This is a genomic window from Anaerocolumna sp. (assembly GCF_032079385.1).
Lineage (GTDB): Bacteria > Bacillota > Clostridia > Lachnospirales > Lachnospiraceae > Anaerocolumna.
The window spans coordinates 57672-98143 of the sequence record NZ_DAMAUC010000008.1; the positions used below are offsets into that span (position 1 = coordinate 57672).

The following is a 40472-nucleotide window of genomic DNA, read 5'->3' on the forward strand; positions in this document are numbered from 1 at the left end:
GGCGGGATCACTTTATTGAAATACCGGGAATCAGGCTGGACCGATTAACCTATACCATGTATGCAGGTGACCAGTCTGTGGTGCTTCCAGAAAATCAGGGAAAAATTATGGAACTTCTATTGTCTCATTCCGGTGAAGTGGTTACAAAAGAGATGCTTTTCCAGACTTTATGGGGAACTACCGAATATATCGATGAAAATGCCCTTCAGGTAAATATGACCAGGCTTAAGAAGACTCTTGGCAATCTGTATCTGAATCAGAGGATTGTTACAATTAGAGGTGAAGGTTACCGTCTAATGTCAAGTGAGGGAATGAATGATGATTAAAAGCGATAGGAGAGACCTTAAAAATAAAGATAGAAGTTAGTGAAGAGTATAAAGAGGGATTCGATATGCTCTTTCAGTTTCCCAGTGTAAACATTACAGAAAATTGTTAAAATTGAACGGAACATGAAAGTTAAATGGAAAAAGCTTTTTGTCCTATAAAATTATTGAGCGTGATAGTCGTTTGAGGCTGTCACGCTCTAACTTCCTTAAGGTTATTTTGATTGGGATTTCTTAATATCTATGCTCTTAAGTATATTCATAATCTGCTTTTGATTTTTGTTTAGCAATTCCTCATCTTCGAAATTTACAACTGCCCCGTAAAAATTCGGTGTAATATCCTGATCCAAGACAAGAAACCAGTTCCCAAGACATTCTTTATCTTTATAAAGAATGCCTTTAATGCCTTTATTCGTAGAGAAATCTTCTTCATCAAAGTTAATTTGAGGATGAGTTATAGTACCATATTGCGAATAAATACTAATACAATTATCTTCATTTCCGTCAAGCAATAGCTTAATACCCTCATCCGGACTGGGTTCAAATTCTGAACTGCCTGGTTGACGGGGCTCTTCAACTACTTTCCACTCACTAGGAAATTTAACTGTAAAATAGGTTTCATCCGTCTTAAATGTATAACTTTTCTCATTGGGAAGCAATAAAATTAGAAGAATGGCTGCAATTATTAGTACAGCCGGAATAATTATTAGTAAAACTTTGTTTTGCTTAATTTTATTTGTCAAAGACATTAAATTTCCTCCAAAAATTTTTAATGTTAGCCTAAGAGGTTCACTTTTTATACATGAACCTCTTAGAAAAATATGAATTAAATCTTACTTTTTGGTAAAAGGCATATAACTGTCATTTGCCATCTTTTCATATGTCCATGTAGTATACTGTGCATTATACGGCGTTTGCTCATAAGCATAAATCTTAGAATTGTCAATATCATTTGAGGCAATAAGGAATGTATGCCCAGATTTTACAACTGCATCTCCTTTCTGCAATTTTTTATATGCTGTTTTCAAATTTGATGTGGATGGATTATCGGCATTATAACTTCCTACTTTAGCATATGTACCATCTTTTATTCCATCTACAAAATGAGAAGTGTTTTTTCTAGAAAGTCCCCACGCAAAACTTAAAAATCCGGAACAATCGCTTCCATACTTCGGCATAATAATATCAAAGCGGGTATAGTTTTCATAGAAATCTTTAGCTTTTAATGCTTTATTAAAGCCATCTTTATCTTTTTGATACTCTGTTTGAGAATAAGGAATGCCTGTATATTTAGTTTTCGCCTTAAATGTTGTTTTATTTCTCCATCCCCTGATATTTTTTGTTGGTGTCCATTCAAGATTCACCATTCCTTTTGCAATATTGATTGCATTTGTTCTATCTGAAGAAGATAAGCTATTGTTAGGATAATCCGGATGTTCTGCATCAAGTCTGTCAATTTCATATTCTATATCTAAACTACCTAATACAGATACATTAATGACATCTTTATAGTTGTTATATTCTACGGTAACGTTAGTTTCACCAGGTGCATTTGCTAGAATTCTTCCTGCATTAGCAAATACGACATCATCATTATCACTTGACCATTCTGCATCATTAGTAAGATTGATGTATTTACCGTTTTTCAGTTGAGCGATTACATCAACGAACTCAGATGATCCATTATGTTCTAAGATTACATGATTATTGGAAACAAAAATGGCATTTATATCATTACGTTCTTGTTGTTCTTGTGCATATGGTTGAGCTTCCGTATTATACTCCCTACCGGCGATACCAAGCAATTCTTCAATATTGTCCTTTTCATCGGAAGTTACCGCTAATGCTCTAGTGGGAACAGTTGTAATCAGTAAGCAAAACATAATAAAACTGAGTGAAACACTTATTAATTTTTTCATAATAATACTCCCTTCCTTTGTGCTTTAAAAGCCTTCATGAAAATTTTGCTATTCATTTTTGAATTAGCATGTAAAAGTAGTCACACCTAAAATCAGTTCAACAGATACAAATAAAAGAAATTTGTATAAACTACTGATTTATAAATAACTAAATCATTGGATTCACCTCCCTTTATTTCGCCTTTATCCATTAATACAAATTAAGGAAGGTTTTTGTGACAAAAATTCGCTTAAGTTTTTGTAAAGAATTTGAAGATATTTAAGAATTCTTTAAGGCTTCATAAAACTTATTAAAAAAATATTAATTTGGTGAATTTTGCTTAAGTATTGAGCTTATTAAGGTACCATTTTCTGCTATTTTTTGTTATAATATTTATAATAATGTAGAAATTAACTTTAGAAGCTGCGAGCAAAGAAGACTGATTAAGGTTTAGAAAGGAGTGATCAGATGCTGCCAATCTATTTAGCAATAATAGAAACACCAGAGGATGAGGATAAGTTTGAGCGTTTGTATGAAACATATCGTAAACTCCTTTTTTTCGTTGCCAATAAGATTCTGAAAGATGATTATCTTGCTGAGGATGCGGTACATAATACATTTCTTAAAGTTCTTGAGAATTTAGAAAAAATAAATGAAGTAGATTGCCATAAAACATGCAGTTTACTTGTTATTATTACTAGGAACAATTGTATCAATATGTATAACCGCCAGAAAAATCATCCAATGCTTCCATTGGACGAATGTATGTATACTGAGGAAAATAAATTATTAACATATGATGAGAATGCCGAAGAAGTGATGAAAGCCGTACTGGAATTACCTGAGTTATACAGAGGTCCTTTGACTTTAAAATATGTTCAGAGATTTTCTAACAAGGAAATTGCTGATATGTTAGATATCAGCGAAGCAAATGTACGAAAAAGACTGGAACGAGCTAAAAAAATGGTTCTTAAAAATATACGAACGGAGGATGTTCTTAATGCTAAGACATTTAACCAAAAAGATGTTAAAGGATGCAGTAATCAAAGCAAATCAGTATGATATTCATTCATTGCCAACTGATGTACAAATTAACCATGAATTTTCTTTGGAATTTCAAGAAAAAATACAGGAGTTAATCTGTCAAAGTAAAGAAATAAATATGAAAAGATTTACTATCTGGCGAAGAAAGATGGCCATTGGAATTGGCATTATTTTAGTTCGTGTGTCCAGCAAAGCTGGATCACACTAGCCGGTGTAAGTCCGGTCACGGTAATCGCCAGTGAGCCGTGTAGCCAAACTCGGTGCGTTGCAGTAATGCAGGGTGCTAAGCGAGTGGGTAAAGTAGCCTCATTAAGAGGAGCGAGCAATCACGCAGACCGTAACATTAAGTGAATTCTGCCGTATCGTTAAAAAAGGTCTCGAAAGAGAGCAAAGGGAAGTCGAGCTGTGGGACTATCCAGGGTTCGGTTATTTCGCCACTGCTGGCGAATATCTATCTAAATACACTAGACAGACTACGGGAAAAGTATGGACTTACCCATGGAAAACTCGTAAGGTACGCAGATGATACTGTTATCATCTGTAAAAACAAGAAAAGAGCAAATCATGCATTGTCGCTGTTACAGTACATCATGGGAAAACTGGAATTAAAGTTACATCCAGTAAAAACGAAAGTAGTATGTATGTGGGATGGAAAAGAGGGATTTGACTTCCTTGGAATGCATCACAGAAGAATGACTACGGAAACAGAGCATGGAAAAACGTTTCAAGAAACGTATCAGTATCCATGCAAGAAAGCTATGAAGAAAATAAAAGCAACGGTGAAAGTGAATGTAAACAGCAGACAACTACTTGTAGCAAAGGAAGAAGATCTAATAAAGAATCTAAATCTGAAAATCACGGGATGGAGAAATTACTATCAGACCAATACAAGCAATAAATGGATGCAAGCACTAGACTGGTACATTATCTGTACCTTTACGAGATGGTATAACAATAAGCATCAAAGACGAAATAAAATGTCGAAGGTGGGATTTGTTAGAAAGAACATTTACAAAAAAAGGACTAAAAAGAATGTCTGTTGCATAACACAAAGCTGTAGAAAGAAGAATGTCGGAAAGCCGTGTGAGGGAAAACCTCATGTACGGTTTGATGAGGGGAAAGAGGGCTTACGCCCTCTGACCTACTTTACATTTACTTTTTAAAGAAACTCCCAAGCTTCTTAATTTTTTATTTTTCAATATCATACGTTTTAAATAAATATGTTATGATTCTTTTAATTAAAGTGATGGTGAGAACTAGGTATTGATTATAAACAATTAAATAAGGTATAATTGTAGTAATAGTACTCTGCTTTTACTGTAACTAACATAAGATGGGAAGGGGTATTTATATGAAACAATTTACATCTTGTAAAGAATCCGTTGAATCCTGTATATTGCATAAGGATTTTGCTATTGCACATTTATATCATGAAGAAAAAACATTGGACATACATATTCATGATTGTCACGAAATTTATTATTCAATTTCCGGTGGGAAACAATTTCTGATAGATAATAAGTTTTATACTATACAGCCCGGAGATGTATTTCTGATTAATAAATATGAGAGTCATCATTTGGTTCAGATTGATCAAATGGAGCATGAAAGAATTGTCATATCTATTCATGATGAATTATTAAAACGATTATCCACTAAGGATACAGATTTAAATTATTGTTTTTCTTATAGAGAGTCTAATTTTAGTCATTGTATTTCTTTGGATAAAGAGCAGCAGCAGCGTTTTAACTACTATATCCACAAAATATCAAGTACTTCCGGCTATGGAGGGGATATTATTGAACAAACAGCTTTTACAGAGCTTATGGTTCTGTTAAATGGTATCTTTATAAACCGGTGTCATTCCAATGTGAAGGATATTTCTTACCAGTATAATCAGCAGGTAGATGAAATATTAGATTATATTAATCAGAATATTTATGATTCTATAACTATTGAGGAATTAGCAAAATACTTTTTCTTAAGTGAATCTTATCTTTGCAGAATATTTAAATCCACAACTGGTACTACAATTAAAAAATATATAACAGCCAGAAGAATCAGTATTGCGAAGAAACTTCTTGCGGAGGGAATGAATGTAACAGAAGTTTGTGATTATTGCGGTTTTAATGATTATAGTAACTTTTTAAAAGCTTTTAGTAAATCTGTGGGTATATCTCCTAAAAAATATGCTCAATATAGTTTAAAATAGGGCTAAGGAGAACTAACATTATTAACTACTTATCTGCACAATTTCATATTTTTATCAAATAATATCATAAGGTACGTAAATCAATATGTATTTACGTACTTGATTTATATTAAGAAATTATATAAATGTGAAAATAGTAATACTATATTCAATATAATTCTGCAAAAATATGAAAATATAAACATAATTTAATTATATTACATTTACCAAAATTATAAATTTGGTAAAATTATTATATTACAAATGATAATCGGGGGGAAGGTCACAAATGAAAAGAAAAGGCAGCAAAAAAAAAATACGTATATCGAATAAAAAGTTCAAGAATTTATTTAAAAAGAATACTGATTCTAGTAATAATAAGCTTCCAATTAAAAAGAATCTATTTGGTATCAAAACTAAGTTAATTCTTTCTTTTTTTATAACGGTTTGTTTTATTGTTATATTGGGCATGGTATCTTACACAAAGTCATCAAAAGACATTAAAGAGAATTATATAAATAATGGAAAAGTAAGCCTGGACATGATGGCAGAATATTATGAATTAGGAATGAACACGGTAGAAACGAAAGCGATTCAAATTGATTCCGACGGAGTATTAAAAAAGTATTATACCGGTGCCTATAAACATAATCCACTGGAAGAATCCAATCGATATAATGAAATTAAAAAATCAATCATGGCATCCTCTGTTGCAGACCAGATTGTACAAGATATAACAGTAATCGCAGGGTATGGCAATGGTATCTATTCAGGTTCTACATTAAATAATTCTGTTTATACCGGATTTTTAGATTCCGATGAAAAAGCATTATTTGATAGTGCTGGTGAAACTACAGTATGGGTTGGTAATCATACATACTTAGATAAAGCCGTATCAACTTCTCAGGAGAAGTATTCTCTAAGCATGATAAGGAAATTAAGCAGTGGAGGCAGTAAACATAACGGTTATATTATTATCGATACCAAAAAGGAATTTGTAGATAATATATTGGCGAAAGCAAATTTTGGGGATGGAAGTATAACTGGAATTATAACGATGGATGGCAGAGAAATACTATACGGTGATTACAATGAGGATTTTGCCTTTTCAAAGGAATCATTTTTTCAGGATACTATAAAAGCAGATAAAAAGGATTTTTATGAATATGTAACTTACGGTGGTAAAGATTATTTGTTCTTATACTCCCCCATTGGAACTTCAAAGGCTTCCATTTGTTCTTTAATTCCTAAGGAAAGAATCATGAAACAGGCAGAGAGTGTAAAGAAGGTAACAATAACAATCGTACTTATTTCAAGTATTATAGCGATTTTGATCGGTACGCTGCTTGCTTCCGGAATTAGTAAAACAATTAATAAAATCAACGGTGTTCTACATATGGTATCGGAAGGTGATCTGACTACGGAGATACTGGTTAAGAGGAAAGATGAGTTTAGTATATTAAGCAAAAGTATTAATAACATGATTGACAGCATGAAATATCTTATAACTCAAATAACGGGGGTTAGTTCCCTGGTAACAAGTACTGCTACCGATGTTAATACAGAGTCAGAGGTTTTAGTAAAAGCAACAGAAGATATATCAAGAGTCATTTATAATATTGAACAAGGCGTGAATCAACAAGCGGAAGATGCACAGAATTGTTTATTGCTTATGGAAAAATTAGCAGAAGAAATTAATATGGTATGCAGCAATACGACAGAAATGGAGAACATTTCAGTAAGTACAAAAGAAGTGGTAGGAAAAGGCATTACCATATTAAATGACTTAAATGTAAAAGCAAAGAACACAAGTGAGATTACATTAACAGTTATTGATAATATAGAAAACCTGGCAAATCAGTCCTCATCCATTGTAAAGATTGTTGAAACCATTCGTGACATTGCAGAACAGACCAATTTGTTATCTTTAAATGCCTCTATTGAAGCGGCAAGAGCAGGCAATGCAGGAAAAGGTTTTGCCGTAGTAGCTGATGAAATAAGAAAATTAGCAGAACAATCTGCAACATCAGTAGGACATATTAGTCTGATTATTGAAGAAATTCAAAAACAAACTACAGTAACAGTTAGTTCCGCAAAACAAGCAGAAGAAATCGTAGATTCTCAAAGTTCTGCACTAAAGGATACCATCAATGTATTTGATGATATTAATAAACATATCGAGAACCTGAATTACAAGCTGAATAAGATTACAAGCGGTATGAATGGAATTGAACGGGCAAAAGACAGTACCTTAGAATCAATTGAAAGTATTTCAGCAACTTCAGAGGAAACAGCAGCAGCTTCAAGTGAGTTAAACATTACAGTGCAGGGACAGCTGAATGCAGTTCAGGGCTTGAATCAATCAGCAAATAGATTAAATGACAGTTCAATAGAATTGGAGGAAGCAGTAAGTAAGTTTAAGGTTGATTGATAGAAATCAATTGATAGAAGTCAATTGATGGAAGCTAATTAATAAAAGCTAATTAATATAAGTCAATTGATATAAGCCAATTAATATAAGTGAATTGATATAAGCGAATTAATATAAGCCAAATTAGTAGAAGGTAAATTAATATAAGAAAGACTAAAATAAAAAAGATTAATTATAAAATAATTAATTCCCCAGAATAATTACATACAAGGATTTGTGCCGCCTTCTAGCGGTGGAATGGAGATTATACATGAAATATTGCTTAGAAGAACCAGATTATAAATTAAGCCCTTATACGGGTATGACGAAGAAACATTGGATAGAAATCTGCCACCTGTTTTTAGAAGGCATCTTTTCTCATGTAAAAGAGTTTGAAGATCCCATTATAATCCCCCATTCCGGTGATAAGGTAAGCTATCCCCAGCCAGATGCCCCTAAGTGGAGGTATGCGGCGGAAAAGTTTGAAGGTCTGGCAAGAAGTTTTCTGATAGCAGCCCCTTTATTAGTAAACGAACCGGAAGCTATTATATCAAACTATAGCATGAAAGAATATTACAAGAATCAGATACTGGCTTGTGTAACGCCGGGAACAAATAGCTACTTATATAATCTAGAAGAAATTAAGCAAAGTGCAAGGGAAGGGGAACACGCTTTCCAACATACTTGCGAATGTGCTTCTTTAGTAATTGGTTTGACTATATCTGAGGACATAATATGGAATCATTATACTGATGGGGAAAAGGATAAGATTGCAGAGTATCTGAGTGAATTTGGACACTCCAGAACAGGACACCATAATTGGCGGTTTTTTAATATGCTAATATTGGCATTCTTAGATAAGTATGGTTACCGAATTGATAAAGGAGTTATGAGAGACCATGCAGCCTGTATTCTTTCTTACTACGCAGGAGATGGCTGGTACCGGGATGGGCACAGATTTGATTATTATTCTCCCTGGGCATTTCATGTATACGGACCTTTATGGAACCAGTGGTATGGTTATAAGAAGGAACCAGCAATAGCAGCTAAAATGGAGGAGTATTCCAATAAATTAATGGATACCTATCCTGGCATGTTTGATGAAAATGCTCATATGATAATGTGGGGAAGAAGCAATATTTACCGAAGTGCGGCTTCTGCTCCTCTTGCAGCCAATTTATTTTTAAGAAACAGCACCGTAGACAAAGGGTTAGCTAGAAGAATACTATCCGGTAATTTACTACAATTTATTACGAAAGAAGAATGTTTTGTAAATAATATACCATGTCTGGGTTACTATGGCCCTTATGAACCGCTGATTCAATCCTACAGCTGTTCTGCCAGTCCATTTTGGATAGCCAATTCCTTTTTATGTTTAGCTTTATCCGACCAGGATGAATTTTGGACAACCGCCGAGAAAAACGGTGTTTGGGAAAATAAGGATGTGACTATAGAAGAAGTTACATTAGACGGCCCGGGCATGAATCTGACTAATTACAAGGAAACCGGTGCAGTTGAACTTAGATGTGGAAAAGTACTTGTAAAAAAGGGAGATCCCTTACTTTCAGAGTATTCCAGATTAAGTTTTAATAGTATATTGCCTTGGGAAGTCTTTGACTTTACCGGGCCGGAAGCAATGCAATATAGCTTATTATATGAAGATAATAAGAACACCCAGATTCCTAATATCCTTTTATATGCAGGGGAAAAGAAGGGAGTTTTGTACCGTAAGGAATATTTTGATTTTGAAGCGACCTTTCAAGATAAAGCAAGTATTGATTTATCAGATTTTCCAGTAAAAAATGGTCTGATTCGAGTTGATAAAGCTCGTATACCGAATAAACCTTATACTTTATATTTGGGACATTATGGTTTGCCGGTAATGGATAGGGAAAATGTAAGTTTTGAAGAGAGAGAGAAAAACGGGGCAAAAGCAATTATTGCTAAAACCCAAGATTTACAAGTTGCCATGGTTACCTATACTGGATTTGATCTGTTGGCTGTGAAAGAAAACGTTTCAAAAAGTCCTGTGACCAATAAAAGTATACTACTATATGCAGAAAGCAGGAGAGATAAGTATTATGAGTATAAAGATTACATCTTGATTACTGCTATACTACATAAAAGAGATAATACCCCCTGGAGTGATGAAGAATTATTTCCTATAGAACAAATTATATTTGAAGACAAAGAACAATGCGGCGGATATGGCAAAATAATCGTAAAACATAGTAGTGGAATGGAGACAACCATAGATTATGAAGGAATAGAAGGAAACCTTAAAATCTAGTAGAAGAGAGAAGATTAATATAAATCTATGTAAAGATAGTAATTTTGAGAGGAAATCATTAAAGCCTGACTACATGCTTAAAGGGCCGCTGCAAATAGAATAGGGATACCAGGTATAGAAGAACAGGTTAACATTATAATTCATATCTGGTATAAACATATATTTTACAACAGTCCCTTCAACATGGGGCTATCGAGCTTAGAATGACAATTATATAACAGTTTTTACTTTTGATTAATTATACTGATTTCATATTCTCTTGGAGACATTCCGGTTACTTTTTTAAATACTTTACTAAAATAATAGGGGTTATCAAAACCTAACATGTCTGAAATTTCATACATCAGATAGTTATGTGTATTGATTAATTCCTTCGCCTTTTCAATCTTTACATAGGAAATATAATCTGAGAAATTGCTGCCGGTATGTTTTTTAAAACTGCTGCTTAGATAACCGGAACTAAAATTTAAGGCTTCTGAAACACTGGACAAGGTAAGCTTTTCGGTATAATGGTTATTAACATATTTTTTTGTTAATTCTATAATCTTATCGATTTTTGAATTCTTTTTGGAATCTATAATGTTACATATATTAGTGCGGAAATATTTCAAATACTCTATAATATCATTAAGACAGCTGAATTGATTCAGATGCTCCATTACTGTAATGGTGCTGGGAAGTGCATCCATATATCCATTCTCATAACTTTCAAAAAAAGAATAAAGATTGATACAGGCATTAATGGCTTGTCTCTTACGTGGTGTATAGGTAGAGAATAGATCGATTAATTGATTAAATATATCGGATACTTTTTGGCTGTCATTTTGTTGTAATGCAATATTTAATTCTTTCTTTAAAAAGCTAATATCAAAATTATCGTTATGTTCTTTCTTCCTGCACTTTTCCGAATAAAATATGATTGGTGATGAAGGATAATAATAATAGTAATCGATCGCTGTTATTGTTTGATCAATTAACTCAGGAAGCTGGTAAGCATCTTTTGCAATTTCACTGATACCGAAAGCAGCAGTAATTTCAAAATAAGTTTTTAATACGGTATTCACCTTTTGACAAAAAGATTTTAAAACATCCGTAAGGTTTTCAATTCCTTCTGTTGAAACTACCAATAAAAATTTCCATTGTTCCCATTCCAGTATGGAGGAATTTTTAAAAAATCGTCCAAGCATTTCGCTAATAATACCGGATGCGTGGGCTGCTATTTTCTTTATATCATCCTGCTTATCCTCTTTTATATACTCTGCATTGGAATAACTTATGTTTAGCATAATCAGGAGAGGTGAAACAAAGCGTTCAGCTATCTGCTTCTCATGCTCTGTAAAAGTATTTAATTTATCTGTTTCATCCGGTAACACTACATCATCAATTGTGGCATATCTTTGGGAAGAGAGTAATAATTTCTTGAAAAATGTCTTGGTTATTTCCTCTTTACCGGCTTCTATAAATGAATTGACCATTCGATTGGTATTACATGCAGTTATTTGGTCAAAATGTTGTTTTGCTTTGTTAAGACTGTTAACTAAAGATTCTTCTGTTAAATTTATTTTTACTAAATATTCCGAAGCCCCAAGAGTTAAAGCTTTCTTTGCAAGTTCAAATTCTTCCAGATTGGTTAAAACTACAAATGAAAAATCTAACTTTTCTTCTTTACATTTTGCGATTAATTCTAAGCCATTCATAACAGGCATTTTTATATCTGTTATAATAATATCCGGCTGTAATTCTATTATTTGCTCCAATGCCTGCTGGCCATTAGTGGCTCTGCCGACAATGGTACAGGCATGATCCTCCCAGTTAATTAAGGAAGTAATCCCCGCTAATATTAATGGTTCATCATCTACTAACATAATCCGATACATAGAAACCTCCTAGTCAAATTCTAATGGAAGAGATACTGTAATTTTTGTGTATTCCCCTACTTTGCTGTCAATTTTAATTCCATAATCTTCTCCATAAACAAGTTTAAACCGCCTATCAACATTAGGTAAACCAATACCGCTCATAGTACTGCTTTTTACTCTCTCTGTTTTTGATAAAAGGGTATTTAAATTTTCCGGTGAAATTCCCACCCCATTATCGTAAATGGATATGTATAATGTACTATTATCTGTGTATGCTGATATTTTGATAACTCCAGTATGACCGCTTGGCTCAATACCATTAAAAATTGCATTTTCAACAATAGGTTGTAAGGTTAGTTTAATAATTTTCGCGTTATAAAGAGTCGGATCCGATACTTGAATGTCAATATCGAATAACTCAACATATCTTATCTTTTCAATTATAACATAGTCATTTAGAAATTCTAATTCTTTTTCTAAAGTTACTTTTTCGTTAAAGCCTTTTGCCATATTTTTTAATAGTGAAGATAGAGAGGTGACCACTTGAACAATTCCGCTGTTTTTTTGTATCATGGCAATCCACCGAATGGAATCTAAAGTATTATAAAGAAAATGCGGGTTGATTTGAGCTTGTAACATTTTTATTTCCAGATCTTTCTTTTCTTTTTCTATTTCAACTCTGGTATCTAAAAGGGTATATATTTGACTGGACATTTTATTTACACATTTACCAATTGTACCAATCTCATCATTGCCCTCAATCTTTGGATCACGGGTAAAGTCTCCATTTGAAATATTTTCGATACTATATAAAAGTCGTGCAATGGGCTTATTAATTTTTTTTGAAATTAGTATTGAAAGCAGCAATCCAATAATCAAACAGGAAATAAATAAAAGGATAATCGTTTGGATGATGACAATGTGCTCCATACTCAGGTCCTTTATTGGTATTATTTCATAAATTAATATTCCGCTTTGAGATTGTCTATAATAAGTAACAATACTATCAATACCATCAATATCCACACGGAGAGAACCCTGATTATTTGATTTGTTCAATAGCGTATCTATAATACTTGTTCCATTTATACTCTCAGAATTAACAGATGCAATTAAATCACCCTCCTTTGTGATACAATACATAGCACTGTCGTCATTATATTGCTCTAAGGTTTTACTATATAATTTTGATGATATACACAATAAAACCCAGCCATTATTTTTTTTGTTGTCATCATATTCTAAAGTTCTAAGTATAGGAAGGAGTTTGGTTTTAGATGGCTCTAAAAATGGTGAATCAACTAAGGATAATTGATAGGAACTGGAATTCTTTTCGTATTCTTTTTGAAACCAATCTGAATTTGTAATCCATGAAACATCATTTATGGAACCGGGAATAAAACCGGATTGTATTAAAACTCCGTTTTTACTGTATAAAGTAATCTTAGCTATGTATTCACTGTAACCGGAAACTGCACAATAATCTTTTAATACCTGGGTTCCATATAGAGCCATTTGTTTACCGCTGGAGGTCTGTAGATCACGACTATTTATGGATAAGAATAAGGACTTTCTTGCAGTACAATTCAGTACAATGTTTAGCATTTCCTCATAGGCAATGTGAAGCCGGTCTGAAATATTCTTAGTGTGGTACATGGAATTATTAATTGCCGTTTTAATTGTATTTTTACGATAAGAGATAAAATTAAAGATACTTACAAACATTGCTATGGAAATAATAATAATTAGATTGTATAGTATCAGTTTACTTTTGATGGTCTTTATCGAAAATAAGTCTCTGAATTTTTTCATGAATTTGAATCCTTTCAATTAAGATAAGAAGGAATAGTGTGAATTATTGAAATGCATAAATCACACCCTGATTAGGGGCAGTGCCATATCAGAAAGCAGATGTGGCATGCAATGGGAGCTAGTGTAAGAACCTCAAAATGGCATCCTATTTGGAAGGTTAAAAACTTTACTATCTCTATTATATCTTTTTTCAGCAAAAACACAAGAAAACAAGGGTAAAATTATTTCGTTTTTGTTGATTATCTATAAATAGTATAAAAATATAAAGAAAATATATTTTTATTTATCATAAATTTTGCAGGAACTATAAATAGTAATATAAATATAAACATAATTAATGTTCTTATAGATAGTTTTTTGTTATCATTAATGCAAGATATAAAACACTTAATACATAAAGCCAGTGCTTTATCGTGAATTTTATAGGAGGATGTATATGAAAAAAACAATTGCTTTACTATTATCTGCAATAATGGTAGCAACCCTCTTTACCGGATGCGGTAAAAAGGATACACCAAAGGAAGATACCACAAAAACAGAAAGTGGAAACGAACAATCAGAAACTACCAAGGAAGATGGCGGAAAGAAAACTCTTACTGTAACTACTTGGGATAATGATACTACACCACAATTCTCAGCTACTATTAAGGCTTTTGAAGATGCTCATCCAGATGTTAAGGTTGAAGTTATTGATACTTCTGCAGATGAATATAACAATAAGCTTACTGTTATGTTAGCAGCAGAATCAAAAGATCCGGATGTAATCTGGGTAAAGGACATGGGCTCATTACTTTCTATGGCATCTAAGAAACAGTTATTAGGATTAGATGAATTTATTGCAAAAGATAGTTTAGATTTATCTGTATACAGTGGCGCTGCAGAACAGCTTCAAGTAGATGGAAAATCTTATTCACTGCCATATCGTTCTGACTGGTATGTATTATACTACAATAAAGATTTATTCGATAAAGCCGGAGTAGAATATCCATCAAACGATATGACTTGGGCACAATACGAAGAACTTGCCAAAAAAGTAACCTTTGGTGAAGGAAGCGACAAGGTATATGGAACTCATAACCATACATGGCAGGCACTTGTTACTAACTGGGCAGTTCAAGACGGAAAGAACACTGTAGTTGCAAAAGATTATTCTTACTTAAAACCATATTATGAACAAGCAGTAAGAATGCAAAAAGATGGAATTGTTCAAGATTATGCAACATTAAAAACAGCGAATATTCACTATTCAAGTGTATTTAAAAACCAACAGGTTGCTATGATGCCAATGGGTACCTGGTTTATTGGAACAATGATGCAATCACAGGCTTCAGGGGAGACAGACTTTAATTGGGGATTTGCAACAATTCCACATCCAGAGGGCGTTGAGGCAGGTTCAACAGTTGGAGCATTAACTCCTATTGCAATTGGTGCTAATACTGATGTTCCAGATTTAGCTTGGGAATTTGTAAAATTCGCTGCATCCGAAGAAAACTCTAAAACACTTGCAGAGAATGGTATTTTATCAGGAATTCAATCCGAGGAATCCTTTGATATTATTGCTTCAGCTGAATACTTCCCATCTGAATGTAAAGATGCATTAAAATATGTAAATTATGTATTTGACAGACCATTAGATGAAAATATCGATGAAGTACGTACTGTACTGGATGAAGAACACGATTTAATCATGATTGGTGAATACACAATTGATGAAGGCATAAAAGAATTACAGGAACGTGTTGCAGAAATTAAAGGTTATTAAAGTTAAGGTAGAACTTATATATTGTTAGGTAAAAGGGGCGTTCAAAAAAATTGTTGTTTATTAAACAATAGAGTATTTGAAGACGCCCCTTTTTATTATGCAAAGATTTAGCGGAGGTTAAATATATGACATCAAAACAGAAACGAAAAATAAAGAATAATTTAGTTGGATATTCTTTTATTTTGCCAAATCTCATTGGCTATACCATCTTTATTTTTTTACCGGTTTGTTTTTCATTAATATTAAGTGTAATGGAATGGGATGGTTCAAGAAACCCTATGGTATTTGTGGGTCTAGAGAATTTTAAACGGTTAATAAATGACAGTACATTTCGTATTTCCTTTGTAAACACAATAAAGTATGCAATATTTACAGTTCCAATAACGGTAGTTGCATCTTTGTTATTAGCAGTTTTATTAAATAAAAAGATAAAAGGCATTGCAGTATTCAGAACATCCTTCTTTTTCCCATATATTGCATCTTTAGTTGCAGTTGGTGCAGTTTGGAACATGCTTTTCCAACCGGAATACGGACCAATTAACAACTTTTTAAGAATGATTGGTATAGCAAATCCACCCAGATGGGTGGTATCTACCAAGTGGGCTATGATGGCAGTTATTATTGTTAGTATCTGGAAGTTCATGGGATATTATATGATTGTTTATCTAGCTGCACTCCAGGGCATATCGCCTGCTCTTTATGAGGCAGCAAGCATAGATGGTGCCAATGGATGGAGAAAATTAAGATATATAACAATTCCTTTGCTGACACCAACAACCTTCTTCGTAATGATGATGTTAACCATACAATGTTTTAAAGTATTCGATTTAATCTATGTTATGACTGGCGGAGGACCGGGAAGATCTACCAATGTATTGGTTAACTTTATATACAATTCGGCCTTTGTAAAATTTGAATTTGGATATGCAAGTGCGGCGGCTATGGTATTATTCGTAATTGTTCTTGTTGTAACACTAATTCAATTTAAAGGCGAAAAGAAATTCGTTAAATATATGTAAGAGAGGAGAAAATTATGAAAAAAAATAAAACAATAGGTAGAATTACATTATATATTTTACTCATTGCCGCATCAATTTTAATGCTTATTCCTTTCTATTGGATGGTTATTTCTTCTTTAAAATTAAATAAAGACGTATTTTCCGTACCTATGAAATGGATTCCGGATGCTTTTCATTTTGAAAACTATCAAATTATTTGGGAAAAGCTTCCTCTGCTGCAATTCTTTAAAAATACTTCCAAATTAACCGTTATTACAACAGTTATTCAACTATTTACCAGCTGCTTTGCGGCTTACGGTTTTGCTAAAATGAAGTTTGCAGGCAGAAATCTTATCTTTTTAATTTATGTAACCACAATTGCTGTTCCATGGCAAGTGTACATGGTACCACAGTTTACGATGATGTCAAAGTTTGGACTAACCAATAGTCATCTTGGGCTAATATTATTACAATCTTTCTCAGCTTTTGGTGTATTTTTAATTCGTCAGTTTTATATCAGTATACCGGAAGAACTTTGTGAGGCTGCCAGGATTGACGGTTTGAGTGAATATGGAATATTTGCAAAGGTTGTATTTCCTTTAGGTAAATCAGCTATGGCGACTTTAGTTATTTTTACATTTGTAAACGTATGGAATGACTTTATGGGACCTCTTATTTATTTAGATAGTACGAATCTAAAGACAATTCAACTTGGTATTCGTATGTTTATATCTCAATATGGAGCTGATTATGCATGGGTTATGGCTGCTTCCGTGTGTTCTCTGATTCCGGTTGTTATTATATTTATATTCTGTCAGCGTTATTTCGTTGAAGGAGTTGCAGCAAGCGGTATTAAAGGCTAATACTTGATATGGATTATTTACATTAATTAATAGAAACCAAGGGAGGTTAATTAAATGGCACAAACTTTTGAAAGTATAAAAAAGTATAAAGGAACAGACAAAGCTATAATCAAAACTGCATTAGATCAGGCAGTGGATATAGTACGGGGAAATCTTGATGATTTTACCCATCATTTTCAATCATCCAACAGTATAAACCAATTTTATGAACCAACTGAAAATGTTGAATGGACAACAGGATTTTGGACCGGTGAGATATGGATTGCATATGAACATACCGGAGAAAAATGCTTTAAAGAATCAGCAGAAATACAAGTTGAGAGTTTCTTAAATCGAATTCTTAATAAAATAGACGTAAATCATCATGACATGGGATTTTTATATAGCTTATCCTGTGTAGCTGCTTATAAACTTTGTGGAAATGAAACAGGGAAAAAGGCAGCCTTGTTAGCTGCAGATAATCTGGTAAGCAGATATCATGAAAAGGGGCAATTTATACAGGCTTGGGGTGATATTGATGCAGAAGACAATTACAGATTAATTATTGACTGCTTATTGAATCTGCCCCTGCTTTATTGGGCAACGGAAGTTACCGGTGATGCATCATATGCACAGATAGCGGAGAATCATATAAAAACAGCAATGAAATGTGTAATCAGACCGGATCATTCCACATACCATACTTATTTTTTCGATCCTAAGACAGGCAAACCTACTTATGGAGTAACTCACCAAGGCAATCGAAATAATTCTGCCTGGGCAAGGGGTCAGGCCTGGGGAATCTATGGAGTGGCACTTAGCTACGCTTATCTGAAGGATCCGAAATACCTTGAAATATTTGAAAAAATAACAGATTACTTTATTGAACATTTACCGGAAGATTTAATCGCATATTGGGATTTTGATTTTGATACGGGAAGCGAAGAACCAAGAGACTCTTCTTCAGTGTCAATCGCTGTATGCGGAATGTTAGAAATGGCAAAATATCTGGAGCCTGCTAAAGCACAAAAGTATACAGATGCAGCAGACAAAATGTTAAGAGCTTTAATTGACCATTGTGCTGTAAAGGATAAAAAAGAATCCAATGGATTATTATTACATGGAACTTATGCAAGAGATTCAAAAGAGAATACATGCACCAACCGCGGTGTGGACGAGTGTAATACTTTTGGAGATTATTTTTATCTGGAAGCACTTATTCGTATGTCGAAGGATTGGAAGTTATATTGGTAAAGGAGTGAAGTTATGTCTCGCAGAACGAACCTTATATATATATTTGCTGATCAATGGAGAGCACAAGGAGTAGGCTATGCCAATGAGGATGCAGTACTAACACCTAATATTGACCGATTTGCAAAGGAAAGCATGGTATTTTCCAATGCAGTTAGTACTTTTCCCCTTTGCTCTCCCCACAGAGCCTCTTTAATGACAGGAAAATACCCTTTTAATGTAGGAATGTGGACTAATTGTAAGAACGGTTTAGATGAAGTTATTATGCTAAAACCACAGGAAATTTGTATCGGCAATGTGTTAAAAGAGAATGGATATGGTACCGGTTATATCGGTAAATGGCATCTTGATGCCGCAGAAACGAATTTTCATGAAAAGCCTAAATCAGGGGCAGTTGATTGGGACGCTTATACGCCTCCCGGAGAACGCCGTCAGGGATTTGACTATTGGCTTTCTTATGGGGCAGATGATAATCATCTGGATCCTCATTATTGGGCAGATAGCGATGAACAAATCAGGCCTAAGAAATGGTCCGTGGAATATGAAACAGATAAAGCATTAGAATATATGAGTAATATGAATCAAAAGGACGAACCCTTTGCATTGTTTTTGTCTTATAATCCACCCCATTTGCCTTATGAACTTGTGCCAAATGAGTATTATGAAAGATATAAAGAGGAACCGGTGCATTTTAGAGAAAATGTACCAAAAGAATATCAAACAGAAGAATTAGAAACCATTACAAGACAGTATTTTGCAGCTATTAGCGGAGTGGATTCTCAATTTAAGAGAATTTACGACTTCCTGGAAGAAAATAATATGGAAGAGAATACTTTAGTGGTATTATCGGCTGATCACGGAGAAATGCTCGGTTCACATGGCTTAATGAGTAAAAATGTATGGTATGAAGAAGCAATAAGAATTCCTTTAATGATTCGCAAAAAGGGGAGTATTGAACATAGAACCAATGAAGTAATGTTTGCCAGTCCGGATCATATGCCTACTTTATTGGAACTATTGGATCTGGAGGTACCGGACATCTGCCAGGGCTCTAGCCATAAGAATAATATACTGGGTACATCTGATGAGGACACCCAACATGCATTTATATGTTCCTATCCCGGAATGCCTAAGCTGGTGAAAGAATTCCAAAAAAGGGGTTTAAATCACAAGTGTTTTGGTTGGAGGGGAGTTCGGACAAAACGGTACACTTATGTTGTGCATAATGGTTATGCACCGGATGAGGAACAAAAAATATTGCTATATGATAATAAACAGGACCCATATCAATTAACTCCTGCTGTAGTGGAAAATAGAAAGCAAAATGAGTTAATTATAGAATTAGATGGTTACTTGAAAGATTATTTAGAAAAAACAGGAGATCCATTTTTATTAGATTAATGTAATTACATGGTGGATAAAATCTACTTGTTAAAAGAAGGTAAACTTAAGGAGAGTGTTTATGAAACAAAAGATGAAAGTAAAAGTGATATGTTTTATGATGGCATTCATTTTAGTAGTACAGACATTTATGGGAGCATCTGGGCAAATGATTGCAAAAGCTTCTGCTCTGGGGACAGAAGAAGGCATATCACAACAGAATTTACAAAATCTAAATGGAATAAATGGTTTCTGGAATCATCTATAGATAGTTTTTTTATTGAAAAAAGTGTCCAGATGTTTAGAACGTCTATATTCTAAGGGTGCTAATCCAAATTGCTTTTTGAATGCAGATGCAAATTTACTTTGGTTCATATAGCCTACCTGTTCCCCAATTGCAGCAATAGGTTTCTGAGTGTTTATCAGAAGTTCTGACGCCTTATTCATGCGGGCATCTCGTAAATAAATGGATATATTCTGCCCATAAACTCCACGGAAATAATTTTTCAAGCTGGTTTCGCTGATTGAAAAAGACGCTGCTAATTCCCAGGCGGGATGATGCTGGCGCAGATCAGCCGTGATGATTTGCTCTGTCTTTTTTGCTATATCTACCTGTGTTGCTGTAAAGAATGTGCAGGCTTGTGAGGGGGGGATATCCATATCATTCAGCATCAGACCAAACAGCTCCAGAGAGAGGATTCTCATTTGGAAGATGGCATAAGCGGGATTGGCATTGTATAAAACCCAGAGCTTTTTGAAAATATTTTCAATTTCAGCAGTACAGTTAGAGATATATGTCTTTCCATTTTGGCAATAAACTTCCGGGAAGTGACTCAAATTAAGATCGAATGCTTGCCGGATATATGTGCTTTGGGACATAACGGTATCTATGTCAATAAAAAATTCTAATCCTTCATAAATCCTGCGGGGATAAATATATTGTTTTTGTGCAAAGCGTTCTGTCAGTGAAATTTCTCCGTCCTTTAAGTAAACAAAGTCCTCGCTATTTAAGATAAGCTCACACCGTCCAGTGACACAGTAGTTTATAATAAGCGGGCCTTTCGCATTAGATTCTTCAATCAAAAGATTTGGAGCCGGCCATGTTGGAGCATTTACAAAAATATACGCAAGAGTAATTCCGGGGAACAGAGGAAGAAAAGTCATGGAACCTTTCCCTTCCCTCTGCTTTAAGATGAGTTCAGTACTGTATTCTCCTCTTTTCATTGAAACCCCTGGAGTCTCAATAGATTTTTTAATCACATCATCAATATTCATAGCTTTGCCTCCAATGCCACATTTGTAAAATAACGGTTTGTTTTATTTACATTATAGGTTTGAAAGTGGGTACAGTCAACCTAAATATCCATTGTCATTTGGAGCTAAAATGCTGAATGGTTGTAGCGGTTACCTGAAAAATGTGTTATTTTAATGTGAGGTTAGAAATGGCTAACTACTACAAAATAAACGGAGGTATTCGTTATGAACAATAAGTTACAAACAAAAGACTTAATCAACATCGGCCTGTTTACCGTACTATACTTTGTAATCGGCTGTTGTGTTGCTATCCCTATCGGGTTTGTCCCCCTTTTTCTGCCTGTCCTTGGTGCACTCTGGTCTTTGATTACCGGCATCCCCTTTATGCTTTTTCTGACGAAGGCAAAACGGTTCGGTATGGTTACAATCATGGGCATCTTGTGCGGTTTGCTGATGGGATTGACCGGCATGGGCTTTTGGGGCGTTCCTATGGGTGCTGTTTTTGGCTTGCTTGGAGATTTTATATTGAAATCCGGTGGCTACAAAAGTGCAAAGAAGGGCATCTGGGGCTATGCCGTGTTCAGCCTTTGGATGGTAGGAACCTATATTCCTATGTATTTCATGGTGGAACAGTCCTATGCAGATTTTGCCAGTAGCTTTGGAGAAGAGTATGCAACGCAGGTGATGGCTGTCATGCCGATGTGGAGTCTCATTTTGGTTTTTGTTGGGATTTTTATCTTTGCAATTCTGGGCGGACTGCTTGGCAAAGCAATTCTAAAAAAACATTTTGTCAAAGCGGGAATTGCGTAATGGAAGCATCATTTTTGGTGGATAATAAGGAGAAAAAGGGAATTTCGTTTGACCCCCGGACAAAACTTGTTCTACTGATTACAATTACTACTTTGATGCTTAGTACCAGCAATGAAGGAATTATGAATATCATCAAGCCGGTATTAAGCTTAATTCCTTTCGTTCTGATCCTTTCAGAACGGCGATTCAAAACGGCGGGGAAATATCTAATCTTATACATAATCTGCTTTGTGCTGGAGAGGGTGGCACTTACTTGGGAAGGTGGACTGCTCTCTTTCCTCTTGCTTGCAATTTGTTCCATTATGACAAGATTTGCTCCAGGAATTATGACGGGAGCATTCTTGATTTCCTCCACATCGGTTAGCGAGTTTATTTCAGCAATGGAGAGGATGCATGTTACGGAAAAGATTGTGATTCCCATGTCTGTTATTTTCCGTTTTTTCCCCACCATCCTGGAAGAATATCAGGCGATTCAGGATGCCATGAGAATGCGTAGAATACGGTTTGGCGGAAAGAACCTTTCTCTGATGCTGGAATACCGGCTGGTGCCGCTTATGGTTTCTATGGTTAAGATTGGAGATGAATTATCCGCCGCTGCATTGACACGGGGCTTGGGTGCGCCCATAAAACGGACAAACATATGCAGGATTGGATTCCATATGCAGGACATGATTTTGATATTACTTTGTATCCTTTGTTTTACAGCATTTCTATTGCAAAGGAAAATTGGATTTTAATGAAGGGAGGTGGAGAGAATGATACAGATTGACCATGTGACCTTTGCCTACGCTGGAAATTCCGAATCGATGGATAGTGTTCAGGATATCAACCTAAATATTAAAAGAGGACAGTTTGTCGCGCTTTGCGGTGAAAGCGGTTGTGGGAAAACGACACTTACACGTCTGATAAATGGATTGATTCCACACTACTATGAGGGAAAAATGACCGGCAAGGTACAGGTGGATAATAAAAATGTTTCTGAGCAGCCCCTTTATGATACGGCAGGGATGATTGGAAGTGTATTCCAAAATCCACGTTCCCAGTTTTTTAATGTCGATACCACCAGTGAGATTACATTTGGGTGTGAAAATCTTGGACTGCCGGAACAGGAAATTCGGGAGCGGAAAGATAAAACCATACGTGATTTTCATCTTCAAAGGTTATTAGGACGGAGCATCTTCCACTTGTCGGGAGGTGAAAAGCAGAAAATCGCTTGTGCTGGAGTTTCTATAATGTACCCAGATATTTTTGTATTGGACGAGCCATCCTCCAATCTGGATGCGGCCTCTATTCTTGAACTGCATGATATTCTTTCATTCTGGAAAGCCCAGGGGAAAACTATTGTGGTGTCGGAGCATAGGCTCTATTACCTGCGCGGATTGGCAGATCGGTTTATCTATCTGAAAAACGGGCGAATTAAAGAGGATTATACCGCCCCGCAATTTGAGCGGTTGACAGAGCAGGAGAGGGCTGCCATGGGGCTTAGAACTTTTTCTCTGGAGCAATTACAGGCAAAGGTACAGCCCCTGGCAGACAGGAAAACCCTCAGCGTGCGGGAATTACATTTTGCCTATAAGAATGGACCAGAGACCCTTCATATCCAGGACTGTGAGATACCAACGGAACGGATTGCAGCCATTATTGGAAATAACGGGGCCGGTAAGTCTACTTTTTCCCGTTGTTTTTGCGGTTTGGAAAAGCGCGGCGGCGAGATTGTATGGAATGGAAAAAACTATCGGCCTAAAGACCGCCTGAATAGCTGCTATATGGTCATGCAGGAAGTGAATCATCAATTATTTACGGAAAGTGTGCTGGACGAAATACAAATCAGCATGGAAGGGGAGGATGAAAAGCGGGCAGAGAGGATTCTGGAGCAGTTGGATCTGCTTCCTTTCAAAAACCGGCATCCTATGTCCCTTTCGGGTGGACAAAAGCAGAGGGTAGCCATTGCATCAGCTATTGCATCCCACCGCTCCATCCTGTTCTTTGACGAGCCCACCAGTGGTTTGGATCTTAGGCATATGCAGGAGGTTGCCACTGTTTTGCGAAGCCTTCAACAAGGGGGAAAAACGATCTATGTGATAACCCATGATCTGGAATTGATTTTGGATTGCTGTACAGATGTGATTCATTTTGAGAATGGAAATATCATCGACCAGTATCAGATGAATCAGGCGGGACTACATAAAATCAGAGAATATTTCATGAAAGAGTCATTTGAGAAATGAAAGAAAAAGAATCGGTGATTGGCATTCTATGAGAAGGCTTGGATAATAACTGAATCCAAATATCCCGTTTGTGGGAGGGGCAGAACTACATGTTTTGCCCCTTTAAATGTTATAATAAATTCACAACTATTTTAGCTAACTACATATTTAATTGGCTTCTACTCCATATACTTCAATTTGAGTTAAAGCCGGGAAAGGAGATGGATCATCTGCCTTAATCAGATTGTTTAACAGTAACCACTCAATCTCTTTTTCTTCAATGTTTAGTATATGAGGCTTAGAACTTTTCTCTAATTGCCACTTTATACTAGTACCGTCTGAAAAAGCTAGATTCACTTCTTCCCACCAATTATCATGTGGAAAATCAGCTCTCGTGTATAATACTATTTTATTTATTTTGACTTTACGTCCGAATTCGAGTCTAAGTTCGGCATCATCCTGTCTATTAATGCCCCAGGACTGATAAGGCCATTTGCCATGGGAACGATTTTCTTTTACACCATCAATTGCATTTCTGGCAGCAAATACGGACTCATCTCGGGTTTCTACGTTGGCAGTAGCATGAGGATAACAGCCAGTATCACCATGTTGATCAAATACATTCAAGGCAAGATTCTTATAATTATCTATCTCTTCACTGGCAGCTAATCGAGCTGATAATAAGTGAATATTTCCAGAGAAGGAGTTTGGAGAATAAGATATTTTCTTTTCTTCGAAAGGAATATAATATATCAGTTCGTTCTTTGTTATATATACAAAGGAGGAAGCCATTGCGTCATCTAGTTGCACCATAAGATGGATATCTTTTTCCGTACTTGTTAATATAATTCTATCTCCAGGTTTATATTCTTCCTCGTAAACAAGCATTACTTCATCTTCAGCGGAATGTTCTGCTAATATTGTTCCTTGTTCATTGATAATTTTTAATGATAGTACCGGCATCATAAACCTCCATTTTATTAATTATTATTTGGATATGTGAGAATGATTAATATGTCTATTAACCTAATCTAAATGCTTTCATTAATATTTAACTGTTTCCCTTTATTCTGCTTAACTTCATTGCGGTAATTTACATTTTATGAAGTAAAACAGCAGAACTTATATATTCTGCTGTTTTACAAAGGGTATATTTATTTAGGTTGTTTACCTATATAAGCAAGAATACCGCCATCTACATATAAGATATGACCATTTACAAAATCAGAAGCATCGGATGCAAGGAAGACAGAAGGTCCTACTAAATCTTCAGTTTTTCCCCATCTGGCAGCAGGTGTTTTGGATATGATAAAATTGTTGAAAGGATGTCCGTCTTCTCTAAGAGGAGCAGTCTGTGGAGTTTCAATATATCCAGGTCCGATACCATTACATTGAATATTGTATTCACCATATTCAGATGCAATATTCTTAGTTAACATCTTAAGCCCGCCCTTAGCAGCTGCATAAGCAGATACAGTTTCACGTCCTAATTCACTCATCATGGAACAAATATTAATTATTTTTCCATGTCCTTTTTTAATCATACCGGGAATTACTGCTTTTGATACGATAAATGGAGCATTTAAGTCAACGTCTATTACCTGTCTGAATTCTTCTGCTTTCATTTCGATCATTGGAATACGTTTAATAATACCAGCGTTATTAACAAGGATATCTATTACGCCCACTTCTTTTTCTATTTTCTGAACCATTTCATTCACTTGATCTTCATTTGTAACATCACATACATAACCGTAAGCTTTAATGCCCAGAGTCTTATATGCTTCCAGACCTTGCTCAACAAGCTCCTCTTTAATATCGTTAAAACAAATGGTTGCTCCAGCTTCTGCGTATCCACGTGCAATAGCAAAGCCAATTCCGTAAGAAGCACCTGTAACTAATGCCACTTTACCTTCTAAAGAAAAACTATTCATTATACTCATTTGATTTTCCTCCTATATATTAAATCTTGACTAATTTTAAAATGTTATGAAATTATTTGATATCGGACATAGCAGCGCCGTCCATATCGTCAAAATCCTGATTTTCTCCTACCATACCCCATATAAAGGTATATGCCTGTGTACCGGATCCTGCATGAATGGACCAGCTTGGAGAGATAACTGCTTCTTCGTTTCTCATAACAATATGTCTTGTTTCATTTGGTTCACCCATGTAATGGAATACTAATGCATTTTCAGGCATATCAAAATATAAGTATACTTCCATTCTTCTGTCATGTGTGTGGCAAGGCATTGTGTTCCAAACACTACCAGGTTTTAAGCTAGTCATACCCATAACCAACTGGCAGCTTTCTACCTGTCCTGGAAGAATATATTTTCTGATTGTTCTATGGTTAGATTCCTCTAAAGATCCTAATTCCACAAATACACAATCTTCCGGTTTAATTAATACAGTAGGGTATGTCTTATGAGCAGGTGCACTGTTAATGTAGAATTTTGCAGGATTGCTGTTATCTGTACTATTAAATACAATATCTTTAGAACCCATTCCAATATAAATACCGTATTTGTTATCTAACTCATAAACAGTTCCATCTATTGTAACGGTGCCTTTTCCACCTATATTAATAATACCCATTTCTCTTCTTTGTAAGAAATATTCTGCTCTTAGTTCATCTCCGGCAGTTAATGTCAATGGTGATAGTGGAACAGCAGCTCCCGTAATGATACGGTCAATATGGCTGTATACTAATTTAATTTCATTTGGTACAAATAGATTTTGAATTAAAAATTCTTCTCTTAATCTCTCTGTTGTATAATGTTTTACATCTTTTGGTGATGATGCTGTCCTGATTTCCATTTTTAATATCCTCCTTTTAGGTTGAACATAAAATTATTTTAGTTTATGGTACTATTATAACATACGGTTTTTTCTGATTCTTGTCATTTGTTGATTGAAAATATGCAAATATTGAACATACTTATTATGAACTAGATTATTTGTAATAATCCAAATGGAATATAACGAATTCATTCATTCCACATTTCGCAATATGCTGTTTCATTGGTTATTAGTGGCACATAAAGCAGAGAACAAAGTACAGGAAAATTAAGTTTACTATTTATTGTAAGTTCTATATAATAGATGTGGAGATGGAACAGAAATATAATGAACTTATACTTGAGGGGGGATTAATTATGAATACTAATATTAAAGCTATAGGAGACTTTATCTTTGTTGAACATATTCCTGAAAAAGCAGATGCTATTATGGTTGTTGGCGGTTCCCACCCTGAATTAGGAGAGAAAGCAGCAGAACTTTGGAAGGATGGATATGCTCCTTATATATTTATTGGTGGTGGAGTCAGCATAAAATCAGGTGTATTTCCAGGTCCAAGATCAAAGGCAGACGTATATAGTAAATCCTATAAAACAGAATACGATTTCTTTACCGATGTGCTTTTAATAAATGGTGTTCCTCAGGGTATTATTTTGGGTGAAAACCGTTCATCCTATACACGTGAAAATGCTCTGTTTGCAAAACAGGTTGCAGAAGAAAATCATATATATTTGAAAAAGGTATTATTGGTATGTAAAGCCTTTCACGCAAGAAGATGCCTGATGTTTTATCAGGCTGCATTTCCTGGAGTAGAGTTTCTATTGACACCAATTAGTGGATATAATATTTCAAAAGACAACTGGTACCTGACCGAATATGGTGTAAAGCGTGTGTTAGGGGAGTTAAAAAGATGTGGGGATCAATTTGCTTTTGAAGATATAAATAATTACATAAATGAATACTAGCCTAAGGCATGGTAATATAGCTTAAGATAAAATTTTATTGTTAAGAACGAAATTGAGAGATTATTGCTTTTATTATAGTTGTGAAAGAATGCCCGCCAAACTCAAGTTTATTGTTTGGCGGGTATTCTTTTAATTGGTATTTAAGAAATTTTTGACTATGTCGATTTACCTCTTCAACATAACTTTCTTGTACATATAGAATCCTAAAAGATCTGACAAAAACCATCCCACAACAATAGCCCAGCAAACACCGGAAAAGCCCTTGACAGGCGCGAATGAATAAGCTAATAATACTCTTAATCCTTGCGATACTATGGTCATTAAAATAGATATCTTAATAGCTCCAAGGCCTCTGAAAAATCCATAAAACATAACGATAAAACCAAGCAGCACATAAAACACGGAAACAATTCTAAGATAGCCTACACCGACAGCTATTACCTCAGTCGCATCTTTACTTACAAAAAGAGCGATTAAGTTCGGGGCGAAAATAAATGCAACAATGCTGATTAATGCCGATAGTATTATAATAATCCTTGAAGTTGCACGGAAACCCTTCCGAATTCTTTTTGTTTCGCCAGCACCTTCATTTTGGGCGGTATAAGTAGAAAAAGAATTACCTAAATCTTGCAAAGGTGCATTGGCAATAGAGTCAATTTTGGAACAAGCTGCAAATGCTGCCATAACCGTTGAACCAAAGGTATTCACCAGTCCCTGAATAAGCATCATTCCAAAGCTGGAAATTGACTGCTGCAGGGCTGTCAGTACGGAAAAAGCCGCAATTTTATTAAAAGCAGAAGTACTGAATACGAAATCTTTTCGCTCAAAATGCAAAAATTGTATTCGCTTTATTGTATATATACCGCAGCCGATAGCAGCAAAAGCTTGTGTAAGAAGTGTGGCAATTGCTGCACCGGCAGTCCCCATATGAAACACCACTACAAAGAGCAAATCTAGAATGAGATTTGATATGCAAGAGGCAATCAAAAAATACAACGGTGTTTTTGAGTCTCCAAATGCACGTAATAAAAAGGAAAAGGCGTTATACATACCGACAAAAACAAAACCGGGAAATACATACTTTAAATAGTCGATAGCATAGGCAGTTGTTTCCTTTGGCATTCGATAAAGTGAAATAATCTGTGGTAAAAAGACTGATGTTACAATCGTAATCAATACGCTGACACAAAATAAAAATATTAGGGCAGTAGATATAGTTTTCTTCAGTTCATCATACTGCCTGCCTCCGTAGAGTTGGGAAAAAATTGCCGAAGCACCCATAGCAAGACCCAGCAGAATAGAAGTTATAAACACAGTAACAGCACCAGAAGAGCCAACGGCCGCAAATGCATCTGTGCCTACAAACTTCCCTATTACAATAGCATCAATGATGCTATAGAGTTGCTGAAGTAAATTTCCGATGAACAACGGAATAAAAAATTTTAGAATAATCCGTGAAGGATTCCCTTTCGTCATATCCAATTCCATTTTAATCCTCCTTATGTGTTTGAGGGCAGATATGCGATTGCCAAATCGCCAGTAATTGGATTGGTATATACTTCGCAATCTATTTCATAAACCTGCCTTATAAGTTTCTTTGTTAATACTTCTTTTGGACTTCCTGAATCAATGACTTTTCCTTCCTTAATTACATAGAGCGTATCGCAGTAAACAGAAGCCATAGGAAGATCATGAAGGGCGGCAAGAACGCCAATATTTAATGACTTCACAACTGATAAAATCTGAATCTGGTACTTAATATCCAAATGATTTGTTGGTTCATCTAAAATTAAGAATTTAGGTTTCTGTGCGATTGCACGGGCCAGTATAACCCTTTGTTTTTCCCCGCCAGATAAGGTTAAGTAGCTCCTGTCTGCATATTCCGTCAGGTCTACCCGGGCTAAAGCGTCCGCAACAATTTTATAGTCCTGGATATTATCTGCATCCATTAGATGTTTGTGAGGTGTTCGCCCCATCATTACCATTTCCTGGACGGTAAAATCAAAGCTCAAATCGTTGAATTGACCCACGACTCCCATATCTTTTGAAATAATACGGGGGGATGATTTTAATACATCTTTATCGCCTAAAAAGACAGTTCCTTTCTGAGGTTTAATTACTTTATATATGCTTTTTAGCAAGGTGGATTTTCCACATCCATTTGGTCCTATAATTCCAACAAATTGCTTATCCTCAACTTTAACACTAATGTCCTTTACAATGTCAGCACCTGAAAAGGATACTGATATGTGTTCCGCATTTAATTTCAAATTATCTCCCTCCAAATCCGTAGCTTTTCTTAATCAACATGTACATGAATACAGGTGCGCCCAGAAGGGAGGTTACAATTCCGATAGGGAGTTCTCCATTGGGGATTATCATTCGGGCAAAAACATCGGTCCATATCATGAACAGGGAACCAAATAGGATTGCTGCTGGAATGAGCCGCTTATGATCGGAGCCTACAACGCTTCGTACAATATGTGGAATAATGAGACCGACGAACCCTATAATTCCACAAGTAGATACCAAAACACCTGTTACCACTGATGAAATAATCATATATAATCGTCTATAAAAATTTAAATTAATCCCCAGGGTAATCGCAGTTTCTTCCCCCATCAGCATTGTGTTCATCACTCTGGACTGAAATAGGAAAAATACGATTGCCGCAAAGACTACCGCTGATAAGAGAGGTAATCTACTCCATTCAGCCGACGCCAAACTCCCCATTGTCCAAAAGGATACAGAACGTATTCCGTCCGAATTTTTAGCAAAATATATGATGAAGTTTGAAAAGGCATTGCAAAGGGCGTTAATTACCGTCCCTGCTAAAACCAGCTTAACTGAAGAAGTTTTTCCACCGATACTGGCAAGACCCAAGACTAAGGCCGCCGCTCCAAGTGCACCAATAAAAGCCCACGTCGCGACACCAAATTCCCCCAGCAGGCCTCCGACACCGAAGCCCAGCATGATTGAAAAGGTTGCTCCCAAGGCCGCACCGGATGAAATACCCAAAATATAAGGGTCTGCCAAAGGGTTTTGTACGGAGGCCTGCATAACCGTTCCGCAAAGTGCCAGACCAGCTCCTGTAACCATTGCTAACAGGACTCTGGGAAAGCGAATCTGCCAGATAATATCTGTAAACATAACCATTGAAATTTCGCTGGTATTTCCGATTCGTCCTCCTGTCAATTGATGAATCAGTATCCGAAAGGACTGCTGAAATGGAATGGACACTTGTCCAATGGATACAGAAAGTACCACCGATACAACGACAGCAGAAAGCAAAATAATAAAAATTAAAGAGGATGCAGGGTGTTTTATAGAAGTCCCCTTAATGTTTTGGGAATTCTGTTTTTGTTTTTTGTTTTGTGTTGAACTCATACTTATTCTCCCTTAAATAATTCGGGATGAACAAATTCAGCAACATCCTCATATAAATCTGCTAAGTCAAGGCTTCCGCGAATGGCATTTGTGTAATCAGCTACCATTACATTTTCTGTTTGAATTGCAGTAACGTTTTTAAGACTAGGATTATCAAGCAATAGATTCTTTGCGGCATCGTTGTCTGACTTCTGGAATTCAGTAACAATAATTTTGTCGGGGTTAGCTGATAGAATAGATTCCGCGGACATTTCCACATAGGTATCTTCAGATACTTTTATGTACTTGCCCCCTGCGCCTTCCACCATTTCGTCAATAAGGCAAAGAGTAGGTCCGTAATAGTAGTAGGTGTCGTTTTGACCACCTGCGAACAGCAAAACCCGAGGTTTTTCAGTTACTTGCATCACCTTGTCCTGAATAGTCTTAATACGCCTTTGCTGCTCTTCTGTAAAAGCACTTGTTTTTTCTTCTATATTCAGTACTTTTCCCAAATTGCTGATGTCTTCGAAGAAACTGTCAATTGTACGCCCTACCGTATAGTTAATACCGGTTAATACGGGAATGCCTCGTTCATTCCAAAATGAAATGTCACCAAGTCGTTCATCAGTAAAGGCTGAGGACATAGCGACGATTAAATCGGGCTTAAGTGCAATGATAGATTCTTTAGAGGGCCACATATCCGTGAGTAATGGAAGCTGCTTAATTTGTTCTTCGTATTTTGAATAGGATTTATCCAGATAGGCAAGACCCACAATTCTGTTTTCTTCACCAAAGTGAATCAATAATTCTGCCAGGCCTTGTCCGATTACAACTATTCGTTTCGGTTCTTTTTCCATGGTCTGCTGTATCTCGTTACCCTTATTATCATAAATAGTCAAATTAAGTGGAAAATGATTATCCTGTTGAAGTGTACTATCCTGATTGGATGAATCAGGATTGAATACCGTACCCTCTGATGTATCCCGTTGTGAGCAAGCTGTCAATGCGGTAAAACAAAGGGCGGCTGCTAATAAAATAAATGCTGTCTTTTTAAACATGTATGATCCTCCTATATTGAGTTAGATATAACTAACCCTGTAATTTAGATGCGCCAGACTTTTAAACGCATAAGATATTGTACAGCATACCGGTATTGTGCCCATACTGCTTGCACTGCCAGATTATGTTGAAAGAGAACCTGTGTCATATCATAAAAAAACCACAGGCATAAACCTGTGGTTAAGATAGTATAGTCTATTTTTATTCGGCATTCCGCAGCAATGAAGCCTCTCTGTACTTTAGTGGTGTAACATTATATTGTTTTTTAAAAGCTGCACAGAAATTACTTGGATTAGAATAGCCAATATCATAAGCGATTTCATTGATTGTTTTTTCTGTATCTAATAGCATAGATGCAGCACGTTGTAAAGCTAGTTTTCTATGATAGCTAAAAATAGTATCCCCATAGACGAGCTTAAAACCTTTGGTCAGTTTCTTTGGATTGATTACCAGCTTTTCGGATAAGGTATGAAGGCTGGGCAACTCAAATGGCCGTTCTAACAGCATTTGAGGAATTTCCTTAATCCTTTGCAGCTCATAGGGGCTAAGTGAGGTGACTCTAAATCTTTCCCTCTTAATTACTTCATCCGATACAATTAAGGAGAATGCCTCCATAATCTTACTTTCATAGAATAAAGTGCGGGACTTTATTGGCAGACGGCAATTATAAATCTGTAGAAAAATATTGGCTGTCTCTGGCGGCGTATTTAAGCCAAGATAATATTCGGAACGAAGCTGATCCCCCAAGTTTTCTATTGTATCATTCCATACCTCTACGCCAGCACTTCCAAAGTAAGAGGATAGGGCATGCTTATTGGCTGTAATCGAAACACCTTGATACTTTTGTCCAGCACAACGTTTTATTATCCCTTTCATGTCCTGTGACAAAGAAACGGACAAGCTGTTGGGGCCAAAGCAGGTATCACCTGCTTTTTCTTCTTCAATGTACATACAGCCATCAATGCAATATTCAATTTCAAAATAATCCTCTGCTAAATCAAATACCGTTATGATATCCTCAGAAAATACAAAGTCATAAATAAGCAGCATGACATTGCCAAGCAAATTATATATTTGTATGGTTCCCTTACCATACTCTGGTTTTATATCATAAACAATACCTTTATTTATATCATGGTTGGGCAAGAAACGAGCATTCCCAATTTGTTCATGCATGGCTTTGTATTGTTCTGGCATGGTGTTATACCCATTTCTTGAATTTATGTGAAATTCTTTTCTCATGAACAAACTCCTTCCTCATTATAATTATACTCACAGAAAAACCTTCTCTGTAAGTTAGTGGCTTCTAACTAGAAAAATTATATCACACATTTTGCAATATTTCTACCTTAACAATTCATGGCTTCACCCCTGCAAAGCAGAAAATTTTATTAATGTTACTACAATTGATATAGCGGAAAATGGATATCATTTTAGTACTTAGATAATTGCTAAAACAATATACCATCAATCCTCCATATGCTTTCTACACTACAACACAGAATATTTCATAGCCGGCTAATCAGAATTTCATCATATTCCTTAATAAAGCAGGGGTTTTTTAATGTGGTATGTCTATATTGTACATAGGTATGAAAAAGAAGAATGAAATTTTATTTCATAGTTTCTAAAATGTGTTGACAAAAAGTTTCTTAAGTTGTACTATATGTACATAAACATAATTTGGTTCAATTACATAGTTAAAAGATATAAGAAGAAAAATAAATATCGGCATAGTGAATCAGATTTTATATCAGCGGAAGGAGTAGCCAAAATGCTAAAGAAAGTAGGAATTTCAGTATTAACAGTTTTAATAGCCTTAGTGGTAATGTTTTTAGTTATTCAGTTTATGCCGGGAGATCCTGTGGATATCATGGCAAGTGACATAATGAAAAAAGAGAACATACAATATGACATTGCATATGAAAGAGCTAAGGCTATACTTAATTTTGATCCGGACAAACCAATTTTTGAGCGCTTTATAGATTATGCCCATGGAATTATTACTGGTAATTTGGGAAACAGCATGGCCTATAAAAAAAGTGTGATAAGCATTATAAGAGAGGCCTTGCCTTGGACACTTCTAGTTGCATCTTTGTCTTTATTTCTTTCGTTCTCAGTAGGAATTCTATTGGGAATATATATCGCATGGAAGAGAAAAAAGGTTCTAAATTCAGCCTTGATAATATACCAATCTATTCTTGGAGCAATACCTAATTACGTTGTGGCCTATTTGCTGGTGTTTTTATTTTCCGTTACCTTGGGGTGGCTTCCGGCCAGAGGGGCATACAGTACAGCAACAACCATGGGCTTTAATCTACCTTTTATCACAGATGTACTAAGACATGCAGTGCTTCCAGTACTGGCATTCTTTCTTACTACGGTATCCGGCTGGATTTTATCCATGAAAGCAAATTCACTAAGTATTCTAGGTGAAGATTATATTACCTACGCCCAGGTAAGGGGATTATCCAATCGTAGAATTTTATTAAGCTATCTTAGTAAGAATGCAATACTTCCAATGATAACGAACTTAGCCATTAGCTTTGGTTTATTATTTGGCGGCTCACCTTTAATTGAAAATCTATTTTTATATCCAGGAGTAGGATATTTCTTAAATAATGCAATTGCAAAGCGGGATTACACATTAATGCAGGGAATGTTCTTTGTGATTATTATCATGGTAGTAGCATCCAGCTTAATCGCAGAATTCCTTTACAAATATTTAAACCCAAGACTTAGGGAAAGTTAAATCTGTAATAATATATCATCCTCACCCTCAACATAATTGATAGGCATAAAAGGTGGTGGGAAGAAATTAAGAAATAATTAGATACCGCAAGACGGTATGATATCAGGAGGTTGAAAGAAAATATACGTAAGAAAGGATGCCACGAATTGATTCTTTCAACCCACCCATTAGTGGCAGTATCTCATCTGTAGGCAGATAGGATACCTTATGGATATAAAATGAAAAAAGGTGAGAAAAATTACAAATTTAAAAGTGCCGGTGGAAGGAAAGAATTTCTCATAACCATCTGGAACAATAAGATGTCAAGAATTGGATTGATTATATTGCTTGTGTTCCTTGGAATAGCAGTGTTTGGGCCTATGGTACTGGAGGAACCGAAGGCGGATTATCTTCAGAGATTAAAACCGCCCTCCAGAGAACATATACTGGGAACGGATTATTCAGGAAAGGATACATTGGTTCAATTAATACTAGGTTCCAAAGATGTACTACTGGTGGCATTCTGGGCAGGGGTAATATCTATCTTTATAGCATGTACTATTGGTATCGTGTCCGGAATGTTTGGAGGTAAGATTGATGTAATTCTCATGATGATAGCAAATATAGTTGTAACTATACCAAGCTTTCCGGTGACCATGATATTATCTATGATAATAAAAATCGATAATGAATTTATGTTTGGTTTGTTACTTAGCCTATGGTCCTGGGCTGGACTTGCTAAAGCAATCAGAACTCAGGTTCTTACTATTAAGCATAAGGAATTTATCGAGGCCAGCAAAATACTTGGTTTAAGAAAAATTGATATTATCATGAACGACATTATACCTAATATCATTTCTTTCATAGCAGTGAATTTTATAGTAATCATGAAAGATGCAATTATGGCCAGCGTTGGGTTGATGTATTTGGGATTGGTACCTTTCCAGGGAAATCATTGGGGAATGATGATTCAGTTATCATTGACTGCAACCGGAGCTTTAATGGGATCGGGAACCATTGCTTATTTCTTAGCCCCTGTACTTGGAATCGTGTTCTTCCAGTTAGGATGTTTCTTATTTGCCTCCGGTCTGGATGAAGCACTGAACCCACGACTTAGGGTATAAATTCGCTGTAATGAGAGACAAAGAAAAATAGAAGAAGCGACATTATCTATAGAAAGGAATAAATTATGGATCCAATCTTAGAAATTAAGAACTTATGTATTGATTTTAAAACAAACCGCGGTATAATACGAGCCTGTGATGATGTGACAGTTAACTTTAACAGAGGAGATATCATAGGTATTATCGGTGAAAGCGGCAGTGGAAAAACTACTCTTGCTTCCGGTATTTTAAAAACCGTACGGGCGCCCGGCAGGATTGCCAGCGGTGAAATACTTTATCATCCCCAAAATGGTGAGACCATAGATTTGCTGAAACTATCCGAGCATGAATATGCAAAGCACCGCTGGACTAATATAACCACGGTATTCCAGGCAGCTCAGAATGTATTAAATCCGACCTTGAAGATAAAAGATCATTTTATTGAAACTGCCATGGCACATGATACGGATAAGAAATTTGCCAAGAAAAAGATACTGGAGAAGGCGGCAATGCTGTTGTCACAGGTAAGGTTGGAGGAAAGAATTTTAAACAGCTATCCTCATCAATTATCAGGAGGAATGAAGCAGAGGACAATCATTGCGTTAAGCCTGTTATTGGAACCGGATATCATTATTTTGGATGAACCAACCACGGCATTGGATGTTATTACTCAATGGTATATTATTGATATTTTACGTAAAATCCATGAAGAGACAGGGATTACCATGATTTTTATGACCCATGATGTTTCTATTATAGGATCGGTAGTGGACCGGATTGGAGTAATGTACTGCGGGCAGATGGTGGAATATGGAAGGGTAGAAGACGTATTTCTTAAGCCTTCTCATTCCTATACCTTTGGATTAATGAATGCTGTTCCTTCTTTAAAGGATGATATTACGAAACGTAAGGCAATTGCCGGATACCCACCTAATCTATTGGAACTGCCAAAGGGGTGTCGATTTGGTCCAAGATGCTTTTTAAATAATGATGGTGCATGCAAATCAGATGAGATAAATATGACAAAGATGATAGACGTGGGTAACGAGCAGCTTACATTATGCCCTCATTGGAAGAAGGTGAAAGAACAATGTCATTGATCGAATTGAAGGATGTTAATATTAGCTTTGCGTCCAAGGGCAAGAAAAAAGGCTATGTGAATGCTTTGGTTGATATGAATTTAACCCTTGAAGAAGGTGAAATCCTTGCAGTTGTAGGAGAGAGTGGATGTGGTAAAACTACTCTGGGAAAGGTTATTGCAGACATTTATAAACCTACCAAAGGTGATGTACTTTATCATGGAAAGGATATACATAAATTATCCAAGAAGGAATACGAAGAATATAGATTGGGTGTTCAGATGGTTCATCAGGACTCTTATGCAGCACTTAATCCCAATAAAACCATTGCTCAATCATTGATACTGCCTTTGCTTCGTCATAAACTTGCTAAAAACAATGCAGAAGCACTGGATATCTTGTTTGAATACTTTAATGAGGTTGGTTTAAACCCGCCGGAGATATTTCTTGAAAAATATCCCCACCAATTATCAGGTGGGCAAAGGCAAAGAATCCTCCTTGCAAGAGCTTTATCAGTGAGGCCAAAACTGATTGTGGCAGACGAACCGGTATCCATGGTGGATGTATCACTGCGGATCTCACTGCTTAATCTTATGGCTAAAATGAATCAAAAATATAAAATTTCCTTTGTTTACATTACACATGATTTGGGTACAGCCAGATATATTGCTGCTTATGGAAAAATAATGGTTATGTATTTAGGAAGATTGATTGAGAACAACAAGATACAGGAGGCAATAAAGGATCCTATGCATCCTTATTTTCAGGCATTGGTTGCTGCAGTACCGGAAGCGGATTCCCGCAGAAGTGAATTTGCCAAAGAACTTCCTTTACGCTCATTGGACATGCCGGATTTATTGAATCTTCCGGAAGGGTGTAAATTCCACCCCAGATGCCCTTATTATAAAGATATCTGCATACAGGAGGAACCAAAGCTGCGCAAGCTGAATGGAGGGATTGTTGCATGTCATCGCGCCGAAGAATGGATAAAGAAAATAGAAACAGAAGAATAGACATTGATTTGGAGGAAGTCGCTCATTTTGTGAATTATATTAGTATTTGTTCCGGCGCTCTGTTAATTATAAGCATCATAGCTTTTTTATTAACCGGCAGCAGGCCGGAGACAAATGTGATCTACTTTATGGTAATAGGTATCAATGCCATAGCATTTATTGCAGGAAGGATTTTTAATAAAAGATATGGCAATAAGGAATAGAAAAAAGCAGAGATTTCATTCACTGTTTTAATAAATAGGAAAGAAGGGAGGTTAGATTTCAACCAGTGATTTGTGCTGATGCACAAAGTTACTGTTGTTATTAAGAGGCGCTAAAGTGCCGGAATCGAGGTTGTTATGGAAGAGGAAAAGGTGATTATGGCAATCGGAGGGCATGTGGGAGATGCAGAGCTGACCAGTGGAGGTGTTCTAGCTTCTATGGCATTGCAGGGGCATAAGATTGTCACTGTGGCTTTAACCGGAGGGGAACGGGGCAACCCGCCTCAGATGACGGTAAAAGCTTATCGTGAACAAAAGGTCAGGGAAGCAAATGAATTTGCAAGCATGCTGCATGGAGAGGCAATAGTATTTGATTACGTAGATGGAGAACTGCCGGATAATCAGGAGGTTCGCTATGAACTCTGCGATGTTATTAGAAAATATAAGCCCAATGTACTTCTGACACACTGGAAAAACAGTATACATAAGGATCATATGATGACACACAGGATTGTGAAAGATGCTCAATTTCTTGCCGGTTTGCCTGCGATTGAAAGAGAATTGCCGGCCCATTACGCCGGAGGACCTTATTATGCGGAAAACTGGGAGGATGCAACAGATTTTGTACCCTATGCTTATGTTGAAGTTACCGAAGAAGGCTTTGAACTATGGAGAAAGGCTATTCAGACTCATTGGTTTGCAGTAAATAGCAAAAGTTTTGGTTATATGGATTATTACAGCCATCTTATGTCAGTCAGAGGGCATCTGGCAAGAAAAAAATATGCCCAGGCATTTGCAGTAGATGAAGAGGCAAAGAAAGTAATTATGAAAAGTTTCTAACTTATATTCAATGTTTTTAGGAGGAGAGGAAATGAAATTTAATTTTAAAAGATTACTGGCATTAACTTTATGCACCGCAATGACTATAACCGCTTTAACAGGATGCAAATCATCCGATACAAAAGACAGCATGAATGAAGATACTAATGTAAGTACTACGAATACAGATGAAAATTCCAACAGTGCAGGTACCATACTTCCTGGTATAGAAAATGATCTTACCATGGTTGTTGAAGGTGAAGTTGATAAAACGAAAATACTGACTACGTTGATTGATGTTGATTCCTCACCGGCTTTTAATGGAAATCCTTATGATACTGCAGGCCTTAACTGGTCCGTTTATCCCTTTGTATTTGATTATCTTGCATATTATGCACCATTTCCAGAGAGAACCTTTAAAACTTCTTTGCTGGAAAGCTATGATTTTACAGATAAAGTTCTTACTATGAAGCTTTTACCGGATCTAAAATGGAGTGACGGGTCAGACCTGAATGCAGATGACCTTATGACTCAGTACTATTGTAGTGTGGGCAGGGGGACCATATGGAACTATATTGAGAAAATTGAGAAACTTGATGAACTGTCTATTCGTATTACTTTCTGTACCGAGAGTCCATTAGTTCTAAATATTTCTCTATACGTGTCAATTATGACTCCAGATGAAATATACGGTGAATATGCAGAGAAGTATAAAGATATTGCAGAAAACGGAAGAATCTATGATCAGGCAGCCAATACCTATAAGATGACGGAAGAAGGCTCCGCTCAACTTGCCATTGTAAATGAAGAACTGCTAAGTTATAAACCGTCTCCAAATGAAGCAGTATTCTCTGGACAATATGTGATTGATAAGTATAATAGTTCAGAAGTTCTTTTTGTTGTAAATAAGAACTATAGGAAAACTCCTTTAATTGAAAATATCCGTGGATTACGCCCAGGCAATTCCCAAGCCTTTTCAACTGCCATACTGGCAGGAGAGTAC

37 protein-coding genes (1 of these 37 only partly in view) are annotated in these 40472 nt (G+C 35.9%); 24 read left to right on the forward strand and 13 right to left on the reverse strand.

All coding sequences use genetic code 11. The features are described from left to right. Positions 1–326 carry the 3' end of a response regulator transcription factor gene (locus RT261_RS08310; RefSeq protein ID WP_313131902.1) on the forward strand. 361 nt of this gene lie to the left of the window's left edge, so 326 of the gene's 687 nt are visible here — the last part of the coding sequence; its start codon lies beyond the left edge, outside the window; its stop codon occupies positions 324–326. A 212-nt stretch (positions 327–538) separates the two neighbouring features. On the opposite strand, the gene RT261_RS08315 is transcribed toward RT261_RS08310, so the two are convergent. Then, a complete protein-coding gene (locus tag RT261_RS08315) occupies positions 539–1072 on the reverse strand; it encodes a hypothetical protein (protein ID WP_313131671.1) in 534 nt (177 codons plus the stop codon). Positions 1073–1156: 84 nt separating this feature from the next. Next, the gene (locus tag RT261_RS08320; protein ID WP_313131673.1) at positions 1157–2242 is read right to left on the reverse strand and encodes a hypothetical protein; all 1086 of its coding nucleotides are present in this window, start codon (positions 2240–2242) and stop codon (positions 1157–1159) included. Positions 2243–2690: 448 nt separating this feature from the next. Here RT261_RS08320 and RT261_RS08325 point away from each other — a divergent pair, with 448 nt between their 5' ends. The 6 genes from RT261_RS08325 to RT261_RS08350 all read left to right on the forward strand — a co-directional run bounded on the left by RT261_RS08325 (position 2691) and on the right by RT261_RS08350 (position 10157). After that, positions 2691–3284 (forward strand): RNA polymerase sigma factor, encoded by a 594-nt coding sequence (locus RT261_RS08325; protein WP_313131675.1) that lies wholly within the window; start codon positions 2691–2693, stop codon positions 3282–3284. Positions 3285–3294: 10 nt separating this feature from the next. Continuing rightward, positions 3295–3474 (forward strand): hypothetical protein, encoded by a 180-nt coding sequence (locus tag RT261_RS08330; protein ID WP_313131678.1) that lies wholly within the window; start codon positions 3295–3297, stop codon positions 3472–3474. A gap of 139 nt (positions 3475–3613) precedes the next feature. Beyond that, entirely contained in the window at positions 3614–4429 is an 816-nt protein-coding gene (locus RT261_RS08335) for a reverse transcriptase domain-containing protein (protein ID WP_313131679.1), read from the forward strand. A 188-nt stretch (positions 4430–4617) separates the two neighbouring features. Further along, a complete protein-coding gene (locus tag RT261_RS08340) occupies positions 4618–5478 on the forward strand; it encodes an AraC family transcriptional regulator (protein ID WP_313131681.1) in 861 nt (286 codons plus the stop codon). Positions 5479–5746: 268 nt separating this feature from the next. Beyond that, the gene (locus RT261_RS08345; protein WP_313131683.1) at positions 5747–7888 is read left to right on the forward strand and encodes a methyl-accepting chemotaxis protein; all 2142 of its coding nucleotides are present in this window, start codon (positions 5747–5749) and stop codon (positions 7886–7888) included. 250 nt (positions 7889–8138) lie between these two features. Further along, on the forward strand, positions 8139–10157 hold the full coding sequence (locus RT261_RS08350; RefSeq protein WP_313131686.1) for a DUF2264 domain-containing protein: 2019 nt from the start codon (positions 8139–8141) through the stop codon (positions 10155–10157). 224 nt (positions 10158–10381) lie between these two features. On the opposite strand, the gene RT261_RS08355 is transcribed toward RT261_RS08350, so the two are convergent. Then, positions 10382–12034: a response regulator transcription factor gene (locus RT261_RS08355; RefSeq protein ID WP_313131688.1), complete on the reverse strand. Its 1653-nt coding sequence runs from the start codon at positions 12032–12034 to the stop codon at positions 10382–10384. A gap of 9 nt (positions 12035–12043) precedes the next feature. After that, the gene (locus tag RT261_RS08360) at positions 12044–13828 is read right to left on the reverse strand and encodes a sensor histidine kinase (protein ID WP_313131691.1); all 1785 of its coding nucleotides are present in this window, start codon (positions 13826–13828) and stop codon (positions 12044–12046) included. A gap of 430 nt (positions 13829–14258) precedes the next feature. Between RT261_RS08360 and RT261_RS08365 the strand changes: the two genes are divergently transcribed. The 6 genes from RT261_RS08365 to RT261_RS08390 all read left to right on the forward strand — a co-directional run bounded on the left by RT261_RS08365 (position 14259) and on the right by RT261_RS08390 (position 20329). Then, positions 14259–15590 carry a sugar ABC transporter substrate-binding protein gene (locus RT261_RS08365; protein WP_313131695.1) on the forward strand — a complete coding sequence of 444 codons (1332 nt, stop codon included), beginning with the start codon at positions 14259–14261 and terminating at the stop codon, positions 15588–15590. Positions 15591–15715: 125 nt separating this feature from the next. Then, positions 15716–16609: a carbohydrate ABC transporter permease gene (locus RT261_RS08370; protein WP_313131697.1), complete on the forward strand. Its 894-nt coding sequence runs from the start codon at positions 15716–15718 to the stop codon at positions 16607–16609. Positions 16610–16623: 14 nt separating this feature from the next. Next, positions 16624–17451, forward strand: coding sequence for a carbohydrate ABC transporter permease (locus tag RT261_RS08375; RefSeq protein WP_313131699.1), 828 nt, complete (start codon positions 16624–16626; stop codon positions 17449–17451). 54 nt (positions 17452–17505) lie between these two features. Continuing rightward, positions 17506–18684, forward strand: a complete 1179-nt coding sequence (locus tag RT261_RS08380) for a glycoside hydrolase family 88 protein (protein WP_313131700.1) — start codon at positions 17506–17508, stop codon at positions 18682–18684. A 12-nt stretch (positions 18685–18696) separates the two neighbouring features. Then, on the forward strand, positions 18697–20082 hold the full coding sequence (locus RT261_RS08385; protein ID WP_313131702.1) for a sulfatase family protein: 1386 nt from the start codon (positions 18697–18699) through the stop codon (positions 20080–20082). Positions 20083–20143: 61 nt separating this feature from the next. Further along, positions 20144–20329 (forward strand): hypothetical protein, encoded by a 186-nt coding sequence (locus tag RT261_RS08390; RefSeq protein ID WP_313131704.1) that lies wholly within the window; start codon positions 20144–20146, stop codon positions 20327–20329. Here RT261_RS08390 and RT261_RS08395 read toward each other — a convergent pair. Beyond that, positions 20320–21336, reverse strand: coding sequence for an AraC family transcriptional regulator (locus tag RT261_RS08395; RefSeq protein WP_313131706.1), 1017 nt, complete (start codon positions 21334–21336; stop codon positions 20320–20322). The genes RT261_RS08390 and RT261_RS08395 overlap by 10 nt on opposite strands. Before the next feature lie 204 nt (positions 21337–21540). Between RT261_RS08395 and RT261_RS08400 the strand changes: the two genes are divergently transcribed. From RT261_RS08400 to RT261_RS08410, 3 genes are read left to right on the forward strand one after another with little or no spacing between them, the layout of a single operon-like run. Beyond that, a complete protein-coding gene (locus RT261_RS08400) occupies positions 21541–22125 on the forward strand; it encodes an MptD family putative ECF transporter S component (protein ID WP_313131708.1) in 585 nt (194 codons plus the stop codon). Further along, complete coding sequence (locus RT261_RS08405; RefSeq protein WP_313131710.1) at positions 22125–22862, forward strand: energy-coupling factor transporter transmembrane component T; 738 nt, start codon at positions 22125–22127, stop codon at positions 22860–22862. The genes RT261_RS08400 and RT261_RS08405 overlap by 1 nt, the downstream gene beginning before the upstream one ends. Positions 22863–22880: 18 nt before the next feature. After that, positions 22881–24353, forward strand: coding sequence for an ABC transporter ATP-binding protein (locus RT261_RS08410; RefSeq protein ID WP_313131712.1), 1473 nt, complete (start codon positions 22881–22883; stop codon positions 24351–24353). 147 nt (positions 24354–24500) lie between these two features. Here RT261_RS08410 and RT261_RS08415 read toward each other — a convergent pair whose 3' ends face one another. The 3 genes from RT261_RS08415 to kduI all read right to left on the reverse strand — a co-directional run bounded on the left by RT261_RS08415 (position 24501) and on the right by kduI (position 27155). After that, positions 24501–25295, reverse strand: coding sequence for a DUF7402 domain-containing protein (locus RT261_RS08415; protein ID WP_313131714.1), 795 nt, complete (start codon positions 25293–25295; stop codon positions 24501–24503). Between the two features lie 191 nt (positions 25296–25486). Further along, on the reverse strand, positions 25487–26275 hold the full coding sequence (locus RT261_RS08420) for a gluconate 5-dehydrogenase (protein ID WP_313131717.1): 789 nt from the start codon (positions 26273–26275) through the stop codon (positions 25487–25489). 52 nt (positions 26276–26327) lie between these two features. Continuing rightward, complete coding sequence (gene kduI, locus RT261_RS08425; protein ID WP_313131720.1) at positions 26328–27155, reverse strand: 5-dehydro-4-deoxy-D-glucuronate isomerase; 828 nt, start codon at positions 27153–27155, stop codon at positions 26328–26330. Positions 27156–27493: 338 nt separating this feature from the next. Here kduI and RT261_RS08430 point away from each other — a divergent pair, with 338 nt between their 5' ends. Then, the gene (locus RT261_RS08430; RefSeq protein ID WP_313131723.1) at positions 27494–28099 is read left to right on the forward strand and encodes a YdcF family protein; all 606 of its coding nucleotides are present in this window, start codon (positions 27494–27496) and stop codon (positions 28097–28099) included. A gap of 165 nt (positions 28100–28264) precedes the next feature. Here RT261_RS08430 and RT261_RS08435 read toward each other — a convergent pair whose 3' ends face one another. The 5 genes from RT261_RS08435 to RT261_RS08455 form a co-directional block, all read right to left on the reverse strand. Further along, positions 28265–29587, reverse strand: a complete 1323-nt coding sequence (locus RT261_RS08435; RefSeq protein ID WP_313131725.1) for an MATE family efflux transporter — start codon at positions 29585–29587, stop codon at positions 28265–28267. Positions 29588–29598: 11 nt separating this feature from the next. Further along, on the reverse strand, positions 29599–30369 hold the full coding sequence (locus RT261_RS08440) for an ABC transporter ATP-binding protein (RefSeq protein WP_313131728.1): 771 nt from the start codon (positions 30367–30369) through the stop codon (positions 29599–29601). A 1-nt stretch (position 30370) separates the two neighbouring features. Continuing rightward, on the reverse strand, positions 30371–31486 hold the full coding sequence (locus RT261_RS08445) for a FecCD family ABC transporter permease (protein ID WP_313131731.1): 1116 nt from the start codon (positions 31484–31486) through the stop codon (positions 30371–30373). Between the two features lie 2 nt (positions 31487–31488). Further along, entirely contained in the window at positions 31489–32523 is a 1035-nt protein-coding gene (locus tag RT261_RS08450; protein WP_313131732.1) for an ABC transporter substrate-binding protein, read from the reverse strand. A 202-nt stretch (positions 32524–32725) separates the two neighbouring features. Continuing rightward, positions 32726–33766: a helix-turn-helix domain-containing protein gene (locus RT261_RS08455; RefSeq protein ID WP_313131735.1), complete on the reverse strand. Its 1041-nt coding sequence runs from the start codon at positions 33764–33766 to the stop codon at positions 32726–32728. 532 nt (positions 33767–34298) lie between these two features. On the opposite strand from RT261_RS08455, the gene RT261_RS08460 reads away from it, so the two are divergent. The 7 genes from RT261_RS08460 to RT261_RS08490 form a co-directional block, all read left to right on the forward strand. After that, entirely contained in the window at positions 34299–35276 is a 978-nt protein-coding gene (locus tag RT261_RS08460) for an ABC transporter permease (RefSeq protein ID WP_313131738.1), read from the forward strand. A 218-nt stretch (positions 35277–35494) separates the two neighbouring features. Beyond that, the gene (locus RT261_RS08465; protein WP_313131740.1) at positions 35495–36379 is read left to right on the forward strand and encodes an ABC transporter permease; all 885 of its coding nucleotides are present in this window, start codon (positions 35495–35497) and stop codon (positions 36377–36379) included. A 65-nt stretch (positions 36380–36444) separates the two neighbouring features. Then, entirely contained in the window at positions 36445–37458 is a 1014-nt protein-coding gene (locus tag RT261_RS08470; RefSeq protein WP_313131742.1) for an ABC transporter ATP-binding protein, read from the forward strand. Next, entirely contained in the window at positions 37449–38450 is a 1002-nt protein-coding gene (locus RT261_RS08475; protein WP_313131743.1) for an ABC transporter ATP-binding protein, read from the forward strand. Before RT261_RS08470 ends, RT261_RS08475 begins: the two co-directional genes overlap by 10 nt. Further along, complete coding sequence (locus tag RT261_RS08480; protein WP_313131746.1) at positions 38402–38653, forward strand: hypothetical protein; 252 nt, start codon at positions 38402–38404, stop codon at positions 38651–38653. The genes RT261_RS08475 and RT261_RS08480 overlap by 49 nt, the downstream gene beginning before the upstream one ends. Positions 38654–38788: 135 nt before the next feature. Then, the gene (locus RT261_RS08485) at positions 38789–39490 is read left to right on the forward strand and encodes a PIG-L deacetylase family protein (RefSeq protein WP_313131748.1); all 702 of its coding nucleotides are present in this window, start codon (positions 38789–38791) and stop codon (positions 39488–39490) included. Positions 39491–39521: 31 nt separating this feature from the next. Further along, a partial coding sequence (locus RT261_RS08490) for an ABC transporter substrate-binding protein (RefSeq protein WP_313131751.1) occupies positions 39522–40472 on the forward strand: 951 nt, incomplete at its 3' end.

What these genes read in the sequence shown, in the direction of transcription:
- RT261_RS08420 (WP_313131717.1), bottom strand. Translation starts at nt 26,275, where the DNA reads ATGAGTATAATGAATAGTTTTTCTTTAGAAGGTAAAGTGGCATTAGTT.
- RT261_RS08320 (WP_313131673.1), bottom strand. Translation starts at nt 2,242, where the DNA reads ATGAAAAAATTAATAAGTGTTTCACTCAGTTTTATTATGTTTTGCTTA.
- RT261_RS08405 (WP_313131710.1), top strand. Translation starts at nt 22,125, where the DNA reads ATGGAAGCATCATTTTTGGTGGATAATAAGGAGAAAAAGGGAATTTCG.
- RT261_RS08355 (WP_313131688.1), bottom strand. Translation starts at nt 12,034, where the DNA reads ATGTATCGGATTATGTTAGTAGATGATGAACCATTAATATTAGCGGGG.
- kduI (WP_313131720.1), bottom strand. Translation starts at nt 27,155, where the DNA reads ATGGAAATCAGGACAGCATCATCACCAAAAGATGTAAAACATTATACA.
- RT261_RS08370 (WP_313131697.1), top strand. Translation starts at nt 15,716, where the DNA reads ATGACATCAAAACAGAAACGAAAAATAAAGAATAATTTAGTTGGATAT.
- RT261_RS08340 (WP_313131681.1), top strand. Translation starts at nt 4,618, where the DNA reads ATGAAACAATTTACATCTTGTAAAGAATCCGTTGAATCCTGTATATTG.
- RT261_RS08360 (WP_313131691.1), bottom strand. Translation starts at nt 13,828, where the DNA reads ATGAAAAAATTCAGAGACTTATTTTCGATAAAGACCATCAAAAGTAAA.
- RT261_RS08465 (WP_313131740.1), top strand. Translation starts at nt 35,495, where the DNA reads ATGAAAAAAGGTGAGAAAAATTACAAATTTAAAAGTGCCGGTGGAAGG.
- RT261_RS08445 (WP_313131731.1), bottom strand. Translation starts at nt 31,486, where the DNA reads ATGAGTTCAACACAAAACAAAAAACAAAAACAGAATTCCCAAAACATT.
- RT261_RS08375 (WP_313131699.1), top strand. Translation starts at nt 16,624, where the DNA reads ATGAAAAAAAATAAAACAATAGGTAGAATTACATTATATATTTTACTC.
- RT261_RS08325 (WP_313131675.1), top strand. Translation starts at nt 2,691, where the DNA reads ATGCTGCCAATCTATTTAGCAATAATAGAAACACCAGAGGATGAGGAT.
- RT261_RS08430 (WP_313131723.1), top strand. Translation starts at nt 27,494, where the DNA reads ATGAATACTAATATTAAAGCTATAGGAGACTTTATCTTTGTTGAACAT.
- RT261_RS08380 (WP_313131700.1), top strand. Translation starts at nt 17,506, where the DNA reads ATGGCACAAACTTTTGAAAGTATAAAAAAGTATAAAGGAACAGACAAA.
- RT261_RS08450 (WP_313131732.1), bottom strand. Translation starts at nt 32,523, where the DNA reads ATGTTTAAAAAGACAGCATTTATTTTATTAGCAGCCGCCCTTTGTTTT.
- RT261_RS08390 (WP_313131704.1), top strand. Translation starts at nt 20,144, where the DNA reads ATGAAACAAAAGATGAAAGTAAAAGTGATATGTTTTATGATGGCATTC.
- RT261_RS08385 (WP_313131702.1), top strand. Translation starts at nt 18,697, where the DNA reads ATGTCTCGCAGAACGAACCTTATATATATATTTGCTGATCAATGGAGA.
- RT261_RS08315 (WP_313131671.1), bottom strand. Translation starts at nt 1,072, where the DNA reads ATGTCTTTGACAAATAAAATTAAGCAAAACAAAGTTTTACTAATAATT.
- RT261_RS08415 (WP_313131714.1), bottom strand. Translation starts at nt 25,295, where the DNA reads ATGCCGGTACTATCATTAAAAATTATCAATGAACAAGGAACAATATTA.
- RT261_RS08480 (WP_313131746.1), top strand. Translation starts at nt 38,402, where the DNA reads ATGTCATCGCGCCGAAGAATGGATAAAGAAAATAGAAACAGAAGAATA.
- RT261_RS08345 (WP_313131683.1), top strand. Translation starts at nt 5,747, where the DNA reads ATGAAAAGAAAAGGCAGCAAAAAAAAAATACGTATATCGAATAAAAAG.
- RT261_RS08460 (WP_313131738.1), top strand. Translation starts at nt 34,299, where the DNA reads ATGCTAAAGAAAGTAGGAATTTCAGTATTAACAGTTTTAATAGCCTTA.
- RT261_RS08395 (WP_313131706.1), bottom strand. Translation starts at nt 21,336, where the DNA reads ATGAATATTGATGATGTGATTAAAAAATCTATTGAGACTCCAGGGGTT.
- RT261_RS08410 (WP_313131712.1), top strand. Translation starts at nt 22,881, where the DNA reads ATGATACAGATTGACCATGTGACCTTTGCCTACGCTGGAAATTCCGAA.
- RT261_RS08485 (WP_313131748.1), top strand. Translation starts at nt 38,789, where the DNA reads ATGGAAGAGGAAAAGGTGATTATGGCAATCGGAGGGCATGTGGGAGAT.
- RT261_RS08475 (WP_313131743.1), top strand. Translation starts at nt 37,449, where the DNA reads ATGTCATTGATCGAATTGAAGGATGTTAATATTAGCTTTGCGTCCAAG.
- RT261_RS08365 (WP_313131695.1), top strand. Translation starts at nt 14,259, where the DNA reads ATGTATATGAAAAAAACAATTGCTTTACTATTATCTGCAATAATGGTA.
- RT261_RS08455 (WP_313131735.1), bottom strand. Translation starts at nt 33,766, where the DNA reads ATGAGAAAAGAATTTCACATAAATTCAAGAAATGGGTATAACACCATG.
- RT261_RS08435 (WP_313131725.1), bottom strand. Translation starts at nt 29,587, where the DNA reads ATGGAATTGGATATGACGAAAGGGAATCCTTCACGGATTATTCTAAAA.
- RT261_RS08350 (WP_313131686.1), top strand. Translation starts at nt 8,139, where the DNA reads ATGAAATATTGCTTAGAAGAACCAGATTATAAATTAAGCCCTTATACG.
- RT261_RS08400 (WP_313131708.1), top strand. Translation starts at nt 21,541, where the DNA reads ATGAACAATAAGTTACAAACAAAAGACTTAATCAACATCGGCCTGTTT.
- RT261_RS08470 (WP_313131742.1), top strand. Translation starts at nt 36,445, where the DNA reads ATGGATCCAATCTTAGAAATTAAGAACTTATGTATTGATTTTAAAACA.